This is a genomic window from Micromonospora qiuiae (assembly GCF_016863555.1).
GTDB classification, from domain to species: Bacteria; Actinomycetota; Actinomycetes; order Mycobacteriales; family Micromonosporaceae; genus Micromonospora; species Micromonospora qiuiae.
Genome location: NZ_BOPC01000031.1, coordinates 56,487 through 114,157, shown reverse-complemented (window position 1 = coordinate 114,157; position 57,671 = coordinate 56,487). Strand labels below are relative to the sequence as shown.

42 protein-coding genes and 1 pseudogene (2 of these 43 cut by a window edge) are annotated in these 57,671 nt (G+C 70.5%); 24 read left to right on the top strand and 19 right to left on the bottom strand.

From position 1 onward, the window contains the following. Positions 1-99 carry the 3' portion of a LacI family DNA-binding transcriptional regulator gene (locus tag Vqi01_RS12660; RefSeq protein WP_204034941.1) on the top strand. It extends 894 nt beyond the left edge of the window, so the window shows 99 of its 993 coding nt (coding positions 895-993); its start codon lies off the left edge, out of view; it ends in the stop codon at positions 97-99. 75 nt (positions 100-174) lie between these two features. Here the strand turns inward: Vqi01_RS12660 and Vqi01_RS12655 are convergent, their stop codons facing one another. Next, positions 175-1,197: a LacI family DNA-binding transcriptional regulator gene (locus Vqi01_RS12655; protein WP_204034940.1), complete on the bottom strand. Its 1,023-nt coding sequence runs from the start codon at positions 1,195-1,197 to the stop codon at positions 175-177. 398 nt (positions 1,198-1,595) lie between these two features. Here Vqi01_RS12655 and Vqi01_RS12650 point away from each other — a divergent pair, with 398 nt between their 5' ends. The 7 genes and pseudogenes from Vqi01_RS12650 to Vqi01_RS12620 form a co-directional block, all read left to right on the top strand. Beyond that, the gene (locus Vqi01_RS12650; protein ID WP_204034939.1) at positions 1,596-2,894 is read left to right on the top strand and encodes an ABC transporter substrate-binding protein; all 1,299 of its coding nucleotides are present in this window, start codon (positions 1,596-1,598) and stop codon (positions 2,892-2,894) included. A 112-nt stretch (positions 2,895-3,006) separates the two neighbouring features. Then, positions 3,007-3,924: a carbohydrate ABC transporter permease gene (locus tag Vqi01_RS12645; RefSeq protein ID WP_204034938.1), complete on the top strand. Its 918-nt coding sequence runs from the start codon at positions 3,007-3,009 to the stop codon at positions 3,922-3,924. Between the two features lie 5 nt (positions 3,925-3,929). Next, positions 3,930-4,850 (top strand): carbohydrate ABC transporter permease, encoded by a 921-nt coding sequence (locus Vqi01_RS12640; protein ID WP_204034937.1) that lies wholly within the window; start codon positions 3,930-3,932, stop codon positions 4,848-4,850. A 2-nt stretch (positions 4,851-4,852) separates the two neighbouring features. Next, positions 4,853-6,802 carry a glycoside hydrolase family 127 protein gene (locus Vqi01_RS12635; protein WP_204034936.1) on the top strand — a complete coding sequence of 650 codons (1,950 nt, stop codon included), beginning with the start codon at positions 4,853-4,855 and terminating at the stop codon, positions 6,800-6,802. A 90-nt stretch (positions 6,803-6,892) separates the two neighbouring features. Further along, positions 6,893-11,629 (top strand): discoidin domain-containing protein, encoded by a 4,737-nt coding sequence (locus Vqi01_RS12630; protein WP_239098359.1) that lies wholly within the window; start codon positions 6,893-6,895, stop codon positions 11,627-11,629. Between the two features lie 64 nt (positions 11,630-11,693). After that, a complete protein-coding gene (locus Vqi01_RS12625; protein WP_204034959.1) occupies positions 11,694-14,897 on the top strand; it encodes a family 43 glycosylhydrolase in 3,204 nt (1,067 codons plus the stop codon). 121 nt (positions 14,898-15,018) lie between these two features. Beyond that, positions 15,019-15,201, top strand: a pseudogene (locus Vqi01_RS12620) (hypothetical protein); the annotation flags it as partial. Positions 15,202-15,251: 50 nt separating this feature from the next. Here the strand turns inward: Vqi01_RS12620 and Vqi01_RS12615 are convergent. Next, the gene (locus Vqi01_RS12615) at positions 15,252-16,442 is read right to left on the bottom strand and encodes a cytochrome P450 family protein (RefSeq protein WP_204034935.1); all 1,191 of its coding nucleotides are present in this window, start codon (positions 16,440-16,442) and stop codon (positions 15,252-15,254) included. A 168-nt stretch (positions 16,443-16,610) separates the two neighbouring features. Here Vqi01_RS12615 and Vqi01_RS12610 point away from each other — a divergent pair, with 168 nt between their 5' ends. From Vqi01_RS12610 to Vqi01_RS12580, 7 genes are all read left to right on the top strand, one after another. After that, on the top strand, positions 16,611-19,715 hold the full coding sequence (locus Vqi01_RS12610; RefSeq protein ID WP_239098358.1) for a beta-L-arabinofuranosidase domain-containing protein: 3,105 nt from the start codon (positions 16,611-16,613) through the stop codon (positions 19,713-19,715). 335 nt (positions 19,716-20,050) lie between these two features. Next, the gene (locus Vqi01_RS12605) at positions 20,051-21,079 is read left to right on the top strand and encodes a LacI family DNA-binding transcriptional regulator (RefSeq protein WP_204034934.1); all 1,029 of its coding nucleotides are present in this window, start codon (positions 20,051-20,053) and stop codon (positions 21,077-21,079) included. A 397-nt stretch (positions 21,080-21,476) separates the two neighbouring features. Beyond that, positions 21,477-22,448, top strand: coding sequence for an ABC transporter substrate-binding protein (locus Vqi01_RS12600; protein WP_204034933.1), 972 nt, complete (start codon positions 21,477-21,479; stop codon positions 22,446-22,448). A 77-nt stretch (positions 22,449-22,525) separates the two neighbouring features. Beyond that, on the top strand, positions 22,526-23,326 hold the full coding sequence (locus tag Vqi01_RS12595; RefSeq protein WP_239098357.1) for an ABC transporter permease: 801 nt from the start codon (positions 22,526-22,528) through the stop codon (positions 23,324-23,326). Continuing rightward, entirely contained in the window at positions 23,323-24,147 is an 825-nt protein-coding gene (locus Vqi01_RS12590) for an ABC transporter permease (RefSeq protein WP_239098356.1), read from the top strand. Before Vqi01_RS12595 ends, Vqi01_RS12590 begins: the two co-directional genes overlap by 4 nt. Continuing rightward, positions 24,140-24,952 (top strand): ABC transporter ATP-binding protein, encoded by an 813-nt coding sequence (locus tag Vqi01_RS12585; protein ID WP_204034931.1) that lies wholly within the window; start codon positions 24,140-24,142, stop codon positions 24,950-24,952. Before Vqi01_RS12590 ends, Vqi01_RS12585 begins: the two co-directional genes overlap by 8 nt. A 34-nt stretch (positions 24,953-24,986) precedes the next feature. Then, positions 24,987-25,850: a PaaX family transcriptional regulator gene (locus tag Vqi01_RS12580; protein WP_204034930.1), complete on the top strand. Its 864-nt coding sequence runs from the start codon at positions 24,987-24,989 to the stop codon at positions 25,848-25,850. Positions 25,851-25,928: 78 nt separating this feature from the next. On the opposite strand, the gene Vqi01_RS12575 is transcribed toward Vqi01_RS12580, so the two are convergent. From Vqi01_RS12575 to Vqi01_RS12555, 5 genes are all read right to left on the bottom strand, one after another. Then, positions 25,929-26,612, bottom strand: a complete 684-nt coding sequence (locus Vqi01_RS12575) for a lytic polysaccharide monooxygenase auxiliary activity family 9 protein (RefSeq protein WP_204034929.1) — start codon at positions 26,610-26,612, stop codon at positions 25,929-25,931. A 130-nt stretch (positions 26,613-26,742) separates the two neighbouring features. Next, entirely contained in the window at positions 26,743-28,263 is a 1,521-nt protein-coding gene (locus Vqi01_RS12570; protein WP_239098355.1) for an acyl-CoA synthetase, read from the bottom strand. 48 nt (positions 28,264-28,311) lie between these two features. After that, positions 28,312-28,764, bottom strand: a complete 453-nt coding sequence (locus Vqi01_RS12565; protein ID WP_204034928.1) for a MaoC family dehydratase — start codon at positions 28,762-28,764, stop codon at positions 28,312-28,314. Between the two features lie 19 nt (positions 28,765-28,783). Then, positions 28,784-29,680: an amidohydrolase family protein gene (locus Vqi01_RS12560; protein ID WP_204034927.1), complete on the bottom strand. Its 897-nt coding sequence runs from the start codon at positions 29,678-29,680 to the stop codon at positions 28,784-28,786. Positions 29,681-29,704: 24 nt separating this feature from the next. Next, entirely contained in the window at positions 29,705-30,631 is a 927-nt protein-coding gene (locus Vqi01_RS12555; protein WP_204034926.1) for an SDR family oxidoreductase, read from the bottom strand. A gap of 82 nt (positions 30,632-30,713) precedes the next feature. On the opposite strand from Vqi01_RS12555, the gene Vqi01_RS12550 reads away from it, so the two are divergent. Further along, complete coding sequence (locus Vqi01_RS12550; RefSeq protein WP_204034925.1) at positions 30,714-31,181, top strand: MarR family winged helix-turn-helix transcriptional regulator; 468 nt, start codon at positions 30,714-30,716, stop codon at positions 31,179-31,181. Between the two features lie 62 nt (positions 31,182-31,243). On the opposite strand, the gene Vqi01_RS12545 is transcribed toward Vqi01_RS12550, so the two are convergent. From Vqi01_RS12545 to Vqi01_RS12515, 7 genes are all read right to left on the bottom strand, one after another. Further along, entirely contained in the window at positions 31,244-33,667 is a 2,424-nt protein-coding gene (locus tag Vqi01_RS12545) for a DUF6351 family protein (protein WP_204034924.1), read from the bottom strand. Positions 33,668-33,876: 209 nt separating this feature from the next. After that, positions 33,877-34,746, bottom strand: a complete 870-nt coding sequence (locus tag Vqi01_RS12540; protein ID WP_204034923.1) for a PaaX family transcriptional regulator — start codon at positions 34,744-34,746, stop codon at positions 33,877-33,879. Positions 34,747-34,833: 87 nt separating this feature from the next. Then, the gene (locus Vqi01_RS12535) at positions 34,834-35,628 is read right to left on the bottom strand and encodes an IclR family transcriptional regulator (RefSeq protein WP_204034922.1); all 795 of its coding nucleotides are present in this window, start codon (positions 35,626-35,628) and stop codon (positions 34,834-34,836) included. A 30-nt stretch (positions 35,629-35,658) separates the two neighbouring features. Then, entirely contained in the window at positions 35,659-36,612 is a 954-nt protein-coding gene (locus Vqi01_RS12530) for a PDR/VanB family oxidoreductase (RefSeq protein WP_307825088.1), read from the bottom strand. Next, entirely contained in the window at positions 36,609-36,818 is a 210-nt protein-coding gene (locus Vqi01_RS12525) for a hypothetical protein (RefSeq protein ID WP_204034921.1), read from the bottom strand. Before Vqi01_RS12525 ends, Vqi01_RS12530 begins: the two co-directional genes overlap by 4 nt. Next, entirely contained in the window at positions 36,815-37,858 is a 1,044-nt protein-coding gene (locus Vqi01_RS12520) for an aromatic ring-hydroxylating dioxygenase subunit alpha (RefSeq protein WP_204034920.1), read from the bottom strand. The genes Vqi01_RS12525 and Vqi01_RS12520 overlap by 4 nt, the downstream gene beginning before the upstream one ends. Before the next feature lie 123 nt (positions 37,859-37,981). Continuing rightward, positions 37,982-38,551, bottom strand: a complete 570-nt coding sequence (locus tag Vqi01_RS12515) for a nucleosidase (protein ID WP_204034919.1) — start codon at positions 38,549-38,551, stop codon at positions 37,982-37,984. A gap of 226 nt (positions 38,552-38,777) precedes the next feature. Here Vqi01_RS12515 and Vqi01_RS12510 point away from each other — a divergent pair, with 226 nt between their 5' ends. From Vqi01_RS12510 to Vqi01_RS12495, 4 genes are all read left to right on the top strand, one after another. Beyond that, on the top strand, positions 38,778-40,154 hold the full coding sequence (locus Vqi01_RS12510) for an FAD-dependent oxidoreductase (protein ID WP_204034918.1): 1,377 nt from the start codon (positions 38,778-38,780) through the stop codon (positions 40,152-40,154). Between the two features lie 86 nt (positions 40,155-40,240). After that, positions 40,241-41,155, top strand: coding sequence for a cation diffusion facilitator family transporter (locus tag Vqi01_RS12505; protein WP_204034917.1), 915 nt, complete (start codon positions 40,241-40,243; stop codon positions 41,153-41,155). 169 nt (positions 41,156-41,324) lie between these two features. Next, entirely contained in the window at positions 41,325-43,340 is a 2,016-nt protein-coding gene (locus tag Vqi01_RS12500; protein WP_239098354.1) for a bifunctional copper resistance protein CopD/cytochrome c oxidase assembly protein, read from the top strand. An 84-nt stretch (positions 43,341-43,424) separates the two neighbouring features. Continuing rightward, positions 43,425-44,033, top strand: a complete 609-nt coding sequence (locus Vqi01_RS12495; protein ID WP_204034916.1) for a vitamin K epoxide reductase family protein — start codon at positions 43,425-43,427, stop codon at positions 44,031-44,033. Between the two features lie 24 nt (positions 44,034-44,057). On the opposite strand, the gene mgtA is transcribed toward Vqi01_RS12495, so the two are convergent. Together mgtA and Vqi01_RS12485 are read right to left on the bottom strand one after the other, a co-directional pair. Further along, positions 44,058-46,631: a magnesium-translocating P-type ATPase gene (mgtA, locus tag Vqi01_RS12490; protein ID WP_204034915.1), complete on the bottom strand. Its 2,574-nt coding sequence runs from the start codon at positions 46,629-46,631 to the stop codon at positions 44,058-44,060. A gap of 90 nt (positions 46,632-46,721) precedes the next feature. Beyond that, positions 46,722-47,330, bottom strand: a complete 609-nt coding sequence (locus Vqi01_RS12485) for a DedA family protein (RefSeq protein ID WP_204034914.1) — start codon at positions 47,328-47,330, stop codon at positions 46,722-46,724. 143 nt (positions 47,331-47,473) lie between these two features. Between Vqi01_RS12485 and Vqi01_RS12480 the strand changes: the two genes are divergently transcribed. Next, a complete protein-coding gene (locus Vqi01_RS12480; RefSeq protein WP_239098353.1) occupies positions 47,474-49,822 on the top strand; it encodes a flippase-like domain-containing protein in 2,349 nt (782 codons plus the stop codon). Between the two features lie 12 nt (positions 49,823-49,834). On the opposite strand, the gene Vqi01_RS12475 is transcribed toward Vqi01_RS12480, so the two are convergent. Both Vqi01_RS12475 and Vqi01_RS12470 read right to left on the bottom strand, forming a co-directional pair. Then, entirely contained in the window at positions 49,835-50,215 is a 381-nt protein-coding gene (locus tag Vqi01_RS12475; protein WP_204034913.1) for a YccF domain-containing protein, read from the bottom strand. A 61-nt stretch (positions 50,216-50,276) separates the two neighbouring features. After that, complete coding sequence (locus tag Vqi01_RS12470; protein ID WP_204034912.1) at positions 50,277-52,391, bottom strand: cellulase family glycosylhydrolase; 2,115 nt, start codon at positions 52,389-52,391, stop codon at positions 50,277-50,279. A 171-nt stretch (positions 52,392-52,562) separates the two neighbouring features. Here Vqi01_RS12470 and Vqi01_RS12465 point away from each other — a divergent pair, with 171 nt between their 5' ends. Beyond that, positions 52,563-53,825: an FUSC family protein gene (locus tag Vqi01_RS12465; protein ID WP_204034911.1), complete on the top strand. Its 1,263-nt coding sequence runs from the start codon at positions 52,563-52,565 to the stop codon at positions 53,823-53,825. Positions 53,826-53,972: 147 nt separating this feature from the next. Here Vqi01_RS12465 and Vqi01_RS12460 read toward each other — a convergent pair whose 3' ends face one another. Next, positions 53,973-55,754 (bottom strand): hypothetical protein, encoded by a 1,782-nt coding sequence (locus Vqi01_RS12460; RefSeq protein ID WP_204034910.1) that lies wholly within the window; start codon positions 55,752-55,754, stop codon positions 53,973-53,975. 314 nt (positions 55,755-56,068) lie between these two features. On the opposite strand from Vqi01_RS12460, the gene Vqi01_RS12455 reads away from it, so the two are divergent. Together Vqi01_RS12455 and Vqi01_RS12450 are read left to right on the top strand one after the other, a co-directional pair. After that, positions 56,069-56,899 (top strand): ABC transporter ATP-binding protein, encoded by an 831-nt coding sequence (locus Vqi01_RS12455; RefSeq protein ID WP_204034953.1) that lies wholly within the window; start codon positions 56,069-56,071, stop codon positions 56,897-56,899. A gap of 40 nt (positions 56,900-56,939) precedes the next feature. Then, positions 56,940-57,671: the 5' portion of an ABC transporter substrate-binding protein gene (locus Vqi01_RS12450; protein WP_204034909.1), read on the top strand. 252 nt of this gene lie beyond the right edge of the window; the window shows 732 of its 984 coding nt (coding positions 1-732); the start codon lies at positions 56,940-56,942; the stop codon falls past the right edge of the window.

The window sequence follows — 57,671 nt, the reverse complement described above, 5'->3', positions numbered from 1 at the left end:
CCCCAACTCGACCGCGTCGGCGATCCGGCGATCCGCCGGTGCGATCTGCTGTTGCCCGAGCTCGTGACCCGGCGCAGCACGGCAGCACCACACCGCTGATCCCGGCCCAGCGCAGCGGTCCCGTCCGGCGAGAGCTGTCGCCGCCGGGACTTCAGGGGCGAGCGTGCTCGAAGATCAGCTCTGCACCGCGGGACCGGTGGACTCGCGTACCACGAGGCGACCCTGTTGCCGGATGACCCCGGCGTCCGCGGTGCCGTCCAGGGCGGCGAGGAGGTGGTTGACCGCGGTCGCGCCGAGCTGTTCGAGGTTGAGGTCCACGGTGGTCAGTGGCGGCCGGCAGTCGGCGGCAAAGAACTCCCAGTTGTCGTACCCGATGATCGCCACGTCGTCCGGGATCCGTCGGCCGAGCCCGCGCAGGGTGTCGGCAACGCCAGCGGCGACCTGGTCGTTGCCGCAGAAGATGGCGTCCACGTCCGGCCGGGCGGCCAGCAGCAGTCGGGCAGCGTGTCGGCCCCACCGTTGCGACCACTCGCCGTAGAGCGGCTCGCCGGCGAGGCGGAGCGCCGCCTCGTTGAGCACCGTGCGTAACCCGGCGACCCGGTCGCGGGCCGCGCGGTAGGTGTCCGGACCGGTGATGTGACCGATCCTGCGTCGGCCGTGCGACACCAGGTGTTCGGCGGCGAGCCGGGCGCCGCCCTCGTCGTCGGCCACGATCGACAGATCGCGCGGATCGGTCGACTCGGCGTACGCGTAGACCACCGGGACGGGGATGTCCTGCGTCAGTGACGGGCGCAGCTCGTTGCTGTCACCGACCACGATGAACCCGTCGACCTGACGGGCCAGCAGGGTGCGGATGTAGTGCTGGCGGCGGATGGCGTCACCCCGGGCGTCGCAGAGCAGCACGGACATCTGTCCGTTGCCGAGGGCGTTCTCGGCGCCGAGCAGGATCGGTATGGCGAACCGACCGCCGAGCTCGTCGGTGAGCAGGCCGACTGTCCGGGTGCGGCCGGAGATCAGACCGGTGGCCAGCACGTTGGGTTGGAAGGACAACTCGGCGGCGGCGCGCAGCACCCGCTCTCGGGTGGCCGAGGCGACCTCGGCGCGCCCGTTGAGTGCCTTGGACGCGGTGGCGATCGAGACGCCGGCGCGGCTAGCCACGTCACTCAGCGTCACCGACTGTGATCGTCGTCGACCCACCGAAAACCTTTCGCAAGGATTTCATAGCGGCCGTCAGATGCTCGCCGCCCTCGTACTTGCGGCAAGCCTAGAGCGTAGGTGGCCTGTCGGGAAGATGTGAAGGAAAGTGCGGGGCGTTCAGGTTTTACCCGTACGACATCTTGCCGAAAGCGTTTTCGTGCGACACCCTAGCGGCGGAAGTGATAGCCACCACCTCGGCCGCGGCAGGCACGACGTCACCCAACCGCGCCGGATCCGGCGGAAGGCAGCGATGCGATGGGAACCAGTGCCGACTGCCGGTTGACGAGATGGTTCCCGCATCGCGCGCCGATCGACGCCACCAGCTTCATACCGCAGTGGACCGCGGCTCAGGGGACCGCATCGCGGCCCCATCGAACGATGAACCCTGGGAGTGACAGATGAAGAGGACCCTGGGCAGGCGTACTGCCCTACGTTCGTTGGCAGGAGCCCTGGTAGCGGCGCTGACGGTGGGCGTGGCCGCCTGCGGCGGCGACGAACCGAACGGCCTGAGTGCGGCCGAGGCCGGCCCCAACGGCGTCGACGACGGCAGCGAGCTCACCCTGTGGACCCGTGCACCGCTGGAGAAGCAGGCGAAGCTGCTGGTCGACGCCTACAACGCCAGCCACCAGAACACGGTCAAGCTGACCGTCGTTCCCAACGACGACTACGTCGCGAAGGTCGGCGCGGCGGCCGGATCGAGCAGCCTTCCGGACCTCTTCGCCGCGGACATCGTCTACGTGCCGAACTGGGTGAGCCAGGGACTGTTCCAGGATCTCAGCGCGAACATCGACGGACTCAGCTTCAAGGACTCCATCAACAAGGGACACCTGTCGGCGGGCACGGTCGAGGGCAAGGCGCACGTCCTGCCCTTCGTGCTGGACCTGTCCATGCTGTTCTGGAACAAGCAGCTCTTCGCCGAGGCCGGGCTGGACCCGGAGAAGGCGCCGGCGACGCTCGAGGAGTACGCCGCCGCCGCCAAGGCGGTCCAGGGCCTCAAGAAGGACGGTGTCTACGGCACCGCGGCGGGACTCAACTGCGGCGGATGCCTCGTCTTCACCTGGTTCCCGTCCGTCTGGGCCGCTGGCGGTCAGGTGCTCAGTGAGGACGGCAAGGAGTCCAAGCTCGCCGACGAGACCGCCCAGCAGGTCTACCGCACCTGGGCGGACCTGTGGCGCTCCGGCGCTGTTCTGCCGTCCTCGGCGGGTGAGACCGGTCCGACCTGGACCGCCGGCTTCACCGAGGGCAAGGTCGGGCTGATGTTCTACCCGGCCACGCTGCTCTCCTCGACGCCGTTCGACGTCGGTGTCGCCGGTATCCCCGGCCCCAACGGCGGCGCCTCCACCTTTGTCGGCGGGGACGGCATCGGTGTGTCGAAGGACTCCAAGAAGGCGGCCCAGGCCTGGAACTTCCTCAGCTGGATGATGTCCGAGGAGGCCCAGGTCGAGGTGCTGGCGAAGAACAAGGACGTGGTGTCGCGCGCCGACCTGGCGAACAACAGGTACGCCGCCGAGGACCCGCGGCTGGTCACCATCAACGAGGTGGCCGGCCAGGGCGACACGCCGGTGGCGCTGAACTTCCAGCAGGCGTTCAACGCGCCGAACAGCCCGTGGCTGACGCTCGTGCGCAACCAGGTCCTCAACGGCAGCGGCGACCTCCAGAAGGACAACGGCGAGATCAGCGCCGTGCTCCAGCAGTAGATCCGCGCCCGCGCCCCAGGCGGGTGCCGACGACCCTGCCGATCGGCACCCGCCTGCGGCCGGCGCCACCACCCGGGCCCGTCAACGACCGCCGACACACGGAGAGGTTCCCATGAAAGTCATCGCACCGTCCCGCTCGCCCGGTGTGGCGCCGCGGGGCCGGTCGCGTCCCCGCAGCCGGCAGGCCCTGCTCGGCTGGCTCTACGCGACACCGACAGCGGTGTTCGTGGTGGCGCTGTTCGCGGTGCCGCTGCTGCTCGTCGTCAAGATGTCGATGTCGCGGTGGCCGCTGTTGACCGGTGATCAGGGAATCAACGCTCCGGACAACTTCGTCAAGGCGGTGGATCACCGTTTCTTCACCGACTCGGTGGTCTTCACCCTCAAGTACACCGTGCTCGCGACCGTGCTGCTGCTGGCACTCGGGTTGGGACTGGCTCTGCTGGTGCAGGAGTCGAGCCGCTGGAACAACCTGCTCCGCGCCTCGTTCCTGATTCCCAGCGCCCTCGGGCTGGCCTCGGCGTCACTGCTGTTCTACGTGCTCTACTCGCCCTACGCGAGCCCGCTGGCACCCGTGATGGACGCCCTGGGCTTCACCTTCCTCGGCTCGCCGAACGCGGCGCTCTTCTCGACGGTCTTCCTCATCGTGTGGCGGTACGCCGGTTTCTACATGGTGCTCATGCTCGTCGGTCTGCAGGGCATACCGGCGGAGGTGTACGAGGCCGCCCGCTCGGACGGCGCCAGCAGGTGGCAGACCTTCCGGAAGGTCACCCTGCCGCTGCTGCGGCCGACGCTGGCCCTGACGACCGTGCTCTGCGTGACCGGCTCCCTGCTCGCCTTCGAGCAGTTCTACATCCTCACCAAGGGCGGGCCCGACAACAGCACGATCACCGTCGTCCAGCTCATCTACATGGTGGCCTTCCAGGGGCAGAACGACCTCGGCGTGGCAGCGGCCCTCTCGGTCATCGTGCTGCTGGCCCTGATCCTGATCAATGTGCTGCAACTGCGCGCCTTCCGGACCGAGGAGAACTGACGCCGATGGTCGCCCCTTCCCGCACCACCGCGCCCGCCGCCGATGAACCACCACCTCCGCCGCCCGCCGCGGGACCGGCCCGCCCGAGAAGACCGGCCGGTGTCACCATCGCCGGCATCGCCCTGCGTACGCCGTACTGGGTGTTCACCGGAGCGATGGGACTGATCTTCCTGGCCCCGCTGCTCTGGACCGCGGTCGCCTCGGTCTCCCCACAGCCCGGGACGAACCAGGTGAACGGCTGGGGATTCGGCAACTACGTGACGCTGTCCCACTATCAGGCCGGCATCTGGCGCTACCTCGCCAACTCGGCGTTCGTCTCGCTGCTCACCGTCGCCCTGACCCTGGGGATCTCCTTCCTCGGCGGTTACGCGTTCGCCCGGTTCCGGTTCCCCGGGCGCAACGTCCTCTTCCTCGTCACGCTCGCCATCCTGATGGTCCCGTACGCGACGCTGCTGATCCCGCTCTACGTGCTGCTCAACCAGGTCGGGCTGCAGAACTCCCTGGTCGGCGTGGCCCTCGTGCTCGCGATGTTCCAGCTGCCGTTCGCCACCTTCCTGATGCGCATCTCCTTCGAGGCGGTGCCACGCGAGCTCGACGAGGCGGCCATGGTCGACGGCTGCTCCTCGTTCAGCGCACTGTGGCGGGTGCTGTTGCCGGCGGTGAAGCCGGGCCTGATCACCGTCGGGCTGTTCGCGTTCCTCGCCGCCTGGAACGACTTCATGGCGCCGCTGATCCTCATCAACGACACCGAGCGCATGACCCTTCCGCTCGCGGTCTCCAACCTGCGCGGCCAGGTCCAGGGTGTCGTCGACTACGGCGCGACCGAGGCGGGCGTCGTCGTTCTCGCCCTGCCCTGCATCGTCCTGTTCCTTCTGCTTCAACGTCACTACGTGCGCGGCTTCATGTCCGGCGCAATGAAAGGATGAACATGAGCGGCAGCGCACCTTCGGTCGCACCCGTCCTGCCGGCGCGTGGCCGGCTCCGGCCGATCGGGTTGGACGGAACGCGCATCACGGGCGGATTCTGGGCCGAGCGTCAGTCGGTCAACGGGAAAGCCACCCTCGAGCACATCGAACACTGGCTCGAACGGGCGGGCTGGATCCGGAACTTCGACCTCGCCGCCCGGGGAGGCCCGCCCCGGGAGCGACGGGGCCGCGAGTTCGCCGACTCGGAGATCTACAAGTTTCTCGAGGCGGTGGCATGGGAGATCGGTCGGACCGGAGACGAGCGGCTCGAGACCAGGTTCCGCACCGTCGTGCGACGGGTGGCCGCGGCACAGCGACCCGACGGGTATCTCAACACCAACTTCGGCGGGCCCGGGCAGGCGCCGCGTTGGTCCGACCTCGAGTGGGGCCACGAGCTCTACTGCGTCGGTCACCTGCTCCAGGCTGCGGTCGCCCGGGCCCGGACGTGTCCGGACGCCGACGATGGACTGCTCGATGTCGCGCGCCGCGCGGCCGACAACGTCTGCGACACGTTCGGGCCGGAGGGCATCGACGGCATCTGCGGGCACCCGGGGATCGAGACGGCGCTCGTCGAGTTCGCCCGCGTAACCGGTGAGGACCGCTACCTGTACCAGGCCGCCCTCTTCGTCGACCGGCGGGGCCACGGTCGGCTCGGCGATGTGGAGTTCGGCCGGGAGTACTACCAGGACGAGCTTCCGGTACGGGCGGCGACGGTGCTGCGCGGGCACGCGGTGCGGGCGAACTATCTGGCCGCCGGCGCGGTCGACGTCGCCGTCGATCTGAGGGACGCCAGCCTGCTGGAAGCGGTACGCCACCAGTGGCGCAACGCGGTGACCCGGCGCACGTACGTCACCGGCGGGCAGGGCTCCCGCCACCAGGACGAGGCGTTCGGCGAGGACTGGATGCTGCCCCCCGACCGCGCCTACTCCGAGACCTGCGCCGGCATCGGCTCGGTGATGCTCGCGTGGCGGCTGCTGCTCGCCGAGGGCGATCCCCGGTACGCCGATCTCATCGAGCGGACGCTGTTCAACGTGGTCTGCACCTCGCCGTCGGCCGACGGCCGGAGTTTCTTCTACACCAACACCCTGCATCGTCGCGAGCTCGGCACGCGGCCCGACGCCGAGCGTCCCAGCCCGCGCGCGGCGGCCTCGCTGCGGGCGCCGTGGTTCGAGGTGTCCTGCTGCCCGACCAACATCGCCCGGATTATGGCCAGCCTGCCGGCGTACGTCGCCACCCACGACGACGACGGTCTCCAACTTCACCAGTACGTGTCCGGCACCGTCGAGCAGCGCCTCGCCGACGGCCGGGCTCGGTGCCTGGTCGTCGCGACCGACTACCCGCACGACGGGGAGATCCGGGTGCGGATCGACAGCGACGACGACCAACCCTGGTCGCTGACGCTCCGGGTACCGGGGTGGGCGACGAACGGCGCGACCATGACCGCCAACGGGAAGACCCGGCCGGTCGATCCGGGATTCGTGACCGAGCACCGGACGTGGCGGCGTGGCGACGAGGTCGTGCTGTCGCTGCCGATGGCACCCCGGTTCACCTACCCGGACCCCCGCATCGACGCGGTCCGCGGTTGCGTCGCGGTGGAGCGCGGCCCGCTCGTGCTCGCCGTGGAATCGGTCGACGTCCCGGAGATCGACAGCGTCGACGAACTCCGCGTCGACCTCGACCAACCGCCGCGCCTGGTCGACGGCGACGTCGCGGTGCGGTGCCGGCGGGTGCGCCTGCGTGACCACGAATGGCCCTACCGGGCGGACCGGGCCGAGTCGGCACCCGCCACCGAGGCGGTGCTCGACGAGGTGGTGCTGGTGCCGTACCACGCCTGGGCCAACCGCGGGCCCTCGACGATGCGCGTCTGGCTGCCCACCGCTACCGACCCAGCTTCGGGCGACGCCTCGTGTTAACGCTCACACCGAGGCCAGTGCCATCACCACCGAAGGCGCGGCCGTGACGCCTCACCCGTCCGGCCGCACCGACAACAGGGAGGAAGAAACATGATCCGCAGACGCGTGAGAAGGGCGCCCCTCTGGGCCGCCCTCGCCGCGCTCGTGGTGGGAGGGACAGCGATACCGACCCCGGCCCACGCCGCCAGCCCGATCCTGCCTGGCAACGAGAGCGACGTCGGGGTCTACACCAACGGCCAGAACCACGTGATGGAGATCGGGGATCCGGTCTACAGCAACCTCGCCACCATCGCCGACCAGCTCAAGCCCGGGGTGCCGTTCACCGCCGGAAACCTGCACCAGTCGATCTTCGAGAAGGACCTCGCCGCCGGCGGCACCGACTACTACCTCGACCGCGTCCTCGGGGTGCGTGGAACGCTCGGGTCAACGGTGCTGATGACCCGAGGCCGCTCCCTGTACATGCGCGGCGCCAGTAACAACAACTTCACCATCATGGGCTTCGCCGGCAGCGCGTACGTCGGTGGCCCCAACAACCTCGGCAACCTGTACACGGTCACCGTGCCCGGTCAGACCGTCACCGAGGTCAACGCGAACCGGTTCAACGCGCCGAGCCACGCCAAGAGCCGGTACACGATCGGGAACACCGGCGTCACCGCCGACCTGACCAAGTTCATCACCTACGACAACGTGGCGGTCACCGCGATCGACCTCACCAACTCCGGCGGCTCGGCGGCCACCTTCACCGTCCGGGCCGCCGCACCGCTGGCCACCCAGCCCGGACGCGGCACCGCCGAGCTGACCGGCACCCGCACCATCACCAGTGGCTCCAACAACGGCCTGGTCGACACCGCGTGGGACCAGATCAGGATCGACCTCACCGGTGACGGGTTCACCCGCAGCGGCAGCAACCTCGACCGCGAGGTCACCGTCCCGGCCGGTGGCTCGCTGTCGCTGAAGGTCGTCGCCGCCGTCTCCTCGGCCACCCTGCCCGAGACGGTCGAGAGCTACCAGGAGTACGCCGAGCTGTCGCCGGCCGAGGCCGTGCGTACCGGCATCACCGAGTTCAACCGCCGCTGGGCGCAGGACGTGCCGTATCTCAACGTGCCCGACCCGGCGCTGGAGAAGGCCATCGTCTACCGCTGGTGGGGCGAGCGGTACAACTCGCTCGACGCCAACGCCTCCGGCCACGTCTACCAGTACCCGACGACGATCGAGGGAGTGAACCTCTACCAGAACGCCGTCGCGCTGACCCAGCCGATGCACCTGCAGGACACCAAGTGGCTGCGGACGCCCTACCTGCCGTACGGCCAGATCCTGAACATCGGTGAACTCTCCGGCTCCTCGGCCTTCCTGGACAGCCCCGGTCACACGAGCTGGAACAACCACTACTCGCAGTATCTCGGCACGGCCGGGCTCGAGGCGTACCAGGTGCACGGCGGTGGCAAGGAGATCGCCCGCAAGTTCGCCGGGTACTTCGAGGGCGACGGCGTGGGGCAACTGGAGCACTACGACGGCAACAACGACAAGTTGATCGCCTACGACACCAACTACATGCCGGGCAACGACGCCGACGCCATCACCTTCGGCTTCCCGAAGTCCAACGCCGGGGCGCCGGGCGCGCGGACGATCGAGCGCCCCGAGTCGGCGTACGTGTGGGGCGCCTTCGACGCGGCCCGCCAGCTCTACCAGGTCTCCGGCGCCGACCAGGCCAAGGTCGACGAGATGGGGACCAGGGCCGACGAGATCCGCGACGCGATCCTCAACCGGCTGTGGAGCCCGGACATGCGGATGTTCCTGGCCGGCACGTCGCACGGCGCCACCAGCGCGGCGACCGCCAACGGGCGACCCAATCCGCTGCCCGCCTCGGCGCGTGACCTGATCCCGGCCAAGGAGTCGAACCTCTACGACATCTACGCCGAGAACCTCATCCCGAAAGACCAGTGGCGGAAGTACGTCGACGGGTATCGCTTCCTGACCTACGGCGACAACTTCCCGATCTTCCCGTTCTACACCGCCAACCAGTACGACCGGGCGGCGTACGGGATCGGTGGCTCCAACAACTTCTCCAACATCAACTTCACCGTGCAGTACCGCGGTGTCCGCTCGGCCCTCCGGCACTACGACCCGGAGCAGAAGTACATCACCCCGGCGTACGCCAAGCGGCTGCTGGACTGGATGGCCTGGAGCATCTACCCGGGTGGGGACGTGCGCGCCCCGAACCAGGCGGAGTACTACTCCAACTGGAACCCGACCACGCGGACCTACAACCGCAACAACCCGAACCACATCATGCTCGGCAACATGAACTACATCTTCATCGAGGACATGGCGGGCATCCAGCCGCGTTCCGATGACAAGATCGAGCTGTGGCCGATCAGGTTCGGCTACGACCACTTCATGGTCAACAACCTGCGCTACCACGGGCAGGACGTCACCATCGTCTGGGACCCCGACGGCAGCAGGTACGGCCTGGGTGCCGGCTACAGCCTCTTCCTCAACGGCGAGCGAAAGGTCAGCACCGACCAGCTCGGCCGGCTCACCTACGACCCGAACACCAACCAGGTGCAGGCCGAAGAGGGTCTGACGGTCACCTACACCGCCACCACCGGGGCCGACTTCCCGAGCGCGGTGGACACCCCGATCAGCGACGACCGTGTGGTCAGCTACCTCAGGACGGCCGGCATCGACCTCACCGAGGACGCGCCGAACCTGGCGCAGGGCGCGCAGCTCAGCTCGTCGTACACCCAGCAGGGCGTGCGGCCGACGCCGTGGCGGCAGTTCCACACGCCCGGCTGGAGCAGCACCTCGATGAACCACACCCCGGGCGCGATCAAGCAGACCGAGCGGCCGGTGTCGCTGGCGGCCGTCACCGACGGCATCACCGCCAACGAGCCGTACTGGGGCAACTACGGCACCACCGAGCGCAACGGCTACGTCGAGCTGGACCTCGGCGCGGCCAAGGCGTTCGACAACGTCAAGGTGTTCTTCGTCAGCGACCGGCAGGCGGGCGGCTACCGCGAGCCGGCCCGCTGGTGGGTCCAGGTGCCCGACGGCGACGGCGGCTGGCGGGAGGTGCCGGACCAGTTCAAGAACCCGACCGTCCCGTCGGCGAAGTTCAACGAGGCGCTGTTCGACACCGTGACGTCGAACAAGCTGCGCATCGCCTTCACCAACAACCCGACCTTCTACACCGCGATCTCCGAGATCCAGGTGTTCGACTCGGGACGGGACGTGCCGGAGGTCACCAACCAGGCGCCCGTCGTCACCGCCTCGCGCGACACCTCGGGTGACGGCAACCTCTCCACCCGGCTGGTCGCCACGGCGACCGACGACGGCATCCCCTACGACAGCGAACTCACCTTCGGGTGGGAGACCGTCTCCGCCCCGGAGGGTGCGGGCGTCATCTTCGCCGACGCGAAGGCGCTGGCCACCCGGGTGACCGGCACCGTCGCCGGTGACTACGTGTTCCGGTTCTTCGCCGACGACGGGCAGAAGCGCTCGACGGCGACCGTGGCGGTGACCCTCGCCAAGCGGGAGGTCAGCGCGGAGTTCGGCTCCTCGGCGACGATCAGCACCAGCGGCACCGCGTCGTGGGAGAACCACTCGCGGGTCAATGACCCCGGGACTCCGAACAACTCGAACCCGGGCACCGGCAACGGCTGGGGCAACTGGGGCCAGCCGCAGAACGGCACCAGCCCGGAGCGGCAGGCGTGGATCCAGTACCACTGGAGCGCGCCGGTGCGGCTGTCGTCGACCGACATCTACTGGTACGACGACAACGGCGGCACCCGTCGCCCGAACGCCACCACGTACGCCATCGAGACCTCGGAGAACGGCACCACCTGGACGCCGGTCACGCTGGCCGAGGGATCGACGTACGCCGGTGGGTTGGTGACCAACCGGTACAACCGCTTCGAGTTCGCCCCGGTCACCACCAGTTACCTGCGCATCCGCATCTGGGGCGTGCAGGGCAGCGGGGCCGGCACGGGCGTGCTGCGCTGGCGGGCCAACGGCGAGACGGTCGACTCGGTGCGCTCGCCGGTGCTGATCCGCACCGGCGTGGGTCAGGTGCCGACCCTGCCGGGCACGCTCGACGCGGTCTACGCCAGCGGCGCCCGCGGCAAGGTGGCGTTCAACTGGCAGGAGATCACGCCCGAGCAGGTCGCCGAGCCCAACGTCGACCCGTTCGTGGTCTACGGCACGAACGACGCGTACGGCCTGATCGCCGAGGCGCGGATCTACGTGCGGCCGGAGATGTCCACCGGTGGCATCTCGATCCAGGGCGCCGAACGGTTCGAGCAGGCCGTCGAGGTCGGCGAGCTGCCCTGGCTGCCGGAGAAGGTGGAGGTCTCCTACAACGACGGCTCCCGGGACAACCAGGCCATCGGTGTCGACTGGGACTTCGACGAGAACATCGTCAACACCCCCGGCCGGTACACCGTCATCGGTGACCTGATCCTGCCCGACTACGTCAGCGAGGCCGGCGCCACGCGAACCACGCTGACCCTCACCGTGGGCGACCCGCCCGAGACCCCGATGTGGGACGTCGAGGTGCAGGCCAGCACCCGCTGCACCGGCAGCAACGTCTACGTCGCGGTCAACGCCCGCAACGCCGAGGACGGGCCGCTCACCATCGAGTTGATCACGCCGTACGGCTCGCGGACAGTCGCCGACGTGGCTTCCGGAAAGTCCGCCTTCCAGGCGTTCAACACCCGCACCAAGTCGGTGCCGGCCGGAACCGCGACGGTGAAGGCCACCGGGATGGTCGACGGCGAGCCGGTGACCGTGGAGTTCGAGGCGCCGTTCGGCGCGCTCACCTGCGGCTGACCCCCTTCGTGGTGGCGGCGCCCGGCACCGGCGCCGCCACCCCCTCCGGGTAACGAGTGAGGAGATCGACACCGTGAACACCATCGTGGGGCGCGACGCCGCCCCACCATCGGGCCGGCCGTCGCGCCGGTTGCGCAGGGCGGTCGCCGTGGCGGCGGTCGCCGGGCTCGTCGCCGGTGGTCTGGGCGGCGTTGCCAGCCCGGCCCACGCCGCCGAGCCCGAGTCGTACACCTTCACCAACGCCGTCAACCCGATCCTCGGCGACGGCAGCTACTACTCCGCCGACCCGGCGCCGATCGTGGTGCGGGCCGGCGCGCCCGGCAACGACACCGGGCGGGACCAGCTCTACATCTACACCGGTCACGACCAGGCCGGGCCGTCCACCAACGACTTCATCATGAACGAGTGGGGCGCGTTCCGGACCACCGACGTGGCGGCGGGGGAGTGGACCCACTTCCCGTCGCTGATGCGACCGGAGCAGGTCTTCGACTGGGCCACACCCGGACGCGCGTACGCGGGCCAGGTCGTCCAGGGCGTGGACGGACGCTACTACTGGTACGTCCCCATCCACGAGCGCAACAGCCCGGCGTCCGACAAGTTCGCCATCGGCGTCGCGGTCTCGGAGAGCCCGACCGGCCCGTGGACCGACCACGCGGGCGGGCCGATCATCTCCCAGCGGGTGCCCACGCCCAACAACATCCACAACATCGACCCGACCATCCTCGTCGACGGCGAGGCCCCCCACCAGCGGGTGTACATCTGGTGGGGCTCGTTCAGCCAACTGCGGATGCTCGAACTCCGGCAGGACATGAAGACCCCGGTCGGCACCCCGCGCACGGTGACCGGCCTGACCGGCTTCTTCGAGGCAGCCTGGGCCTTCACGCGCAACGGCACCTACTACCTGGCGTACGCCGGCAACAACGCCGGCCCGACCTCGCAGTGCACCCCGGCGAACTACCACGCCTGCATCGCCTACGCCACGGCGACCTCGCCCGAGGGGCCGTGGACCTACCGGGGCACCATGCTCCGCCCGGTCTCCTCGACCACGAGCCACCCGGGCATCCTGGAGTTCAACGGCAGGTGGTACATCGCGTACCACACCGCCGACGCGGTGGGCGGCGGCCACTTCCGCCGGTCGGTGGCGATCGACCCGGTCGAGTGGGACGACACCCAGACCCCGCCGCGGATGAAGCTGGTGACGCCGACGCCGGCCAAGGGACGCGACCTCACCCCCCGGCCGAACATCGCCCAGGAGGCCAGGGTCACCGTCTCCAACGAGCCGGTGCCCACGCAGTACTGGGTGAAGGCGCTCAACGACGAGATCGTCCGGTCGAACCCGCTGCCGCCGGACATGTGGGGGACCTGGACCAGCAACAACCCGCCCCAGCAGTGGGTGCAGTACACCTGGGACCAGCCGATGCGGATCTCCGGCTCGCAGATCGACTTCTGGAACGACCAGCCCCAGGCCACCGGGGTGGGCGTGGCCGCGCCCGCCCGCTGGCGGATGCAGTACTGGAACCTGGACACCGGGCAGTGGGCCGACGTGCCGAACCCGAGCGGCTTCCCGACCGGCACGCAGGGCTTCCAGAACACCACCTTCGACCCGGTGACCACCACGCAGGTCCGCGCGGTGTTCGACGCGTCGACCAACGGCAGCACCTATTCCGCCGTGGCCGTCGAGGAGTGGAAGGTTCTCGCCGCGCAGCCGGAGGCCGCCGTCACCGCGCCGGCGATGACGGTGGAGGTGGGCGAGAGCGACCTGCCGGACACCCTGCCGGTGTCGGTCGGCGGCGAGACGCTGCGGGTGCCGGTCTACTGGGACGCGGTCCAGCCGGAGGAGGTTGCGGCGCCTCGGACGTTCACCATCGGAGGCACCGTGCTCGGTTACGCCGCCGGGCGGGTCTCCGCGCAGGTCACCGTCATCTCTCCGGATGACACCGAGGGCGACGAGACCGCGCCGACGGTGACGCTCACGCCCAGCGGCAGTGCCGGCGGCGCCGGTTGGTTCCGATCCGCGGTGCGGGTGCGGGTCGCCGGGGTCGACGACCGGGGCGGTCGGCTGACCATCTCGGCCCGGGTGAACGACGGCCAGCCGACCGTCGCGGACGACGTGCGGTACGTCGACGTCACCGTCTCCGGCGACGGCCAGCACACCGTCACCGCGACCGCGACCGACCGCGCGGGCAACGTCTCGACGCCCGCGAACCTCGGCGTACGGATCGACGCCACAGCGCCGGTGAGCACGGCCACCGTGCACAGCACCACCCGGTCGGTCACGGTGACCGCGACCGACGCCACCTCCGGGGTCGCCCGGATCGAGTACGCCATCGGCACCGGCGCGTGGACCACGTACGACGGTGCCGTCGCGGCACCCGACTCCAACCGGCACACCGTGTCGTTCCGGGCGATCGACGTGGCCGGGAACCTGGAGACGGCCAGGACGGTCGCCATCCCGGCGGACCTGTCCGGGCCGCTCACCGGCAACATCGGGCCGATCGCGACCCCGAGCGCCTCCTACACGGCGAGCTGGAACAGCGTCACCGCCCTCAACGACGGTGCCGACCCGGCCAACCCGAGCCAGGCGCAGATCTGGGGCACCTGGTCCGGCACCCGCCCGGCCACCCAGTGGGTCCAGTACGAGTGGACCCGCCCGGTGCGGATCACCGGCACCGAGCTGAAGTTCTGGCGGGACTCCAACCAGGGCTCCGGCGAAGGCGTCGCCCAGCCCGACGGCTGGGTCCTCCAGTACTGGGACGAGGCCGGCTCGGCCTGGCGGGACGTGACCGGGGCGTCCCCCTACGGCACGAGCACCACCGCGTTCAACCGGGTCACCTTCGATCCGGTCAGCACATCGAGGGTGCGGGCCACCATTCGGGCCAACGGCAACGGCACCACCTACTCCGCGGTCGCGATCACCGAGTGGCGGGTCTTCGCCGACGACCCGGGCGTCCGGCCGGAGCTGCCCGTGACGGTGACCGCGCAGGCGCGCTGCCTCGCCGGCAAGGCGTACGTCGCGGTGCAGGCCCGCAACGGCCATGACGCGCCGGTGGACATCGCCCTGGAGACCGCGTACGGCGAGCGCACGTTCGCGGACGTGGCGCCCGGCGGCAACGCCTTCCAGCAGTTCGCCACCCGGGCGGCCTCGGTGACGGCCGGCACGGCGACGGTCCGGGTCACCGGTTCCGTCGACGGCAGGGACACGACGACCCTCGTCACCGCGGAGCACGCGGGCGCCAACTGCGCCGCCGACCCTCGGCAAGCCCAGTGATTCTCACCTGTCACGGATGGAGCATTGAATGAACGCGTTGAACCGTAAGCGCCTGTTCGCGGCGGTGGCCGCGGGCGCGATGGTGGCCGGGCCGGTGGCGGTGGCGTCGCCAGCGTCGGCCGACCCGACGCAGCCGGGTAACAACGTGGGTCTGGTGGATCAGGAGTTGCTGGTCTCCACGTTCGACTCGGGTGCGGTGGCCGGTGGCGAGTACACGGTCGACGCGGAGCTGTTCCTGCGTACGCCGGCGGATGTCGCGGCCGGTGAGTACGCCTCGACCCTGACCCTGTCCCTGTTCGAGTGAGGCCCGCGACGGGGGGCCGCGGCATTCCGGCCCCCCGTCACCTCCTCGGGTCACACCAACAGCGGGAGGCCGGTGTGGTGCAGCCGGAAATCGTCCAACTCGGCGGGATCCACCGCGAGACGCAGGCCGGGCAGCTGCCGGGCGATCCGGTCGAACATGATCCGGCTCTCCAGCCGGGCCAGGTGCGCGCCGAGACAGAAGTGGATCCCGTGCCCGAAGGCGATGTGTTGGCGACCGTCGGTGCGGTGGATGTCGAACTCGTGGGGCCGGTCGAACACCGCCGGGTCCCGGTTGGCGCCCCACAACGACAGGCCCACCCGGTCGTACGCGGGGATCCGTCCGCCGGCGATCTCGATGTCCTCGAAGGCGTACCGCGGTGGCACGATCTCGACCGGCCCCCGGTACCTGAGCGTCTCCTCGACCACCGCCGGCGCCAACGACGGATCGTCCCGCAGCGCCTGCCACTGTTCGGGGTGGCTGAGCAGCAGACGGAGGCCGTTGACGATCAGGTCGACGGTGGTCTCCTGACCGGCGATGAGCAGAAGCTGCACCAGCGCCACCAACTCGTCGCGATCGAGCCGGTCATCTCGATCCGCGACGGCCACCAGCTGCGACATCAGGTCGTCGGCCGGATCCGCGCGGCGTCGGGCCGCCAACTCGTCGAGGTACGCCCCGAATTCCGTGACCGCCGCCGGGCCGTCGACGCTGGCCGAGACGATCGCCGCCGACCAGGCGCGGAAGCGTGGCCGGTCCGCCTCCGGCACGCCGACCAGCTCGGCGATGACGTTGACCGGCACCGGATCGGCGAGGTCGGCGATGCCGTCGATGATGCCCTCCCGGCGGGCACGGGCGACCAGTCGGTCGGCGAGGTCGCTGATCCACGGTTCGAGCCGGGCCACGGCCCGCGCGGTGAAGCCGCCACTGACCAACCCGCGCAGTCGGGTGTGGTCAGGCGGATCGAGGTTGATGAGCTGGCGGGCCTCGAGTCTCGCCACTTCGGACAACTCGTGCGGGGCGGTCAGCCGGGCGGCCGGACAGTGTCGGCCGATCTCGTGGCCGATCGCCGGGTGCCGCAGTCCGGTCAGCACGTCGGCGTGGCCGGCGATCACCCACCAGCGTTCGCCCGTGGGATGAATCTGGAGCACTGGCTCGCCAGCGTCCCGTACCCGGTCGTAGAAGCGGTGCGGATCGCGGCGGACGGCCGGATCCCACAACTCCGACACGTCGAAGCCAGAGGCCACGTCGCCTCCTGAATATCCGGGCCAACAGGTAGTTAGCGATAACATATGCAGCCTTCCAGGGGCTGTCAATATAGAGGATTGCCTTGCTAGGAGTGCCTGCCCTGCCTAGAGTGAGCGTTAACATCCATGCGCTCGCACGCACCCCACCACGCGGAAGGATCGATCCAGGTGGCCGAACTCGATACCCCTCCCGTCACTCGACGTCACATTCTTCAGGCATCAGCCATCGGGGTGGCCGCGGTGGCCGCCGCCGGCGCGCTGCCGGCATCAGCCACCGCCGCACCGGTCGACGGAGCGCCCGCCGGAGCGGCCGGGCTCGGCGTGGCCCCGCCCGACCCGGGTCCCGGCGGCACCGCCCCGGTCCGGCCCTTCCCCCTGCGTGACGTGACACTCGGCGACGGGCTGCTCCAGGAAAAGCGCGACCGCATGAAGAGCTACCTTCGGCAGCTCGACGAGCGGCGTTTCCTCGTGCTGTTCAACAACCAGGCCGGCCGGCCGAACCCGCCGGGCGTGACCACCCCCGGTGGCTGGGAGGACGGCGGACTGCTCAGCGGCCACTGGGCCGGCCACTTCATGACGGCCCTGGCGCAGGGCTACGCCGACCACGGCGAGCCGATCTTCAAGAACAAGCTCGACTGGATGGTCGACGAGCTCGCCGCGTGTCAGGCCGCGATCACCGCGCGGATGGGCGACGGCGACCCGGGGGAAGAGGAGCCGGAGGAGCCGCAGATCGACCGGGTCCCGGGCCGCTTCGGCAGCGGACTGCGCCTGAACGGCCCGAGCCGGGCGGAGTACGTGACCCTGCCGCAGGAGACGATCAGCCAGCTCACCGACTTCACCATCGCCGCCTGGGTGAACCTCGCCGCCGCTCAGAACTGGAGCCGGCTGTTCGACTTCGGTCAGAACGCCACGGTCAACATGTTCCTGACGCCGCGTGCCGGTGCCAGCGGCAACGCGCCGAGGTTCGCGATCACGGTAAGCGGCAGCGGCGGAGAGCAGCAGATCAATGGCTCTGCGGCGCTGCCCACCAACCAGTGGGTGCACCTGGCGGTGACGCTCTCCCAGAACACCGGCACCCTGTACGTCAACGGTGAGCAGGCCGGGCGGAACACGAACATGACCCTGAGCCCGGCCAACCTCGGCAACCCGGGCAACCGGTGGATCGGGCGGTCGCAGTACGGCGACCCGATGCTCAACGCGAGCGTCGACGAGTTCCACATCTTCGACCGGGCGCTCAGCCAGCAGGAGGTGAGCTCCCTGCTGGACTCCCCGGCCGGCAGCACCGGTGGTGGGTCGATCGCCTGGTACCGGTTCGAGGAAGAGGGCGGCACCACCATCCGCGACGCCTCGCCCAACGGCCGCGACGGTGGCATCGTGCCGACCCAGAGCGGCGGCGGTGCCCTGTGGGTGCCGACGCACCCGGGCTACCTGGGTGCGATCCCGGAGGACGCGGTGCTGCGGCTCGGCCCGCCCCGCTGGGCCGTCTACGGCGGTAACGCCACCACCAACACCTGGGCGCCGTGGTACACCCAGCACAAGATCATGCGTGGCCTGCTCGACGCGTACTACCACACCGACAACGCCAAGGCCCTCGACGTCGTCACCAAGATGGCCAACTGGGCGCACCTGGCGTTGACCGTGGGGGACAAGAACCATCCCGCGTACCCGGGACCGATCACCCGGGACAACCTGAACTACATGTGGGACCTCTACATCGCCGGCGAGACCGGGGGAGCGAACGAGGTCTTCCCCGAGATCTACGCCCTCACCGGCGACGCGAAGCACCTGGCCACCGCCAAGCTCTTCGACAACCGGGAGTCGCTCTTCGACGCCTGCGTGGCCAACCGGGACATCCTCGTCACCACGCCGCAGACCAACCCCGGTCGTCGCCGTCCGGACCGGCTGCACGCCAACTCGCACGTGCCCCAGTTCGTCGGCTACCTGCGCGTCTACGAGCACAGCGGGGACACCGAGTACTTCCAGGCCGCCAAGAACTTCTTCGGGATGGTCGTCCCGCACCGCATGTTCGCCAACGGTGGCACCGGCGGCAACTACCCCGGCTCCAACAACAACATCGAGCTGTTCCAGAACCGGGGCAACATCGCCAACGCGATCGCCCAGGGCGGCGCGGAGACCTGCACGACGTACAACCTGATCAAGCTGGCGCGCAACCTGTTCCTGCACGAGCAGGACGCCGCCTACCTGGACTACTACGAGCGGGGCCTGCTCAACCAGATCGCCGGTTCGCGGGCCGACACCACCACCGTCAGCAACCCGCAGGTCACCTACTTCCAGCCGCTGACCCCGGGCACGAGCCGCAGCTACGGCAACACCGGCACCTGCTGCGGCGGGACCGGTATCGAGAACCACACGAAATACCAGGAGACCATCTACTTCAAGTCGGCCGACGGCAGCACCCTCTGGGTCAACCTGTACGCCCCATCCACCCTCACCTGGGCGGAGAAGGACCTCACCGTCGTCCAGGAGACCGAGTACCCACGACAGGACCGCACCAGGCTGACCGTGCGCGGCAGCGGCGCCCTCGACATCAAACTCCGGGTGCCGGGCTGGGTGCGCAAGGGCTTCTTCGTTTCCATCAACGGCGTCGCCCAGCAACTCGACGCCAAGCCGGGGAGCTACCTGACGCTGAGCCGCGACTGGAAGACCGGCGACACGATCGACATCCGGATGCCGTTCAGCGTCTGGATCGAGCGGGCCTTGGACCGCCCCGACACCCAGGCGATCTTCTGGGGCCCGGTTCTCCTCCAGATCCTGGGCAACCCGGGCAACGGCAACTACCGCGAGCTGTCGCTGTACCGCCACCTCAAGCTGGACGGCGACTACGCCCGCGCGGCGATCACCCCCGCCAGCACCACGGCGGCGGGTGATCGCCTCTTCACCACGCACGGCTTCACCCTGCGGCCGTACTACATCGGCGACACCCAGGCCGCCTCGTCGTACTTCCGTCGGGTGGAGCCGACGATCGTGTTCGGTTCGATCGACACCGGGGTGGCCAACCGCAAGCGGAACGACGGCCTGCCGAACTACGACGTACCCGTGAGCGACATTCCCTCGCCCGGCACCGACGGTCCGACCTTCCTCGACCTGGTCTGGGACGAGGCACCCTTCGCCAACCACGGCCAGTTCGTCTCGACGGTCGCCAAGACCGCGGAGGCGTTCGTCCAGGCCGGCGTCTTCACCGAGGCGGAGAAGGACCGGGTCGTCTCGCGCGCCGCCCAGGCGCGCCGGGAACTCGCGCCGGAGTCCGAGTGAAGGGCGTCGTACGACGCGGAGTTGACTGAGAACGAGCAATGACCATGGTGGCGGCGTCGGATCCCGATGCCGCCACCACCCTTTTCTCCAGCCGAATCGGATTTCGAGATCGTTTTCGAAGTGGGCTTGCCGGATCGCTTCCCGTCACCGGAGATGGTGCTCCTTCGGTGTAGTGTTCGGTCCAGGCAAGAGGCTCGACGGGGCGCCACCGGCTCGCCACCTTCGTCGAAACTCGGCCGAAAAGGCTTTATGGATTCCGTCAGGAGTGCTCAGCTCACTCCGGAGACGGCCTGTCGCCGCGTCACCCATGCCGGTCGCCGGGGAGGGAGCACCGCATGAGCACCGAGCCCGAGGTGCCCACCAATCGGCCGCCCACGCTCACCGACGTCGCCCGGCTCGCCGGGGTGTCGGTGGCCACCGCCTCAAAGGCGATCAACGGGCGCGGCGAGGTCCGGGCGGCCACCCGGGTCCGCGTGCTGGAGGCCGCGGAACTGCTCTCCTTCGCGCCGAACGCGTTGGCCCGTGGGCTGCTCAGTGGCCGGACCGGTACGGTGGGCCTGCTGACCAGCGACCTGGAGGGGCGATTCTCGATTCCCATCCTGATGGGCGTGGAGGACGCCTTCGGGGCGGGGCAGGTCTCGGTCTTCCTGTGCGACGCGCGCGGCGACGCGATCCGGGAACAGCATCACGTACGGGCGCTGCTGTCCCGCCGGGTGGACGGCCTGATCGTGGTGGGCTCCCGCACCGACCCACGCCCGCCGCTGGCCGGCAACATTCCGGTGCCGGTCGTGTACGTCTACGACCCCTCGGCGAACCCGGACGACATTTCGATCACGGTTGACAACGTGGGCGGCGGACGGCTCGCGATCGAGCACCTGCTGGCCTGCGGCCGGCGCAACATCGCCCACATCACCGGTGACGCCGGCTTCCAAGCGGCACGGGACCGGGCCGAGGGCGCGGCGGCGGCGCTCGCCGACGCCGGCCTGGGATTGATCGGCGACCGGCCGTACTTCGGCTCCTGGGACGAGTCGTGGGGTCGGGCCGCAGCCCACATGCTCGTCGAGCAGCATCCCGAGACCGACGCGATCTTCTGCGGCAGTGACCAGATCGCTCGCGGGGTGCTCGACACGCTGCGCGACCTTGGACGCGACGTGCCGCGTAGCACGGCCGTGATCGGTTTCGACAACTGGGAGGCCATCGCCGCCGACTCCCGTCCCCGCCTGACCAGCATCGACATGAACCTCAAACACCTCGGCGCGGTGGCCGGCCAGCGACTCTTCGCCGCCATCGGCGGCGCCGTGCCCGGTTCGGAGAAGTTCCCCGGCCGCATCGTGATGCGCGAGTCGACCCTTCCCGTCGGCTGAGTGCCCACGGGGACGTGGTCGCGCCAGGATCAGAATCTTTCGATAGGGTTGCTCGAATCCGGCGGCGCCCGTTCGACGTCCCGGTGATGGCGGCCCGCGATGTCGGGGCCAAATCGCTCGTAGGAGATCGGGCCGGTCGATGCGTCGCAGCCCAGCTGACCTGCGATTCCGTCGCCGACGACCGCGTCGTGGGCGACCTCCTTCGATGACCGGCATCCTCCGTCCGGCCAGCGTTATTCAACTGATCCATGACGGGCGTCAGAATTTCTTGACATATTGCCTCCCGTGACGAACCATGACCAACGACACAGCGGCGTGCCCGACACCACACTGCAGATCCGAGGCATCCGCCGGTTCGACGCACCGACTCCCCTCTGCCCCAGGAAGGGCCTAGTCAATGAAGAAGGTCATGGCTCTCGGGCTGATCGCCGCCACCGCGATCGCCCTCACTGGATGTACTGATTCCGATGCGTCGTCGTCTGGTCAGACCGACGGCGAGCTGCGCAAGGTCCGGGTTGCGGCGCTGCCCATCACCGAGACCGCCGCGCTGTGGGGCGGCATCAAGGCGGGCCTTTTCGCCAAACACGGGCTTGAGGTCGAGGTGCTGCCCGCCCAGGGTGGCGCGCAGGCCATTCCCGCTCTGATCAACGGCGACATCGACTTCGCCATCGGTCAGCCGTTCGGTCCGTTCCGGGCCGACCTGCAGGACCTCGGCGTCGTGGTGATCGGTAACTACGCCTCTTCGTACGCGGAGGGTGACGACATCAACGCCGTCGTGGCGTCGGCGAAGTCCGGCATCAAACGGCCCGCCGAGCTCGCGGGCAAGCGGGTGTCGGTCAACAGCCTGGGCGCGGCCGGCGACGTGACGATCATGGCCGCAGTGGAGAAGGACGGCGGTGACCCGTCCACGATCAAGTTCGTCGAGGTCGGCTTCCCCGACGCGCCGGCCCAGCTCGAGGCCGGCAACATCGACGCCGCCTGGGTGCCGGAACCCTTCGTCACGCAGCTGAAGAGCCGCGGCGACACCTTCATCGTCGCGCCCTACCAGGCGGTCGTGCCCGGCCTGACCACCCTCACCACGTTCACCACGACGAAGAAGGCGGAGTCCGACGCCAAGCTGGTCGACGACTTCACGGCGGCGATGAAGGAGACGCTCACCTGGGCGGAGGACTCCGCCAACGAGACGGCCGTCCGCCAGGCGATCAAGGACAACCTGCAGCTCCCGGAACCGGTCGCGGACTCGGTGAAGCTGCCCGTCTTCAGCTGGGACCTTGACCGGGGCAGCCTGCAGGCGCTCGCCGAGCTCGCCCAGAAGTACAAGGTGCTCGACAAGCAGCCCAACCTCGACCGCCTCGTCCAGCAGCGGTAGCCGGCTGGTACCCCTACGCCCTCCCCGGTCTCGCCGGCCGGGGAGGGCGTCGCCACAGATTGACCATGGGAGTTAATTTGCGCCCGCCATCCACCCGGGGCCTGCGCGCGGCACGCAAAGCGTTGCTGGGCGTCGTCGGTCTTGCCGCTTTCCTCGCTGTCTGGCAGCTGATCCCGACGCTAGGCCTGATCAACTCGCAGTACCTGCCGTACGTGACGGACGTTGCCGCTCGGCTGTCCGAGGAGTCCCGCGACCTCGCCTTCTGGCGTCGGCTGGGATCCACCCTCACGGCGTGGGGGATCGGCCTGGCGGTGGCGACGCTGGCCGCGGTCGTGCTGGGCACGATCATCGGCATGGTGCCGTTCCTGCGGCGCGCGACCCACACGATGGTCGAGTTCCTGCGGCCGATCCCGTCGGTCGCCCTCATCCCCCTCGCCGTGCTGATGTTCGGTATCCAGCGGCAGGCCGCGCTGGTGATCATCATCTACGCGTCGTTCTGGCAGGTCTTCGTGCAGGTGATCTACGGTGTGGCGGACATCGACGCGGTTGCCCGCGACACCGCCCGAAGCTTCGGTCTCACCCGCCGCGAGCGGTTGTCGCACCTGGTGATGCCGACCGCGCTGCCGTACGTCATGACGGGCCTCCGACTCGCCGCGGCGGTGGCCCTGATCCTCGCCATCACCGCGGAGATGGTGATCGGCAATCCCGGTCTCGGACGCATGATCGAGCTTTCCCGATCGGCCGGTGACGCTGTCGGCCTGTACGCCTTCGTGGTGGTCACCGGCCTGCTCGGGCTGCTGGTGAACATCGTCTTCCGCTTCATCGAGCGTCGCTCGCTGTCCTGGCACCAGTCCGTCCGCGGGGAGGAGGTCCTGTGACCGCGCAGACCAGCCGCATCACCATGACACGGCGAGGGCGTGGAGTCGGGTCCCGCATCGTCGGAAGCTTCCTCTACGCCTTCGGGTTGCCGTTCCTGCTCCTGGTCGTCTGGGCCGTCGCGGCGACCAGGTCGACGAACCGCTTCTTCCCCGATCCGCTCACGATCTTCAGAGCCTTCGTGGACACCTGGATCGGCCCCGCGTTCGTCGAGGACGTGCTGCCGAGCCTGTACCGGCTCGGTCTCGGCATCCTGGCGTCGATCGTCGTCGGCGTCGCCGCCGGCACGGTCATCGGCCTGGTCCGCTGGCTGCGTGAACTCCTTGAGCCGTTGCTGGAGTTCTTCCGCGCCATCCCGCCGCCGGTGCTGATCCCCGTCGTGATGCTGCTGATCGGCATCACCGACACGATGAAGGTCGTCGTCATCGTCTCCGGCGCGATCTGGCCGATCCTGCTGAACACCATTGAGGGCGTCCGGGCAACCGACAGTGTCATGACCGAGACCGCGAACTCCTTCCGGTTGACCTGGTGGGAACGGCTCCGGTTCCTGGTGCTCCCGGCGGCGAGCCCGCGGATCATGGCGGGGGTCCGGCAAGGACTCTCGGTCGCCCTCATCCTTATGGTGATCTCGGAGATGTTCGCCTCGTCCTCCGGCCTCGGCTACCGGATCGCCTATTTCCAACGGAACTACCTCATCGCTGAGATGTGGAGCGGGGTTCTCCTGCTCGGTCTCGTCGGTGTCTTTCTCGCCGTAGCTTTCGGCCTCGTCGAACGGCGCGTGCTGCGCTGGTACCACGGACTCAGGGAGGTTTCCCGTGCTTGATCGGAGCACTCTGCTGCGGGTGGAGCGCCTGCGGAAGGTTTACGAATCCGCCAACGGACCGGTCGAGGCCATCGGTGACATCAACTTCACCATGCACGCCGGTGAGCTTGTCTGCATCGTCGGCCCGTCGGGCTGCGGCAAGACCACCCTGCTGAAATGCCTCGCCGGTCTGCTGCGACCCACCAGCGGTCTGGTCGAGATGCACGGCTCGCCGGTGACCGGGCCGAGCCCCGCCATGGCCGTGGTGTTCCAGGAGTACGGCCGTAGCCTCTACCCCTGGTTGACGGTCCGTGGAAACGTCGAACTTCCGCTGCGTCACAAGAAGCTCTCCCGCGCCGAGCGGGAGAAGCTCGTCACCGATGCCCTGGAGGCGGTGGGTCTGGGGCACGCGGCACGCAGCCACCCGTGGCAGCTTTCCGGTGGTATGCAGCAGCGGGTGGCGATCGCGCGGGCCATCGCGTACCAACCCGAGGTCATGATCATGGACGAGCCGTTCGCCGCGGTGGACGCCCAGACCCGCGCGGATCTGGAGGACCTCGTGCGGGAGCTGCACGCCACCCGCAACATGTCCATCCTCTTCGTCACCCACGACATCGACGAGTCGGTCTACCTGGGAGAACGTGTCCTGGTGTTGTCGAAGTCGCCGACCTGGGTGCAGGAGGACCTCGCGGTCGACCTGCCGGCGGAGCGTGACCAGATCACTACCCGGGCCCTGCCTCGTTTCACTGAACTGCGGACCCACGTCTACGACCAGATTCAGCGGGCCAAGCGTGGGGACGCGGTCGCTGCGCAACCGGCGCACTGATCGTCTCGACGACGGATTCATCGAGAGGAGAGCTGTGCGTAGGCGTCCGCCGAAGCAACTGTTGCTCGCATTCTTCGGTGAGCACGTGGTGGATGCCCCCGTCGGACCGATTCGGGCGAGCACGCTGATCGGCGTGCTCGAAGGCGCCGGGGTAGCCGCCCCGGCCACCCGGGCGACCCTCGACCGGCTGGTGCACAGCGGCATGCTCGCGCGCAGCAGGAGGGGCCGGGAGATCCTGTTCTCGCTGACCGAGCACGGCACGGCGGTGCTGCGCGAGGCGACGCATCGGGTGCGCGGACCACGACCCTTCGACCCGCAGGGGACGGGATGGACGCTGGTCACCTTCTCGATCCCGGAGAACCAGCGGATGCTTCGTCACCGGTTGCGCTCGACCCTCACCTGGGAGGGCTTCGCGCCGATCCGCGACGGCCTGTGGCTGGCGCCCGGTGAGGTCGACCTTGCCGGGTCGCTGGGACCGTTGCGCCAGGATCTCTCATCCCACGCGGTCGTCGCCTTCCACGCGCGCGAGTTGCCGGGGTTCGCGATCGGCGAGAGCGTCCGCGCGGCCTGGGACATCGAGGCGATCCGGCGCGAACATCTCGCCTTCATCGAGATGTGGGACGGCCCGGCCGCGGCGTCGCTGGCGCCGAGCGCGTTGACCGTGCGGACGATGCTGGTGGCGGACTGGCTCGCGCTGCTGCGCGCCGATCCGCGACTGCCGCGCGAGTTCATGGACGCGCAGTGGCCCGCCACGCGGTCGGCGGAGGTCTACCGGCGGATGCACGAGCAGTTGGCCGAGGAATCCGCTGCCGAGTTCACCGCGCAGGTCACGCGCGGCGCGGCCAGGCCGTATCAGTCGCTGCGCCGTACGCAGCCGTCCATTACGGACGCCGGTTGACCGAACAGGACAACGCCTCCGGCCCAGGGCGCTTGTGCCCTGGGCCGGAGTGGTGCTACGACTGGTCGATCCTGCCGATCAGACGAAGTTCACATCACTGCACCACATGTAGGCCTGGTCCATGTGCGAGGCCTGCCAGATGACGAAGAGAATGTGGTGTCCGGTGTAGCCGGAGGTCGAGATGTTGAACGAGATGTTCTGGGCCGGCGCGTACCGTCCGGTCTGCGTGATGAAGTCGAGGTTTCCCCACCCGAGCTGCTGAGTGGTGGGGTTGAACCCCTGCTTGCTGACGTAGACCCGGAAGTAGTCGGCACCGTGGCTGGCCTGGTCGTACAGCTGGACGGTGAAGTTGCGGCTGACGTTGGTCGTCTTCCACGCCCCGGGCTGGTTCAGCGTGTTGTTGCGGGACAGGGCGTTGCTGCACAGCTGTCCGTCCGGGGTGCGGGCCTGGAACTGCCCGCCAAGGCCGTCCCGCAGCGCGCTCATCCAGTTCCACATGGTGTCGGGGTTCGCCTGGAACGCCCGGTAACACATGGGGTCCTGCTGCTGCATGGTCGGGCTCATGTGGTTGCTGCCCCAGTCCTTCCAGCACTGGTAGGCGCGGGATGCCGGGTTGACGATGGTGCCGTGGGCCTGGGCGGTGCCGGTCCAGGTCACCATGCCGGCCATCAGCGCGAAGAGCAGCACGAGCGCTCGGACGGGACGGCGGACGGCCGACCGGGATCGCCGGCCGGACTGCTGGTGGAGCTCGGGTGTACGCACGGTGGATCCTCCGTTCAGCGCTCAAGACGGGTGGTGGGTGGGAGCGCTTCCATGAGTATTGCACCGATGCTTCCGGGCATCAACCGCTGTCGATGAGTATTGCTGTCCGTCGAGCCATTCCGGCGAACGACTAGGCGCCGAACCGGGCTCGGAGATCGGTCTTGCGTACCTTCCCTGACGCGGTGCGCGGCAGCTCATCCACGATGACGACGTTCTTCGGCAGCTTGTAGCGGGCGATCTTGCCGTCGAGGAACTCCCGTACGGTCTCGGTGTCGACGGCGACGCCCTCCCGTACGGTCAGGATCGCCCACGGCACCTCGCCCCAGCGCGCGTCGGGAACTCCGATGACCGCCGCCCCGGTCACCCCGTCCAGCTCGTTGAGCAGGCGTTCGATCTCCGGGGGATAGATGTTCTCACCGCCCGAGATGATCATGTCCTTGAGTCGGCCGGAGATGTAGAGATAGCCGTCGGCGTCGAGGTAGCCGAGGTCTCCCGAGCGGTACCAGCCGTCCGCCGTGAACGCGGCCGCCGTTTCCGTCGGCAGTCCGTGATAACCCGGGAAGACGTTCGGCCCGGCGATCTCGATCTCGCCGATGGTGCCGGCCGGAGCCGCCGCGCCGGTGGAGTCGGCGATCCGCACGTCGGTGAAGAAGTGCGGCAGGCCCACGCTGCCCTGTTTCCGGCGGGTCATCGCGGGCGGCAGCGCCGTCGCGCTCGGTGAAGCCTCCGTCATGCCGTAGCCCTGGGAGAACGACAAACCGCGTTCCTCGTACGCGTTGAGGATGCGTACGGGCACCGCCGAGCCCCCGCAGGTGAGCTTGGTCAGCGTGGAGAGGTCGGTGGTGGCCCAGTCGGGGTGGTCGGCCATGAGCTGGTACGTGGTCGGCACACCACTGAGCATGGTGACCCCGTGCCGCTGGATCTGGGCCAGCGCCCGCCCCGGCTCGAACCCCTTCTCCAGCACCATGGTGGCGCCCTTGAGGATGATCGGCAGTGCGCCCATGCCGAGCGAGGCGACGTGGAAGAGCGGCGAGATCATGAGCGCGACGTCGGTCGAGACGACGTCGTAGTCGACGATGCAGTTCAGCGCGACCCAGGTGAGGTTTCCGTGGGTCAGCACAGCGCCCTTGGCCTTGCCCGTGGTGCCCGAGGTGTAGACGATCGCCGCGGGATCGTCGGGGCGCAGCGCGACGTCGAGGCGCTGCACGGTCGCCGTACGCAGCAGCTGGTCGAGCCCCGGGCGCTCCGCCGTGCCCTCGCCGGTGACGAGGATGTGCACCGTCGTGGCCGCGCCCATGGCGTTGGCCACACGCTCGGCGAACTCGGGATCGTGGATCAGCACCCGTGCGGCGGAGTCGGTCAGCACGTGGGCGATCTCGGGCGGCGCGAGCCGGGTGTTGACCGGGACGAAGACGGCACCCAGCTGCGCGGCCCCGAACATCACCTTTAGGAATTCGGGGCTGTTCTCGCCGAGATAGGCGACCGCGTCACCCTTGCCCACGCCGTGCTGCCGCAGCAGCGCCGAGACGCGATCCGCGCCGTCGGCCAACTGTCCGTACGTCACGGTCGACTCGCCGTGGATGAGCGCGGTCTTGTCGGCCGACTTCAGCCGGCGCTTGGTCATCCAGGCGCCGATTCCGGGGTGGTGCATCTCGATCTCCTGCTGGTGGCGGCGGTGGTGCCAGCGGCCAGGGCGCGCTCAGGCGTAGAAGCGGTACAGGCCGCGCGCGACGACGGCGGGCTTGGCGCCCCCCTCGATCTCGATGGTCTGGTCGACCGTGATCTGGTAGCCGCCGCGTACCTCGACCACCTCGGCGACGGTGGCCTGCATGCGTACCCGCGACCCGACCGTGACGGGGGCCGGGAAACGCACCTTGTCGAGGCCGTAGTTCACCTTCGTCGACACGCCCTTGACCTCGAGCAGCTCCGTCCAGAAGGGGACGGCGAGGGAGAGGGTGAGGAAGCCGTGCGCGATCGGTGCGCCGAAGGGGCCGTCCTTGGCCCGCTCGGGGTCGACGTGGATCCACTGGTGGTCGTCGGTGGCGTCGGCGAACAGATTCACCTGGTCCTGGGTGACCGTCCGGTACTCGGTGTGGCCGAGGTCGGTACCGGCGAGGTCGGCGAGCTGGTCGTAGGTGATGGTGGTGGTCATGGGCTGTCTCCCGTTGTCGTCAATCGGATTCGACCGCGTCCGCCAGCCCTAGTAGGCGGGCGGCGTTGTCCTTCAGGATGCCCGGGAGCACCTCGGGCTTGAGGTCGGTGCTCTCCACGTCGCGCAGCCAGCGGTCGGGGGTGAGCAACGGGAAGTCCGTGCCGAAGAGGACCCGGTGCTTCAGCATGGAGTTGGCGTAGCGCACCAGCGAGGCGGGGAAGTACTTCGGGCTCCAGCCGGACAGGTCGATCCAGGTGTTGTGTTTGTGCGTCGCCACCGACAGCGCCTCGTCCTGCCAGGGCACGGAGGGGTGCGCCATGATGATCTGCAGCCGTGGGAACTCCGCCGCGATGGGGTCGAGCAGCATCGGGTTCGACAGTCCCAACCGGAAGCCGTAACCCCCGGGCATCCCGGCGCCGATGCCGGTCTGCCCGGTGTGGAACAGCGCCGGCACGCCCGCGGTCTGGAGCAGGTCCCACAGGGGCGCGTACTCCTCACGGCTCGGGTCGAACCCCTGCACGGTGGGATGGAACTTGAAGCCGCGTACCCCTTCGTCCTCGATCAGGCGGGCGGCGAGTTCGACCGCCGCCGCTCCGGTACGAGGGTCGACCGACCCGAAGGGGATGAGGACGTCGGCGTGCTCGGCCGCGGCGCGGGCGAGATCGACGCTGGACAGCGGCGGGTGCGCCAGTTGGGTACGCGCGTCCACGGTGAAGACGACCGCCGCCATCCGGCGCTCCCGGTAGTACTGCGCGACCGCCTCGATCGCCGGGCGTGGTCCGTCGGTCTTGAAGTACTTCGACGCGGCCGCCACGAGATCGTCGGGCAGCGAGTGGTGGCCGTGGTCGTCGACCTCGATGTGCACGTGCATGTCGATCGCCGTCAGGGCGGCGAGGTCGATGGCGGGCTGGTACATGGTCGGGAAACCTTCGTCCGTGGATCAGGAGGCCGCGGTCTTGAACTCCTCGGGCAGCTCCGGGAAGCGCTCGCCGACGCTCTGCAACGCGCCGGCGAACTGCGTCGGCCACGCCTCGACGAGTGCGTCGTAGCTCCAGCCGCCCTCGTGGTACGCGGAGAGCGCCGCCTCCGGGTGGGTCCAGATCTGGATGCGGTCGCCGCCCACCCCGATCACCTGACCGGTCACCTCAGCGGCCGCGTCGGAGCCGAGGAACGCGATGAGCCCGGCGACGTCGTCGGCCGTGCCGAAGCCGAGATCATGCCGGAAGAACGCCGGCACCGGCTCGCCGTTCGCCTCGGCCTGCACGGCGGCGGCGAAGTAGGGGACCGTCGCGGTCATGGCGGTCGCGGCGACGGGTACGACGGTGTTGGCGGTGATGCCCGCGCGCTTGAGTTCGAGCGCCCAGGTGCGCACCATGCCGACGATGCCCGCCTTGGCCGCCGCGTAGTTGGTCTGACCGAAGTTGCCACGCTGGCCGGTGGGGGAGCCGATGCAGATGATCCGCCCGCCCTCGCCGGCCGCCCGCATGTGCAGCACCGCTTCGCGTACTGTGGTGAAGGTGCCGCGTAGATGCACGTTGATGACGGTGTCGAAGTCGTCGTCGCTCATTTTCCACAACACGGTGTCGCGCAGGACACCGGCGTTGGTGACCAGGATGTCGAGCCGCCCGAAGCTCTCGACGGCAGCGCTGACCAGCTGCTTGGCGGTCTCGGTCGGGCCGACCGGGGCGACCACCGCGACGGCCTGCCCGCCGACCGCCTGGATCGCCGCGACGGCGTCGGCCGCGGTCTGCGCATCGACGTCGTTGACCACGACGGACGCGCCCCGTCGGGCGAGCTCCTGCGCGTAGGCGAGGCCGAGGCCCCGTCCGGACCCGGTGACGATGGCGACTTTGCCGTCCAGAGACATTGGAACTCCTTCGTGTCCAGCCGATCTGAGCATGAACCGTTGAAAATGTCAATTATTTGTGAAGCTTGCTACCATCGTCGCCATGTCCCCTAGGGAGAAGACCCGGCCGACGGGGCAGGAGAGCCTGCGGGACAGTGTGCTCGGCGGGGATTTGATCTTCCTGCTCGCCCGCGCCAACGCGCTGACGCTCGCGGCGGCAAACGCCGTCCTCGCGCAGCACGGACTGAAAGCCCGGTCCTATTCTGTGCTCGCGCTGGCCGCCGACGACGCCCGCCCCACCCAGCGCGAACTCGCCGAGTTCCTGCGCCTGGATCCGAGCCAGGTCGTCGCCCTCGTCGACGGGCTGGAAAAACGTCAGCTCATCGAGCGCCAGACCGACCCCACCGACCGGCGCGCCAACGTCCTCGTCGCCACCGACGCCGGTCGGGACCTGTTCGCCCGGGCACAGGAGTCCGCGCGCGCCGTGGAGCTGGGCCTGCTCGCCACCGTGACGCCCGAGGACCACGAACGCCTGGCTGAACTGCTCCGGCTGCTGGCCTTCCCCGACTGAAACCGATGACCGGGCGGCGCCCCGTGGCGCCGCCCGGTCACGGGCATGGGTGGAGACAGCGGTCAGCCGGCGCAGTCGACGCCGGGGTATTCGGCGGTGAAGACGCTGGTCACGTCCCGGCCGTCGATCGATCCGCTGGCGCGTACGGTCGCCGTGCCGGCCTCGACCGCGGCCGTGCGGGTGGCGAACTGCTGGAAGGCGTTCGCGCCCGGGGCCACGCTCGCCACCGACCGCTCGCCGTACGCGGTCTCCAGGACGATGTCCAGCGGCGCGTCATGGTCGTTGCGGGCCTGCACCGCGACGTACGCCTTGCCGGCGACGCAGCGCGCCTGCGCGGTCACCGCCACGGGCAGCTCCGGTGGGCCCTGCGGGCCGTCGGCGGGCCAGCGGATCCAGGTGTTCGCCAGCGGCACCTGGCCGACACCGGGCTTCGACCAGTCGCAGACGCCGCCGGGGAAGACCGCCTGCAGGCGCTGCCACTGTTCATTGGTGAAGGTCACTGAGTACGCCGAGCGGTCCAGCGGCTGAAGCTGGCACTTGAGCACGGCGGAGCTGGTCGGCCCGCCCGCGATCACGCGCGGGTTGCGGTAGAACGGGAAGAGCTGATTGCACTCCGCGGCCGGATCCAGGGACAGCTTCTCCACGATCCGGTCGCCGTCGGCCGGAATGCAGCCATCGGCGACCTGCTTGGGCCGGGACAGCCGGGTCAGCGCCACCTCGTCCAGCTCCGGACGGGCCGCGGCCAGCGCGGTCCGAGCGGTCAGCCACGCCTCCATGCTCTCCAGCGCCTCGTTCTGGGCCCTCGTGGCGGCGGCACCCGACGCGGCGGTGATGCTGATGTGGTTGTCGGCGTTGCCGTTGGCCGCGATGATCCGCTCCCGCATGGTCCAGGAGCGGAAGCGGTCGTGGAAGTCGCCGGAGGGGTCGGTGTAGCCGCGGGTCTCGATGATCGGCGTCCACCGCAGGCCACCGTCGAACTGGTTGAGCCGGCCGGTCTCGTACGCCACCTTGATCGCGTCGACGTTCGCAGAGGTGCGCTGCGGCGTGCGGTTGCCCTCGACGTCGAGGCCGCCGATGCCCTCGTTGAGCCGGACGAACTGCTCGGGGGTGAGCTCACCCGACTCGAGGGTCAGCAGGCCGTACTGCACGCCGACGGTGTCCGGGATGATCGGCCGGCCGGCGCCGGTGACCGGGTCCACGCCGTACACGTTGGAGATGAAGTCGGCCATGGCGCAACGGATGCCGGTCGGATTGTCGACCGGGTGGTACCGCAAGGCCGCCGGGACGTGGTTCGGGCAGCTGGTGGGCCAGTCGACGCTGTCGAAGAACTGGTAGCCGTCGCAGGTGCTCGGGCTGCCGAAGCCGCCCACCGCGGTGCGCTGGGCGGTCGACAGCCCGGCGGCGGAGGCGGCCTGGCTGATGAACCGGCACTCGTGGCCGCTGATCGTCGTGGAGCGCTCGTCCGGGTAGCCGATCTGGCCGATGACGCCGTCGAGGATGCCGGGGTAGGCGTTGGAGATCAGCAACTGCTGCATCGTGCCGGCCGAACCGCCCCAACCCATGGTGAAGTCGGGGACGCCGTACGTCTCGATGAAGTGCTCCTTGACCATCATGGCGGTCTCGGCGGACGTGACGTCGTTGCAGTTGTTGGCGAAGACGTTGAAGGTCGAACTGGCCACCGCGTAGCCGCGGCTGAGCAGGGTGTGGTCCATGACCCCACCGGTGCTCGTGGCCTGCGTGTACCCGATGCCGCAGGCGCCGCCGAAGGTGTAGACCAGCCGGTCGTTCCAGCCGGGGGTGGTCGTCCACGGGTCGGGGACCGGAGTGCCCGGCTCGTGCAGCAGCGCGATCTCGTAGACCGCCCGGTTGATGGTGCCGCGCTCGACCCGCACGATGTACGGGACCGTTCGGCCGTCGCTCGTGGTGGTGGTGGCCAGGTTGGCGGGCAGGGGGCCGTCGGGCAGGGCGGCGAAGCTACCGGTGGTGGTGCGGTACTGGTACGTCACGCGCGGCGCTGCCACGTGGCAGTTGCCGTCGACCGGCCCGAGGTTCCAGGGGCTGCCCGAGGCGGTGCAGAAGAGCGGGATGTGCGGCCCGGAAAAAACCGGACCCTCGGCGGGGTGGTTCACCAGCGTGACGTCGGCGCGGGGGCGGCCCTGCCCGAGCCCGTTGGAACGGATCTCGAGCGTGTTGTCGCCCAGCGCCAGGTCGTCCACGAGACCGAGCAGTGTCCGGCCGTCACCGACCGGGCGGAACCGGCCGGTGAGGTTGCGGCCGTCGAGGTGGACCTTCACCTGGTGCGGCGGGACGTTGCGTGGTACGCCGATGCGGACCAACGCGTCGCCGCCACTGACCATGTCCGCACGGGTCGAGACGATCTCCACGTCGAACGTACGGTCGATGCCCGCGTTCGCCGGCGGTACGGCCATGGCCGGCGCCGCTGCGCCGCCGATCAGTGCGGTGACGACGAACGTGGCCAGGGCCACCTTCAGGGGTCGTCGTGGTGCTCGCGCTCTGAGTTGAGAAGGGTGCATGGCGGGCGGGCCCCTTTCAGCCGGGAACGGCGGCTGGACCACCTGGGATGCAGGCGTAGGAGGAACATAATGCGAAATCTGATCAAGCGTCAACGATTCTGCAATGTATCTGGGGCAGATGCGAGATCGGCCGCCGTCTTGGCGGGCAGCGACTGACGCACTCAGGGCCGGTCGGGAGTCTGGACGAGTTCCTCGAAGCGGGTCTGTGCCGACCGGGCCAGCGCCGCAGAGGTGCGCAGGAACATCGCCCGCGCCCGAGCGCGGGGAAAGGTGGCCGGCAGGAACATGGCCGGCAGGTCGGGATCGTCGCCGACCAGGGCACGCCAGTCGTTGACCATCTCGGTGCGCCGGACGAGTGCCTGCGCCGGTGCCACCTCACCGGCGGCGGCCCGCTCGGCCAGGTCGTGGTATTGCTCCAGGAACGCCCGGTAGCCGGCGGCCAACTCGTCGATCCGCCAGGCGGCCTCGAGCCGGGCCCGGCCGCTCGGCAGCAGGTCGAAGTCGGTGGAGCGGAGCACCACCGCGTCGTTTACCCCGAGTTCGCTCAGCTGTTCGCGAACCTCGTCGTACCGGTCGTGCGGGCTGACCCAGGTGGCGTCGTACAGCGGCCAGAACGTCAGCCAGCGCAGTCGGGCCCGCAGCAGCCGGCGCTGGTTGGCGTCGTCGAGTGGCAACGTGAACGCGATCAGCGTCCAGCAGCCGTCCCAGGCGTTCTCGTCGGTGGTGGCGAAGATGCGCCGGGCACCGCGCCGGAGGATGTGGGACGCCGACTCGGTCAGCCGGTAGCTGGTGCGCCGGCCCTCCTTTGTCCGTTCGAGCATCCCGCGCTGGGTCAGCCGGCTGAGGGTGGCGCGGGCGTTGGCGGGCGCGATGCCGAACTCGGCCAGCACCGCGACCAGGCCGCCGGACGGCAGCGGTGACCGCCCGGGGTGCCCGTAGTCGCCGAGCAGGGTCACCAGCAGCCGCTGCGCCCGGGCCCGCCCGACCGCCGCCGACCCGTCCGCCGGTGCGATCGAGTCGCCCTCGTTCATGACCAGCATGACCCGGTGCCGATCACGAGCGGCCAAGGGTGAGCGGGCAGCGAACGTGCATGGCGGGCAACGGGCACCCGGATGAATTTACTGCCTCTCGTGGCGAGACCGTAGCGGCACCCGACCCGTTGGTTGCCGGTACGTGCCGAGCGCCCGGGAGAGCACCCGTCCTGCGGCCTGGACCAGCGGCGCCAGGGCCACCGGGTCCGCCCGATCGTGGGCGACGACCAGTGAGATCGCCGCCACCACCCCCTCCGGCGCGCGGATCGGCGCGGCGATCGAGAGGGCGTCCATCGTGACCTGGCGGTCGCTCATCGCGTACCCGACGCGGCGCACCTCGGCGAGACGCCGGCGCAGCCGCACCGGGTCGGTGACGGTCAACTCGGTGTACCGCTCCAGCGGCGCGGCCAGCACCCGCTCCTGCACCTCGGTCGGCGCGTAGGCGAGCAGGACGAGCCCCACTCCGGTGGCGTGCAGCGCGAAGCGACCGCCGACCCGGGTGAGCACGGGAACTGCGCGCCGCCCGGCGATCCGTTCGATGAAGACGAGTTCGAGATCCTGCCGAACGGCGAGCTGGACGTTCTCGTGGGTGACCTCGTACAGGTCTTCCATGATCGGCAGGGCCAGCTCGCGCAGTCCCAGGCCCCTCGGTGCGAGCGACCCCACCTCCCACAGCCGCAGGCCGATCCGGTACCGACCGTCGTCGCCGCGTTCCAGCGCTCCCCACGCGACCAGCTCCGCCACCCGCCGGTGCGCGGTGGGCAGCGGCAGCTCGGCCCGCCGGGCCAGCTCGCTCAGGGTCAGCGCCGGGGTGGCAGGGGAGAACGCGTCCAGCAGCGCCAGCACCTTGCTGGTGACCGACCGACCTGGTTGCGTGCCCACCCTGCCATCATCCCCACCCGCGCCGGTCGGTCACAGTTCCAGGACCAGCCGGGGCGTCCGGGCCCGGGAGACACAGATCATCATGGTGTCGCCCGCGGCCCGCTCCTGCTCGGTGAGCAGGCTGTCGCGGTGCTCCGGCTCGCCGGCGAGCACGGTGGTCTCGCAGGTGCCGCAGGTGCCCTCCCGGCAGGAGGAGAGCACCTGCACGCCGGCCTGTTCCACCGCGTCCAGGATCGGCGTGCCCGGCGGTACGGTCACCGTCCGTCCGGAGAGTGCCAGCTCGACCTCGATCGTCGTCTGCTCACCGCCGGTGGCGTCCGTCGGCGTGAAGCGCTCCACGTGCAGGCAGCCGGAGGGCCAGCTGCGGCAGCGCTCCTCCACTGCGCTGATCAGCGCTTCCGGGCCACAGCAGTAGACGAGACCGGTGCCGGGCCGCCCCAGCAACCCGGCCAGGTCGAGCAATCCGGTCTCGTCCTGCGGATACAGGCCGACCCGGTCGCCGTACTTGTCGCGCAGGGCCTCGGCGAAGGCCATGCTGGCGCGGCTGCGTCCCCCGTACACCAGCCGCCAGTCGGCGCCGGCGGCGTCGGCGGCTGCGACCATGGGCCGCAGCGGGGTGATCCCGATGCCACCGGCAATGAAGAGGTAACGCTCTGCCGCGACCAGCCGGAAGTTGTTGCGTGGCCCGCGTACCCGGACGGTCGCGCCGGTGGTGAGCCGGTCGTGCACGAACCGGGAGCCGCCGCGCCCGTCCGGCTCCCGCTGGACCGCGATCCGCAGCGTGGTGCGCTCCGCCGGGTCACCGCAGAGGGAGTACTGCCGCACCAGACCGGGGCCCAACTCCAGGTCGACGTGCGCGCCCGGGGCCCACTCGGGCAGGTCGCCGCCGTCCGGGCGGGCCAGGGTGAGCGCGACGACCTCGGCCGCCACCTGCTCCCGGCCGGTCACCACCAGCTCCACCCCGGCCAGGCTGTCCCCGGTCACGCCGGCACCGCGAGCCGCTGCGGCGCCGGGGTGGACGCGGTCGGGGCCTGGTGGCCCTGCGGGTGGGCGAGCAGCCACTCCCACAACTCGACGGGCTCCTCGGCGGTGCGCTCGGCGCCGCAGTGGCAGACCCCGCGCAGGATGTCGGTGCCCGGCATCCAGTGGATCCGGTAGACCCGGTCGCCGGTGAGCATGGGGCGGTTCACTGCGGCGCTCCCACCGCCCCCGACCCGATCATGCGGGCCAGCAGGCGTCGGGCGGCCAGACCGCCGGTGTCGATGTTGATGCTGAGCTCCTGGTACTTGTCCGGCTCGGCGGCGATCACCTGCTCCAGGAGGTTCAACGCGGTGACGTCCTGCATGACCACGGTGTGGTTGCTCTGGTACAGGTACTCGCTGACCGACTCGTCATCGATCGCGAAGTCACGCGCCACGGCCCAGAAGTCGTACGTGGTGTTCTCGGTCGACGGGGTGATGGCGTAGACGATCTCGGCGTGGAAGGCGTCGCTGTCCGGGCCCTCCGCCGGCGGATAGACGCCCTGCGGCGCGATCCGGCTGTGCAGCAGGTAGAGGCAGGGCGGGTGGAACTCGATGTCCTGCCACCGGGTGATCCGGCCCTGGATGCCGGTGGAGCGGGCGTAGAACGGCGGGCACTCCGCGTCGTCCATGTGCCGGCTGACGTAGACGATGCCCTTCTCCTCGTCCACCTCAGTGGTGATCGGCGTGTTCGCCACCTCCGGCGTGCCGATGTAGCCACCGTGCAGGTAGGTCTCGTGGGACAGGTCCATGAGGTTGTCCACCAGCAGTTGGTACCGCGCGTTGAGCGGTGCCATCCCGCGCACCACCGTGTAGGCCGGATCGTCCAGCCAGGGCGCGCGGGGGATGCTGGTGGGGTCGGCCCGTTCCCGATCGCCGATCCACACCCAGACGAAGGAGTCCTGCTCCACCACGGGATACGAGGCCACCCGGGCGGTACGCGGGATGCGCTGCTGACCCGGGACGAAGACGCAGGTGCCCGTCTGGTCGTAGGTGAAACCGTGGTAGCCGCAGACGATGGTGTCGCCCTCGAGCCGGCTCTCCGACAGCGGGTACCGCCGGTGCACGCAGCGGTCCGCGAGCGCCACCGCCTCCCCCGCCTCGGTGCGGTAGAGGACCAGCGGCTCACCCAGCACCGTACGGGCTAGCAGTTCCCGCCCGACCTCGCTGCCGTAGGCCGCCACGTACCACTGATCACGTGCGAAGGGCATGCCGACCGAACCTCCCGATGGTGAGCGACGTTGTGGTGCAGATCATGGCCTGGGGGCGTCGCCGGCGGGGAGGCCTGTTTTCATTGGATGAAAGCCGGTCCGGCTTTCTCGCGTACCCGATCGTCAGAGATGGTCGGCGACCCACCCGGCGAGCAGCCGCGCGCAGTCGTCCACCGACTCCTGCCAGGTGCGGCCGGCCCCGGCGCCGGCCTCGTCGCTGATCTGCTTGACCAGGCGGACCGGTACGCCGAACCGGCGCGCCGTCGAGGCCACGGCGTAGCCCTCCATGTCCACCAGTTGGGCGCGTGCGGCCAGCGCGGCGCGGGCCGCGTCGTCGGCGATGAACTGGTCACCGGTGGCGAGCACCGGGCCGGTGTCGGCCAGGGCCAGCGGCGCCCCGACGGTCTGCCCGGTCAGCCGGCGGATGAACTCGGTGTCCAGGTCGTGTTGGATGACGCTGCCCACCTCGTGGGTACCGGTCCAGCCGGAGTGCAGCGCACCGGCCGTGCCGAGGTTCACCACCACCGCCGGCAGCGCACCGCGGGCCAGCACCGCCGCGACGGCGACTGCCGCGTTGATCTTTCCCATGCCGGTGAGCAGCACCGGGAGACGCGAATCGAGGTGGGCGGCCTCCTCCGCGAGCGCCAGGACGAGGAGCGGGCGGTCCGGGCCGATCGTGCCGCGCAGTTGCATCGGGCGATGGTAGCGGCACCGCGACTGCGGCCGGTCCCGCCACCGGTTGCGGCCCGATCGTTGCACGGACTGTCGTGACGTGGACACCGTAGGTGTGCGGGGTGGCGTGCCCTGCCCGTGCAACGATCGTTGAGCGTCATGCCGACCGCCCGGTCCCGCCCACCCGTCTCCGTCCGTCGATGTCAGCGGTCAGGCGACCGACCCTCGCACCCCTTTGGAGAGCTCGATGTCCCTCGCCCCGGCCCGGGTCTTCGCCGTGCTGAACGCGGTGCGGTACCCCGCCCAGTCGTCCCCGATGCTGGGCAAGGCCGTCGTGATGGGTGGCAGCATCGCGGGGTTGCTGGCTGCCCGGGCGCTGTCCGACCACGCGGAGTCCGTCGTGGTGATCGACCGCGATGACCTGCGGGTGACCGGGCAGCGGCCCGGCGTACCCCAGGGGACGCAACTGCACGCGCTGCTGCCCGGTGGCTTCCGTCAACTCGAGCGCATGTTCCCCGGCTTCCGTGAGCAGGCCCTGGCCCAGGGGGCGGTCGAGGTTCCCCCGGCGGCGCAACGCAACTACCTCGACGGCCGGCTGAAGGTGACGGTGCCGGACGACGCCGAGAGCCTGGCCGGCAGTCGCCCGCTGCTGGAGGGCCTGATCCGCCAGCAGGTGCTTCGACTGCCCAACGTCAAGACCGTCACCGCCCGCGCCACGGGTCTCGTGTTCGACGGTGCGGCGACCACCGGGGTCCGGTACGACGTCGGTGGGGCGCCCGGCGTCGAGAACGCGGATTTCGTGGTGGACGCGATGGGCCGGTCGAGCCGGCTCTCCGACTGGCTGGAGCAGGCGGGCTGGCAGCGGCCCGCGATGCGGCGGATGACCGTGCACCTGAACTACGCGACGGCGCTGTTCCGCCGCCGTGTCGCGAACCCGGAGCACACCGTGGTCCTGGCGTTGAACAGTCCGCAGCTCTCGTCGGACGTCGCCGGTGCCGCTTTCTTCGCCATCGAGGACGGCCGCTGGATGGCGATGATGGCCGGTTACGCGAACCACCGCCCCGGGCACACGGCCGAGGACTTCGTCCGACGGCTGCGGGAGCAGTTCCCGCCGGAGTTCGGCGAGGTCGCCGGAGGCGAGATGCTCGGCGAGGTCCGGACCTACCACCACGCCGACAGCCGGCGGCGTGACTTCCACGCGCTGAACCGCTTCCCCGCCGGGTTGGTCCCGGTCGGCGACGCGGTCGCGTCGTTCAACCCCGTGTACGGGCAGGGGATCACCGCGGCGGCCCTGCACGCGGCCTGCCTGTCGACCTACCTGCGCTCGGGGCCGGAGTCGGCGCGGCCCGCGCGCGAGTTCCTCGCCCTTCAGCAGGTCGTGGTCGACGCCGCCTGGTCCATGTCGACCTCCGCCGACCTGGCGCTGCCGCACGTCAACGGTCCCTACCCGCGCGGCTACCGGCTTTCCAGTTGGATCAGCCGCCAGATCGTCGCGGCGACCGTCACGGACGTGACCACCGCCCGCCGCTTCAGCGACGTGGTCTCCATGCGGGCGCACCCCAATACGCTGGCCCGCCCCCGCGTGATCCTGGACGCCCTCCGAGCAAACCGCCACCCCCGCTGATCCCACCGGGGAGGGGGTGGGGCTGCGTTGGATTTATTGCAATGTCAGCATATGTTGGGGGCGGTCGACAGCGGGAGGGGCGCACGGTGGGTGCCGGACACGACCATGGGCGGCAGGTGTCGCGCGCGGGGGAGAAACATCGGGGCCGGTTGTGGGCGGCTTTCGCCCTGCTGGCCGTGTTCATGGTGGTGGAGGCGGTCGGGGCGTGGTGGACCGGCTCTCTGGCGCTGCTCTCGGACGCCGGGCACATGTTCACCGACGTGCTCGGCATCGGCATGGCACTCGCCGCGATCACGGCCGCGAGCAAGGCGTCCCGCGACGGCCAGCGCACCTTCGGCCTGTACCGGATGGAGGTCCTCGCCGCGCTGGCGAACGCGGTGCTGCTGTCCGGGGTCGCCCTCTACGTACTGGTGGAAGCGATACGCCGGCTCGACGAGCCGCCGCAGGTGATGGCCGGTCCGATGCTGGCCATTGCGGTGGCGGGCCTGATCGCCAACGTCGGGGCGTTCCTCCTGCTGCGCAGCGGCGCCCAGGAGAGCCTGAACGTGCGCGGCGCGTACCTGGAGGTGCTCGGCGATCTGTTCGCCTCGGTCGGCGTGATCGTCGCCGCCGGGGTGATCGCGGCGACCGGCTGGTGGTACGCCGACCCGATCATCGCCGTGGCCGTCGGCCTGTTCATCCTGCCCCGCACCTACCAGCTGGGCCGAGCCGCCCTGCGGGTCCTCGTGCAGGCCGCACCCCCGCACGTGGACGTCGCGGCGGTCCGCGACGGGCTGTGCGCCGTCGACGGCGTGGCCGGTGTGCACGATCTGCACGTGTGGACCCTGACCTCGGGGATGGAGGTGGCCTCGGCGCACCTCATTCTCGACGCCGGTGCCGATCTCGCCGGTGTGCTGGCCGCCGCTCGGCGGATCCTGCACGACCGGTTCGCCATCGAGCACGCCACCCTCCAGGTGGAGCCGCAGGACGCCGAGGGTGTCTGCGGCGGCGCTCAATGGTGACACTTCTCCCGGAACTATCGGCGGTCGGCCGTCGACTATCTGGCGAACCGTCCATGACCCGGGAGTCGTTCGTGAACCGCCCGCCCTGTCCCACCCTGTCCGTGTCCGTACCCGCGGCCACCCGCGTCCCGTTGGCCGCCGCGCCGGCCCCGGCCCACCGGGAGCCACGGTGACGAGCAGGGCCAGCGCTTCGCCCCGTCCGGTGCTGGTACCGGTCGCCACGATCGCAGTGGCGGCGGGAATCGGGGCGGCGCTGCTGTGGTGGGGCGGCGGCAGCACCCCACCGGCCCTGCCGGGGATCCCCGAGCCGGACCGGATCACGGCGTGGCTGCTGCCGGCCGCCCGCCTCGGCATGCAGCTCGGGGCGGTGTGCACCGTCGGTCTGCTGCTGGCGGTCGTCGTGCTCTCCCCGCGCGACGACGGAGGCCGGCTCTCCGCGTTGGGCTACCGCCGGCTGCGGGCTGCCGCGCTGGCCGCGGCCCTGTGGTCGGTGGCTGCGGCGATCGCGGTCTGCTACACCCTGGTCGACCTGTTCGGGTTGCCCGCCTCGTCGGTGTTGTCGGTACGCGCGGTGCTGAACTTCGCCTTCACCGTGCCGCTGGGGCAGTCGTTGGCCCTCAGCGGCACCCTCGCGCTGGTCACGGCGGTGATCGCGGCGCGCACCCTGCGTCCGGCCGGGACGCTGGTGGCCCTGCTCACCGCGCTGGCGGCGACGGTGCCGCCGGTCTTCACCGGCCATGCCGCGTCGGCCAACAACCACCAGTTGGCCGTGTCGAGCATGCTGCTGCACGTGGTGCCGGTCACCCTCTGGGCCGGTGGCCTGCTCGCCTTGGCGGTCACCGCGCGGGGCGGTACCGCGGACCTCGCCGTCGCGGTACGCCGGTTCTCACCGCTGGCCCTGGCCTGCCTGGTTGCGGTCGGCGGGTCCGGGGTGCTGTCGGCGGGTGTGCGGCTGAACAGCCTGGCCGACCTGACCGGAACCCGGTACGGGCAGATGCTGCTGGTCAAGGTCGCCGCGCTGGTCGCGATCGCGGTGGCCGGGCTGCTGCACCGCCGCCAGGCGATCCCCGCCCTGGCCGCCGGTCGGCGTCGCCCGTTCCTGCGGGTCGCGGTCGTGGAGACGCTGCTGTTCGGCGCGGTGATCGGGACAGCCGTGGCGCTGGCACGGACGCCGCCCCCGATCACCGAAACCGAGCTGGACCCGGCCATCGCGCTGCTCGGGTTCCCGATGCCGCCACCGCTGAACATCGACACGGCTCTGCGGCTCTGGCTGCCGGAGCCGCTGCTCATCGCCATCGCCCTGGCCGCGGCCGGGTGCTACCTCGCCGGAGTGTGGCGGCTGCGGCGACGCGGCGACGCCTGGCCGCTGGCGCGTATCGTCCTCTGGCTGGCCGGCTGCGCCGTGATCGTCATCGCGACCTCCAGCAGCCTGGCCCGCTACGGACCGGTGCTGTTCAGCGTGCACATGATGCAGCACCTGCTGCTGATGATGGTCGCGCCGATCCTGCTCGTCCTCGCCGGGCCGGTCACCCTCGCCCTGCGCGCCCTGCCGCCCTCGAAGGACCCGCGCTGGCCGGGCCCCCGGGAGTGGCTACAGGTGGCCCTGCACTCCCGGCTGTCCCGCGCGCTGACCCACCCGGTCGTGGCGCTCACCCTCTACGTGGCCAGCCTGTACGTGCTGTACTTCAGCGGCCTGTACGAGCTGGCGGTGCGCTCGCACGCGGCCCACCTGGCCATGATCTTCCACTTCCTCGGCGTCGGATACCTCTTCTTCTGGGCGGCCATCGGCATCGACCCGGCCCCGCGTCGTGTGCCGTACCCGCTGAAGATGGTCCTGGTGCTGATCAGCATGGTGCTGCACGCCTTCCTCGGCGTCGCCCTGATGCAGTCGACCACCCTGCTGGCCGCCGACTGGTGGATGGCGCTGGCCCGGCCGTGGGGGCCGACGCCCCTGGAGGACCAGCGTGCCGCCGGAGGAATCGCCTGGTCCTTCGGCGAACTGCCCACGCTGATCGTCCTCGGGGCGCTGATGGTCCAGTGGATCCAGGCCGACCGGCGCGAGGCCCGTCGCCGGGACCGGGCGGCCGACCGTGCCGAGGCGGAAGGGCGCGAGGACCCCGAGCTGGCCGCCTACAACCGGATGCTCGCCGAGCTGGCCGAACGCGACCGCCGGGTGGGCCGATAAGCCGTCGTGCAGCCGGCTTTCAGCAACCTGACAGTTGGTCGGGTCAGCATTGACGGCATCCGCAGAGGAGAGGTTGGCACCGGCATGACGAGGAATCCCCGACCGACCCTGGTGCCGCAGGCGGGTCTTCTCGCCCGGGTCACCGCGTGGGTTCTCGCGGTGGGTGGCGCCGTCGGGCTGCTCGCCGCGGCCACGCTCACCGTCGAGAAGATCAACCTGCTGGCCGACCCCGACTACGTGCCGACGTGCAGCATCAACCCGATTCTGTCCTGCGGCTCGGTGATGAGCACCCCGCAGGCCGCCGCGTTCGGCATCCCCAACCCGCTGATCGGCATCGCCGGCTTCGCGGTGGTCACCACCCTCGGGGTGCTCCTGCTCGCCGGCGTACGCCTGCCCGGCTGGTTCTGGCTCGGCCTTCAGGTCGGCGCCACGTTCGGCGTGCTCTTCGTGCACTGGCTGATCTACCAGAGCCTGTACGTCATCGGGGCGTTGTGCCCGTACTGCATGGTGGTCTGGGTCGTCACCATCGCGATCTTCCTCTACACCACGCTGTACAACCTCCGCCGGTGGCGGCCGTCGTCGCGGCTGGCCGGGCTCGCCGGCTACCACAGCTTCATCCTGGTCACCTGGTACGTGGCGATCGGGCTGGCCATCCTGGTCCGCTTCTGGGACTACTGGTCCAGCCTCATTTGACAACGGCAGCCCCGCACTACCCGATCACCTCACCGAGGGTCGGTGCAGCCTGAACCTGCGCTTTGGCTCGACGGTCAGCGGGTCGGGTGGGATCCACCGCTTGACCAACTCGTTGGCGACGACGTACGCGAGGGTGAGCGCGGCCAGCGTGGCCAGGACGGGTAGTGGCGGGTGGCCGAGGCCGAGCGGCGCGGCCAGCGGGGTGAACGGCAGGGCGACGGTGACCGCGATCAGCAACGCCCCGGTGGCGAGCAGCGGCGTGGAGGGTCGGCTGCGCAGGAAGGCCCGGTTGGTGCGCAACACCATCAGGACGATGATTTCGGTCGCGGTGAACTGGATGAACCACGCGGCGCGGAACACGTCGGTGGGGGTCCGCCACCACCAGTGCAGTACGGCGAGTGCGGCGAGGTCGACGGCGATGCTGATGGTGCCGTAGACCAGCATGAACCGGCGGATCGCCCGGACGTCGACGGTGCGGGGGCGGCGCAGCTGCTCCGGATCGGCGTGGTCGGTGGAGATCGTGGTGTAGGGGATGTCGGAGAGGAAGTTGAGCAGCAACACCTGCCGGGGCAGCAGCGGCAGGAAGGGCAGGAGCAGGGTGGCCACGCTCATGCTGACCACGTTGCCGAAGGACGCGCTGGTGTTGACCCGGATGTACTTCAGCGTGTTGGTGAAGGTCTGCCGGCCGAGCCGGACGCCGTCGGCGACCACGTCGAGGTCCTTCTCCAGCAGGACGATCGCCGCCGCCTGCTTCGCCACGTCGGCGGCGGTGTCGACGGAGACGCCGACGTCGGCGGCGTGCAGGGCGGGGGAGTCGTTGATGCCGTCGCCGATGAATCCGACCACGGCGCCCCGAGCCCGCAGCGCGGTCAGCACACGTTCCTTCTGCACCGGGTCGACCTCGGCGAACACTTCGGTGTCGGCGACCCGGTCGGGCAGCTCCGCGTCGGGGCAGGCAGCGATCTCGGAACCGAGCATCGGCTCGCCGCTGAGCCCGACCTGCGCGGCGACGTGCGCGGCGGCGTGCCGGTTGTCGCCGGTGATCAGCCGGACGGAGACCCCCATCGCGGTGAGCCGGTCGATCGCCTCGGCGGCGTCGGGCTTGGCCGGGTCCTGGAAGGCCAGCAGGCCGACCAGGGTCATCCCCACCTCGTCGTCCGCGGTGGCGCTGCGCGCCCCGGGCAGCGCCCGGACGGCCAGGCCGAGGACCCGCTGCCCGCGGTCGCTCAGTTCGGTGAACCGCTGTTGGACCCGGTCGCGGACCCGGTCGAGCGGCACGACGCCGTCGCCGGTACGGGCCGTGGCGCACACGTCCAGCACGGCGGCGAGCGAACCCTTGGTGATCAGGGTGGCGGTGCCGCCGTCGTCGACCAGCAGGGACAGGCGCTGACGGCTGAAGTCGTACGGGACCTCGGCGATCCGGTGGGCCGGATCGGCGGGTGGCTGCCCGGACATGATCGCGGTGTCCAGCGGGTTGCTGAAGCCCTGTTGCAGCCCGGCGTTGAGCCGGGCCAGGCGGGCGATGTCCGGATCGGGTTCGCCGTCAACGGAGAGGCAGGAGGCCAGCGTCACGCTTCCGGCGGTGAGCGTGCCGGTCTTGTCCGTCAGCAGCACGGTCATGGCGCCGAAGTCCTCGATGGCCTCGAGGCGCTTGACGATGACCCGGTGTGCGGCCATCGCCCGGGCTCCGGCGGAGAGGCTGACCGCGACGATCGCCGGGAGCATCTGCGGAGTCAGCCCCACGGCGAGGGCCAGGGAGAACAGCAGGGAGTCGATGATCGGCCGGCCCATCAGCAGGTTGGCCACCGCGATGCCGACCAGTAGCACCACCATGATCCGGACCAGCAGTAGCCCGAAGCGGGTCAGGCCCCGCTGGAAGCCGGTCGCCGAGGGCCGGGCTTCGATCCGGGCGGCCACCTCGGCGTACGCGGTGTCCCGGCCGGTCTGCATGACCACCGCCCGGCCGGTGCCGCTGACCACGTGCGTACCCATCCACAGCGCGTTGGTCCGCCCGGACAGGTCCGCGTCGGCGGGCGCCGGGTCCGAGGTCTTCTCGGCCGGGAACGACTCCCCGGTCAGGGCGGCCTGGTCGACCTGCAACCGCCGGGCCTCGACGACGCGGCAGTCGGCGGGCACCACGTCACCGGCGTGCAGCACCACCAGGTCGCCGACCGTCACCTCCTCGATCGGTACGGAGATCTGGTGGTCGTCGCGAATCACCTCGACGTGCACCCGTACCCGCGCCTGGAGCGCGTCGACGGCCCGCCCGGCTTTGCGTTCCTGCCAGAACCCCAGCCCGCCACTGGCCGCGACGATGGCCAGGATGATGGTGCCGTCGATCAAATCGCCGACGGCCATCGACAGCACCGTGGCGGCGATGAGGATCACGATGATGGGACTGGTGAACTGGGTCAGCAGCAGTCGCCAGCCGCGGCGGCGGGCCACGGAAACCTGGTTGGGGCCCCGTTCGCGCAGCAACCGCGCGGCCTGCTCACCGGTCAGTCCCTGGGCCGGAGCACCGACAGCGGCCAGCGCCTCAGGCAGCTGACCGGCCCAGAACTGCCCCGCGTGGCCCTGCGGCCCGACCCGTGCCCCCACCCACCCTCCGCAGCCTCGCGACGGCGCCTGCCGCCGCGGATCCGACGCTACCCAGCGGGAACGGGCCGCGTGACCGGTTGCCGCGATCGGTCAGCGACGCTGTCGGACACGGCGGCGCCAGAGCGACACCAGCGCGACGACCACCAGCACGGCGAGCAGCGCGTGGGTTCCGATGCCCAGTTCCCGTTCGAGATAGTGCAGTGAGGCCGCGCCGAGGTAACCCAGCAGGGCGACCCCCGTCGCCCAGACCAGCCCGCCGGCCACGTTCGCCCACCCGAATGCGGCCCGGCGCATCCCGCTGGCCCCGGCGATGATCGGGACGACTGTGCGCAGCACCGCCACCCATCGACCGATCAGCACCGCCGCCGCGCCCCGACGGGCGAGCAGGCGCCGGGCCCGGTTCAGGTCCAGGTGCCGGCGTGCCACGGCGGGCACCCGGCCCAGCACCGCCGGCCCGTAGCGCCGGCCCAGCAGGTAGCCGATCTGGTCGCCGAGACACGCGCCAGCGGCCGCCATGGCGATCACCGCCCAGAGCGGCAGCCCGCCGCCGTGCGCCACCACCCCGCCGACCAGAACGGCGGTCTCTCCGGGAACCACCAGGCCCAGCAGGGTCGAGGACTCCAGCGCGGGTAGGACGAACACCAGGATCAGCACGACCACCGGCGGCAGCGCGGCGATCACGGCCAGCACCCGCTCCACCTCCTGATTGTGGCGCTCGAAGCCGCTGCGCAGGCAGCGATCGTCCGGCGGAAACCGCCGAGCGGCACCGGATGAACCCGTAGGGTTCGACGTGGCAGGAGGCTCGCGAGCGGGACCGGCGACCGGGCGGTGGAGGCGAGGGAGTGGTGGTAGCCCGGACACATCGCCCGTCGCCGGCGTTGCTGGTCAACCTGGCCCTCTCGGCCGTCCTGCTGGTCGCGGCGAGCCTGCTGGTTCGCCAGCACCCGGTCGCGGCCTGGGAGCGGGACCTGTTCACCCTGCTCAACCGGCTGCCCTCCGGGGCGACGTCGGTGCTGGCCGTGATCATGCAGGTCGGCTCGTATCTGGCGGTGTTCGTCGCCGTTGCCGTCGCCGCCCTGCTGCGGCGGTTCGCGGTGGCGCGGGACCTGCTGCTGGCCGGCAACCTGGCGTACTGGCTGGCGATCGCCAACAAGCTCGCGGTGGCCCGGGAGCGGCCGGCCGGCCTGCTGGCCGACGTGGCCGTGCACGACACGATCACCGGCTCCCTGGGGTTTCCCTCCGGGCACGTCGCGGTCGCCACCGCCCTGGCCCTGGTGGCCGCGCGAGCGGGCGGCCCACGCTGGCGGCGGCTGATGTGGACCGTGATCGTCGTGGTCGCGGTGGCCCGGGTGCATGTCGGCGCGCATCTCCCCCTGGACGCCGTCGGCGGGTTCCTGGTCGGCTGGCTCGCGGTGTGCCTGACCCGGCTGCTGGTAGGGGAGGTCGGTCCGGGCCGGTCCACCGCCAGCCTGCGCCGGGCGCTGCGGCACCGGGGACTCGACGTGACCCGTCTGGAGCCGCTGACCGGCGACGCCCGCGGCTCGTGGCCCTGGCGGGCGGCGACCGCCGACGGGCGGCAGCTGTTCGTCAAGCTGAGCGGGGGGCAGCAGCGCGACGCGGACTGGGCGTACAAGCTTTACCGGCGGCTGCGTTTCCGGCACGTCGCCGACGAGCCGCCGTACCTGAGCGCGAAGCAGCAGAGCGAACACGAGACGTACCTGACGCTGCTGGCGGAGCGGGCCGGAGTGCGGGTGCCCGAGGTCGTCACGACCGCCACCCTGCCCGGTGGCGACGCGGTGCTGGTGCAGGAGTTCGTCGATGCCGCGCCGCTGGGCTCGATCGTCGGTCCGCTGCCGCTCGCGGCGGTGACGGACGTGTGCCGGCAGGTGGCGCTGCTGCACCGGGCCGGCATCGCGCACCGGGATCTGCGCGCGGCCAACATCCTCCTCGCCGGCCGGACCGCCCACCTGGTCGACCTCGGGTTCGGCATCGATGGGGCCCCCGCCGACCAGCAGGCGCGGGACCTCGTCGAGTTGCTGGTCGCCCTCGCCAGCCGGGTCGATCCGGCGACCGTGGTCGACGTCGCGATGGCGGAACTGGGTGCCGCGCAGGTCGCGGACAGCCTGCCGTACCTGCAACGGCCGGTGCTCTCCCGGGCCGGCCACGACGCACTGCGCCGGGCCCCCACCCTGCTTCGGGATCTGCGCGGCGAGATCCTGCGGCGCTGCCCGGAGCGGGAGCGGCGGCTGGCCCGCGTCGCCCGGATCACGCCGCGCGGCATCCTGCTGTTGGTCGCGCTCGGCCTGCTGGTGTATGTCCTGCTGCCGCAGGTCGGTCAGGTACGCACCGCGCTGCGCCTGATGCTGCACGCGCACCCGGCGGCCCTCGCCGCGACCCTGCTCGGCTCGGTGGCCACCTACCTGCTCAGCGCGTTCGTGCTGCGGCTGGCCGCCGCCGACCGGATCCCGCTGGGGGAGACCACCGTCGTGCAGGTGGCCGCCTCCTTCGCCAACCGGCTGGCCCCCGGCAGCGTCGGCGGTGCCGCGCTGAGCGTGCGCTACCTGCATCAGAAGGGATTCGGCACCGCCGAGTCGGCGACCGCGGTGGCAGTCTCCCGGACGGCCGGCGCGGTGTCGATCGCGCTGCTGCTACCGGTGCTGCTGCCCTTCGCGCGCCAGCCCGTCCGGGCGCTCGAACACGCCGCCACCAGTAAGGCGTTGCCGTTGCTGCTCGGCGTCCTGGTGGTGCTGCTGGTCGTCGCCGCGCTGCTCGCCGTACCCCGGTTGCGGCAACGGGGTCGGGCGGCGGCCCGGCAGAGCCTCGACGCCCTCCGGGCGCTGCCCCGTCAGCACCGGCTGTCCCGGCTGGTCGGTGCGGCCCTGGCGCTCACCCTGGCGTACGGACTCAGCCTCTACTTCGGGCTGCTCGCGGTCGGCGAGCCGATCAGCCTGGCGCTGCTGCCGCCGGTGATCCTGGTGTCCGTCGTCGGTGAGGGCGTCGCCTCCGCCGCGCCCACTCCCGGTGGGCTGGGCGCCACCGAGGCGGCGCTGGTGTCCGGGCTGCTGCTCTACGGCGTGCCCGTCGACACCGCCGTGGCCGGTGTGCTGGTCTACCGGCTGGCGACCTTCTGGCTACCCGCTCCGTTCGGGTACGTCGCCCTGCGGTGGCTGGCGCACCGGCACCTGCTCTGACCTCGGGGGTGGCTACGGCGCGGGGACGACCTGCTGGCCGAGCGGCCAGATCGCCGCCGGGACGAGTTTGAAGTTGGCCACGCCGAACGGGATTCCGATGATGGTGAGGCAGAGGCTGACTCCGGCGACGATGTGGGACAGGGCGAGCCACCACCCGGCCAGCAGCACCCAGATGACGTTGGCGATGCCCGAGGCGACGCCGACGCCGGGCTTGGGCACCAGGGTGCGGCCGAAGGGCCACAGCGAGTACGACGCCAGCCGCAACGACGCGACCCCGAACGGGATGGTGACGACGAGCACGAAGCAGATCAGCGCGGCGATGCCGTAGCCGATGGCCAGCACGAGCCCGCCGCCGAAGATGAGCCACAGCACGTTCAGCACGAATCGGATCATGCCCCCGATGATGCCCGGTGGGCGCCACCGGCCACCCGGGGGGCAGCCGGTGGCGCGGGTGTCAGCCGGTGACGCCGGTGACGCTGCTGCCGGACTTCGTGACGCGGTACGTCACCTGCGTACCGCTCCAGAAGTGGAAGGTGAGGGTCACCGGGGCGCCGTCGCGGACCTCACCGAAGAAGGTGTCGGTCAGCGTGATGCGGTTGCCGGTGTAGTCGGGGGCGAAGGTGACGTCGAACTCCTTGAACGAGGTCCAGTCGTGCGGGCCGGCGTTGCTGCCGTCGGCGTACCTCGCCTCCATCGTGGCGAGCTGATCGCCCCGGAACTGGGTCGGAATGGCGAAGGAGCTGGTCGAACCGGTCGCGTTCGACAGCACCGGCGGGTCGTAGGTGATCACGTCGATCCGCCACGGCACGCCGGCGGAGAAGCGCGCGTGCAGGGTGGCGTTGACGCCGTACGCCCGACTGCCGACCAGGCGGGTCAACGCGCTCGCGGTGATGGTGAGCTGGTTGCCGGAGACGGTGTAGTCGGTGCCCTGCGTCAGGTTCGTGTTGCCCTGGCGCAGCCCCTGGAAGGTGGTGCCGTTGAGGTTCAGGGTCAGCGACTTGGCGGTGATCGATCCAGTACGCGGCACGTACACCTGGTCGGCCGAGGCGGTGCCGGAGCGGGTCGTCCAGCTCGACTTGATCTGGGCCCACAGCTCGGCGTCACGCCACTGGAAGGTGGTCCGGTTGAAGTGCTGGCCGTTGTCCCACAGCTGGGTGGTGAGCTGCCGGTGGCGGGCGTAGTAGCCGAGGAACTCGAAGAACTTGAGCTTCTCGCCCTGCTCGATGGTGCCGGTGTGCCGGTCGAAACCGAGCAGCCCGTACTCCCCGATGACGACCGGGATGCCCCGGGTGACGAAGGCGTTGTAGACCCGGTCGAACGAATCGACCAGGTCCTGCTGAGTGGTGGCGTCGAAGCGGGTGCCGCCGGCGACGTTCACGCTGAACGGCCAGTAGCCGTAGAAGTGCACGGTGGCGATCAGGTTGCGGTCGTTCAGCTGGCTGAGCGTCGTCGCCAGTTCGTTGACGCGGGCCTGGTCGGCGGAGGTGTGCAGGGTCGGCAGGACCAGCATCCGGGTGGCGTTGTTGCCGCCGGAGGCGCGTACGATCCGGTGGAAGTTGACGTTCAGCTCGTGCAGCAGCTGAGCGTTCTGGGCATCCCCGGAGCTGTTGGCGAACTGCGGCTCGTTGACGCTCTCGAAGTGCAGCCTCGGTGAGGCGTCCCGGAACGCGGCGGCGATCTGGGTCCAGAGCGCGTTGTAGCGGTTGAGGACGTTGGTCCGGTCGGTCGGCATCGCATTGATCCACTGCCACGAGTCGTGGTGCAGGTTGATCATCACGTAGAAGCCGTCCTCCAGGGCCCAGCCCACGACCTCCTTGACCCGGTTCAGCCAGGCCGCGTCGATGGTGTAGGAGGGCGCCGGTCCGTGGTGGTTGCTCCAGGTGATCGGGATCCGGATGCTGTTGAAGCCCTGGGCCCGGATGGCGTCCAGCTGCGCCTGGGTGACCCGGGGGTTACCCCAGGCGGTCTCGTCGGCGCCGACGGCGTCGAAGGTGTTGCCGAGGTTCCAGCCGGGCTGCATGGCGGCGACGTAGGCCATCGGGTTGCCGGCTGGCGGCGGCGTGGTCGGCGGTGGCGTGGTGGGCGGCGGGGTGCTGGTCGGCGGCGTGCTCGGCGGCGGGGTGGTGGGGCCGATGCTGCCGGTGCAGGTGATGCCGTTGAGCGCGAACGAGGTCGGTGCGTTGTTGGTGCCGGACCAGGAGCCGTTGAAGCCGAACGACACCGTCTGGTTGGTGCCGAGCGCGGCGTTGTAGCCGACGTTGCTGGCGGTGACGTCGTTGCCGGACTGGGTGACGTTGGCGTTCCACGCCTGGGTCACCCGCTGGCCGGAGGAGAACGTCCAGGTCAGCCGCCACCCGTTCAGCGGGTCGCCCAGGTTGGTCAGGTCCACGTTGGCCGTGAACCCGCCCGGCCACTGACTGGGCGCGGAGTACGCCACCCGGCATCCGGCGGCCGCGTGGGCGGCGCCCGCGTTGATCAGCCCGACGCCGGCCAGCAGCACCACGATGCCGCTGGTGATCAGGCCGAATCGCCATCGTGTCCTTCGTAGTGTTCCGCTCAGCCCGGCCATGATGCTCCTCGTGTCGTGATGATGTCGACGGATGGCTGACCGGGCGTTGCCAGGACCACCGGAAACGTCCGGCCGGCTCGCACCATAAGTTGGGATCACAAACTTTGTCAATCGATGCTGCGCGATATGAGGTGCGACGATTGACCACTGCCGGGGCGGGTAGTCCCCGGCGTGACAGCGGCGGAGGACCGTGACGGCGGAGGGGTGCGGGACGCGGCCGGCCGAGCGCAGGCCGGGGTCGCGGCCGAGCGAGTGCGGGGCGCGGCCGGACGGGCGCGGGGCATGGTCGCGTGGACCATCAGCGGGATCAGCAGCCGGGCCAACTGGCGGAGACGGCGACGCACCCTGGAGCTGTACGCCATCCTCGCAGTCCAGGCCGGGGTCGCGGCTGCGCTCGCCTGGGTCGTGGCACACGAGCTGCTGCATCATCCCTCGCCGGTCTTCGCGCCCACCGCCGCCGTGGGTACCATCGCCGCCGCGATCGGCCGCCGGGCTCGCCGCACCATCGAACTGCTGATCGGCGTGCTGGCCGGGCTGCTGGCCGGTGACGCCCTGATCGCGGTCATCGGCACCGGCCCCTGGCAGATCGCCACCGTGGTCACCTTGTCCATCCTGCTCGCCCTGAGCCTGAGCCGGGGCGGACAGGTGGTGACCCAGGCCGGCGGTACCGCCGTGCTCATCGTGACGCTCGCGCCGCTGCAGCGCGGGCTCGAACTGCCCCGGATCATCGACGCCACCATCGGCGGGCTGGTCGCCGTGGTGGTGGTGGCCCTGCTGCCGGTCAATCCGATGCGGCTCATCCAGCGGGCCGCGCGCCCGCTGTTCGCGGTCATCCAGGACCAGTTGCACACGGCCGCCGAGGGGATGGCCCGCGGCGACGCCGACCTGGTCGGCCGGGCCCGGGACGCGCTGGCCGAGGTGGAGTCCGAGGTGCAGCTGCTCAACGACGCTGTCTCCGGCGCCTCCGAGGCGGTGGCCGTCTCCCCGCTGCGCTGGCACCGGCGCGGCGAGTACGAGCGCTACGAGCGCGGTGCGACTTTCCTGAGCCTCGCCGTCCGGGGCGCGCAGGAGATGCTGCGCCGGGCGGCCACCGCGCTCCACGACGGCGAGCCGATCCCGTCCGGGCTTCCGGCCGCGCTGCACGACCTCGGCGACGGCCTCGCGCTGATCCAGTTGGAGGCGGAGGGCGGGCGCCACACGGACCGACCCGAGCAGCTGCTCCTGAAGGGGATGGACCGGGCCGCCGAGGCGTACCACGAGGGGGTCGGCTTCTCCGGCAACGTGGTGGTGGCGCAGATCCGTACCGTCGCCACTGATCTGCTGCGTGCCCTCGGCCACACCGAGCAGGAGGCCAGCGACCGGATCCGGAAGCGGTTCGTCCGCCGCGTGGGCGCCGACCCGGCGCAGCAGTCCGCCGAGCCGGATCGCCGGTGACCGGATGAGATTCGGTGACCCTCGCCAGGTCCAGCCAGCCGGCGGCTTAGACCTGCCACCGACGCCCAGCCGCACCGGACCGCCCGGGATGTCGGGCAGCCCGGTGCGGGCCGGGACCTGGTGAGGCCCGGAATCCGGGACCGAGGGTCAGTGCGGCGCCGGCTCGGGTGCGCGGTCCGCATCGCCGGCCGGGCGGTCAGTGGCAGCGTCCTCCGCAGTGGCCGCCGAGGGGCCGGCGAACCAGTCGATGCCGCCCGGCTTGCCTGCCGCGACGACTGCCGTCGCCCGGGCCACCGGGTCCGGTAGCGGGCGCGCGGCGGACCCGACCTGTGGGTGGCCGGGCTGGTCCTCGGCGCCGCCGTGCGGATTCCCGTCACCCTCGGCGCCGCCGTGCGGATTCCCGTCACCCTCGGCGCCGCCGTGCGGATTCCCGTCATCCTCGGCGCCGCCGTGCGGATTCCCGTCACCCTCGGCCGTGGCCCGGTCCGTGGTCGGCCCTGCTCGGTCGGCACCGACGTCGGTGGCCTCGGCCGTTGCGGTCTCGCCGTCGTCGGGCTGGTTCCCGTCACCGGTCGGCGGCACCGCCTCAGCGCCGGTGCGGGCGGGACGATCAGCTGCGCGTACGGCCACCATCGGGTACTCGGCGGTCTCGCTCCCGCCGGCTGCGGCGGCCATGACGGCTGCGGCGGCCAGGTCGGCGACGCGCTTGGCCTCCCGTTGCACCCGTGCCCGGGTCTCCTTGGCGTGCCGCTCGGCCGCCTCGGCGGCCCGGCGTACCTCGTCCAGCCGCCGGGTCTCGGCCTCGAGATCCCGGCTGGTCTCCGTCAGCTGCTGCCGCAACCGGGTCAACTCGGCGTCCGTGTCGTCCTTGTCGCGCCGCGACTCGTCGAGCTGCTGCCGGGCGGTTTCCAGTTCCTCCTGCACCTTGGCCAGCACGTCCTGCTGCTCGCCGATCGCCAGCTGTACGGCGTGCAGCTGCTCCTCGGCGGCGGCGGCCTGCTCGTCGCTGTGCTTGCGTACCTCGGCGGCCTGTTCGTCGGCGCGCTTACGGATCTCCGCCGAGTACTGCTGGGCGTCCGCGATCATCGAGCTGACCCGCTGCTCCGCGGCGGACCGCTGGGCGGCCAACTCGCGCTCGACGGCCGCCCGTTGCTCGGCCAGGTCCTCCTCGACCGCGGCCCGTCGTTCCGTCAGTTCCTCCTCGACGGTGGACCGCCATTGAGTCATTTCCTGCTGGTGCTTGGAGCGGGCCGCCTGGATCTCCTGATGGATCTGGGTACGCGCGGAGGTGGCCAGCGCCTCGGCCGCCGCGCGGGCCTGCTCGACCTGTTGGCGGCACTGCTCGCTGATCCGCTGCGCCTCCTGCTGGGCGCGTTCGTGTGCGGCCTCACCCTCGGCGCGCAGTTGGTCGGCCCGCTCGCGGGTCTGCACCAGCTCGGCGTCGGCCGCCGCCCGCAGCTCCTCGTACGTCTTCTCGTGCTCGGCCCGCCGGGCGGCGAGTTCCTCGTCGAGATCGGCGAGGGCCTTGACGGTCCGCTCCCGCGCGTTGGCGAGGATCTTCTCCGCCTCCGCCTGGAGTTTGTTGGCCCGTTGCGTGTGGGTCTCGACGATGTTGGCGGCCTGCTTCTCCGCAAGGTCCAGGATCTGGCCGACCATCGGGCCCACGTCCTGGAAGGCCGCCTTGTCCAACTGCGCGGGTCGCTGGCGCAACTCGGCCACCTCGACCTGCAACGCCTGGAGCTTGCCGACCATCTCCTGTGCCTGCGTCGCGACCCGGTCCCGTTCGGACGAGAGCGCGGCGAGTCGGCCCTCCATCTGCTCGACGTACTGCTCGACCTGCCGTCTTTCGTACCCGCGCAGGGTGACCTCGAAGTTCGGGCGCAAAACCAGGTCGTCGCGAAGTGCGAACGGCTCCTCGCCGATGGACATGATTCATCCTCCGTACGGTCGCGAGTCGCCACACCGGCCGGCCCGGCGGCGATGACGCGCAACGCTACCGCTGCTCACGTTGGTCTGTCGTCCCACCCCGGTACCGTTTCCCGCCGCCTGACCGGCGGCGTCGCCCGGTTGCGGCGCCGGGAGGTGGCGCAGCACTCCGGTGTGGACGCTGTCGGGCGGGCAGCCGCCTCATCTGTGGACGCCGTCGGGCGGGCGCCCGCTTCATCGACCGCGCCGGGGCGGGGCGGGGGAGTTCGGAATCCGCGCTTGACATGAAGTTAGGTTAGGTTAACCTAACCACCGTGATGAGCGGAGGGGCGTCGGCCGGCGCCGAGCAGCGCCTGAGCGGAGTCGACCTCTGCCTGGGCTACCACGGCACACAGGTGGTGCACGGTGCGACGATCGCCCTGCGGCCGGGCGCGGTGACCGCGCTCGTCGGGCCGAACGGCAGCGGCAAGTCGACCCTGCTGCGGGCGCTCGCCCGGCTGCACCCGATCGGCAGTGGCGCAGTGCACTTCGCCGACGGCAGCGCCGCAGCCGGCCTACCGGCCAAGGAGTTCGCCCGCCGGGTGACCCTGCTCGCCCAGAGCCGACCGATCCCCAGCGGGGTCACCGTCCGTGACGTGGTCGGCTACGGCCGGCACCCCTACCGCGGCCGCTGGCGCGCCGACGATGCCGACGGGCCGGCCGCCGTCGCCCGCGCGATGGACGTCACCGGGGTCGCCGCGATGGCCGAGCGGCCGGTGGACGAGCTGTCCGGCGGCGAGCTGCAACGGGTCTGGCTGGCCACCTGTCTGGCCCAGGACACCCCGGTGCTGCTGCTCGACGAGCCGACCACCTTCCTCGACCTGCGCTACCAGGTCGAGATTCTCGACCTCATGCGTGACCTCGCCGACGACCACGGCGTCGCGGTTGGCGTCGTGCTGCACGACCTCAACCATGCCGCCGCGGTGGCCGACGAGGTGGTCCTGCTGCACGGCGGTCGGGTCCGCGCCACCGGCACTCCGGCCGCGGTCTTCACCGAGTCGGACCTGACCGAAATTTACGGCATCCGGATCGAGGTCGCCGTCGACCCGCTCAGCGGGCTGGTGACCACCCGCCCCGTGGGTCGGCACCTGGCCCGTGTCGCGGCCTGAGCACCGAATTCGTCAACACCCGCACCCGAGGAAAAAAGTCATGTCCCGTAGCCGTTTCACTGCCCTGCTCGCCGCCGTCACCGCGCTGACGCTGGCCGCCTGCGGCACCACCGAGAACACCACCGAGCCCTCGACCGCCGCCCCGGCCGCCAGCGGGCCGGTCACCGTGGCCGACAGCCGCGGCAAGCAGGTGAAGCTCGACAACCCTGCCACCAAGGTCGTCGCTCTGGAGTGGGGTGAGGCCGAGATGCTGGTCAGCCTCGGTGTCATGCCGGTCGGCGTGGCCGATCCCAAGGGCTACGCCACCTGGGTCACCGCCGCCAAACTCGATGCCGACGTCAAGGACGTAGGCACCCGGGGCGAGCCGAGCGTCGACTCGATCGTGGCGCTCCAACCCGACCTAGTGGTGATGGAGGACGGCCGCGGCGCCAACCTGGTGACCCAGCTGGAGAAGTACGTTCCGGTGATCGTCACCAGGGGCAGCGACGCCTCGGACAACCTCGGCCGGATGCGCTCCGACTTCAACATGATCGCCACTGCGGTCGGTAGGACCGCCGAGGCGGAGAGGTTGCTCGCCGACTTCGACACCGCCATCGCCGACGGGAAGAAGAAAATCGCCGACGCGGGCGCGGCCGGCCGGCCGTTCGCCATCGCTGACGGCTGGAAGGAAGGCAGCACGGTCAGCATCCGGATGTTCGGCCAGGGCGCACTGGTCTCCCAGATCGGCATCCAGCTCGGCCTCACCAACGCCTGGACCGGCAAGACCGACGAG

Coding starts and splice junctions, on each gene's coding strand:
- Vqi01_RS12650 (WP_204034939.1), top strand. CDS start 1,596: ATGAAGAGGACCCTGGGCAGGCGTACTGCCCTACGTTCGTTGGCAGGA.
- Vqi01_RS12645 (WP_204034938.1), top strand. CDS start 3,007: ATGAAAGTCATCGCACCGTCCCGCTCGCCCGGTGTGGCGCCGCGGGGC.
- Vqi01_RS12640 (WP_204034937.1), top strand. CDS start 3,930: ATGGTCGCCCCTTCCCGCACCACCGCGCCCGCCGCCGATGAACCACCA.
- Vqi01_RS12635 (WP_204034936.1), top strand. CDS start 4,853: ATGAGCGGCAGCGCACCTTCGGTCGCACCCGTCCTGCCGGCGCGTGGC.
- Vqi01_RS12630 (WP_239098359.1), top strand. CDS start 6,893: ATGATCCGCAGACGCGTGAGAAGGGCGCCCCTCTGGGCCGCCCTCGCC.
- Vqi01_RS12605 (WP_204034934.1), top strand. CDS start 20,051: ATGAGCACCGAGCCCGAGGTGCCCACCAATCGGCCGCCCACGCTCACC.
- Vqi01_RS12600 (WP_204034933.1), top strand. CDS start 21,477: ATGAAGAAGGTCATGGCTCTCGGGCTGATCGCCGCCACCGCGATCGCC.
- Vqi01_RS12570 (WP_239098355.1), bottom strand. CDS start 28,263: ATGCACCACCCCGGAATCGGCGCCTGGATGACCAAGCGCCGGCTGAAG.
- Vqi01_RS12565 (WP_204034928.1), bottom strand. CDS start 28,764: ATGACCACCACCATCACCTACGACCAGCTCGCCGACCTCGCCGGTACC.
- Vqi01_RS12560 (WP_204034927.1), bottom strand. CDS start 29,680: ATGTACCAGCCCGCCATCGACCTCGCCGCCCTGACGGCGATCGACATG.
- Vqi01_RS12555 (WP_204034926.1), bottom strand. CDS start 30,631: ATGTCTCTGGACGGCAAAGTCGCCATCGTCACCGGGTCCGGACGGGGC.
- Vqi01_RS12550 (WP_204034925.1), top strand. CDS start 30,714: ATGTCCCCTAGGGAGAAGACCCGGCCGACGGGGCAGGAGAGCCTGCGG.
- Vqi01_RS12540 (WP_204034923.1), bottom strand. CDS start 34,746: ATGAACGAGGGCGACTCGATCGCACCGGCGGACGGGTCGGCGGCGGTC.
- Vqi01_RS12520 (WP_204034920.1), bottom strand. CDS start 37,858: ATGCCCTTCGCACGTGATCAGTGGTACGTGGCGGCCTACGGCAGCGAG.
- Vqi01_RS12515 (WP_204034919.1), bottom strand. CDS start 38,551: ATGCAACTGCGCGGCACGATCGGCCCGGACCGCCCGCTCCTCGTCCTG.
- Vqi01_RS12510 (WP_204034918.1), top strand. CDS start 38,778: ATGTCCCTCGCCCCGGCCCGGGTCTTCGCCGTGCTGAACGCGGTGCGG.
- Vqi01_RS12495 (WP_204034916.1), top strand. CDS start 43,425: ATGACGAGGAATCCCCGACCGACCCTGGTGCCGCAGGCGGGTCTTCTC.
- Vqi01_RS12475 (WP_204034913.1), bottom strand. CDS start 50,215: ATGATCCGATTCGTGCTGAACGTGCTGTGGCTCATCTTCGGCGGCGGG.
- Vqi01_RS12470 (WP_204034912.1), bottom strand. CDS start 52,391: ATGGCCGGGCTGAGCGGAACACTACGAAGGACACGATGGCGATTCGGC.
- Vqi01_RS12460 (WP_204034910.1), bottom strand. CDS start 55,754: ATGTCCATCGGCGAGGAGCCGTTCGCACTTCGCGACGACCTGGTTTTG.
- Vqi01_RS12455 (WP_204034953.1), top strand. CDS start 56,069: ATGAGCGGAGGGGCGTCGGCCGGCGCCGAGCAGCGCCTGAGCGGAGTC.